Origin of the sequence: Acidipropionibacterium jensenii (assembly GCF_005890135.1) — a bacterium.
Classification (GTDB): Bacteria; Actinomycetota; Actinomycetes; order Propionibacteriales; family Propionibacteriaceae; genus Acidipropionibacterium; species Acidipropionibacterium jensenii.
Map to the genome: position 1 here is coordinate 1323768 of NZ_CP040635.1, position 56681 is coordinate 1380448.

Genomic DNA, 56681 nt, shown 5'->3' on the forward strand with positions numbered 1-56681 from the left:
CATCGCCGCCGCCAAGGACGGCGATGTGGAGGCCTCCCTGGTGCCGATCGAGAACTCGGTGGAGGGCGGCGTCTCGGCCACCCTCGACACCCTCGCGTCGATGGGAGACCTGCAGATCCTGCGCGAGGTCGTCATTCCGGTGCAGTTCGGTCTCTACGTGCGCCCAGGCACCACCCTCGGCCAGGTGCGCAACGTCATCACCCACTCCCACGCCGCCGCGCAGTGCCGCGGCTGGCTGGAGGCCCACCTCCCCAAGGAGGCCGACATCACCGAGAGCGGGTCCACCGCCGGGGCCGCCAAGGAGGTCTCCGACCCGTTCTCCCGCTACGACGCGGCGATCTGCGCGGCGGTGGCCGCCGACATGTACCGGCTGGTGCCGGCCGCCGAGAGCATCGCCGACAACCCCGACGCCCAGACCCGGTTCGTCCTGGTCGGACCGCGCGGCCACCTCCCGCAGCGCACCGGGGACGACCGGACCACGGTGGTCGCCTACATGCGCGAGGACCATTCCGGGGCCCTTCTCGACATCCTCCACCAGTTCGCCTTCCGGGGGATCAACCTGTCACGGATCGAGTCCCGGCCCACCAAGGGACGGCTCGGCAGCTACTCCTTCTCCATCGACGCCGTCGGCCACGCCGACGACGAGCGGATGGCCGCCGCCCTCAAGGGTCTGCACCGGGTCTGCGAGGAAGTCGTCTTCCTCGGCTCCTACCCGCACGCCGTCATCGACGGGGAGCAGACGGCCGGCCAGGTGCCGACCCCCGACGCCTCCACCGACCAGGCCTACCGGGAGGCCGAGATCTGGTTCGCCCGGGTCACCGGCCGCCAACCCGCTGACCAGATCAACGCGGACTGAGTCATGGCTCGATCAGCGCGGCTGCGCCCCGGGTCGATCAGCGCGGCTGCGCCGTGGGCCGAGCGGGCCGCAACACGACGGCGGACACAGATCGGTAGGATCGGGGCCATGATCGATCCCAAACTCCTGCGCACTGATCCGGACCGCATCCGACGCTCCCAGATCGCCCGTGGCGACGACCCGTCCGTCGTCGACGAGCTGGTTGCCGCCGACGAGTCCCGTCGCCACGCGATCGCCGCGCACGAGTCCCTGCGTGCCGAGCAGAAGGGCTTGGGCAAGAAGATCGCCAAGGCCTCCGGCGAGGAGAAGGCCGCCCTGCTGGCCCGCACCAAGGAGATCTCCGGTCAGGTCGCCGACCTCAAGAAGGAGGCCGACGCCGCCGAGGAGCGGTTCATCGAGCTCGACAAGACGCTGGGCAATATCGTCATCGACGGCGTCCCGGCCGGCGGCGAGGACGAGGGCGAGGTGGTCGAGACGATCGGCACCCCGCGCGACTTCGCCGCGGAAGGATTCGAGCCGAAGGACCACCTGGAGATCGGCGAGGCCCTCGGCGCGATCGACATGGAGCGCGGCACCAAGATCTCCGGATCGCGGTTCTACGTGCTCACCGGGATCGGCGCCCAGCTGGAGATCGCCCTGCTCAACCTGGCGATGACCAAGGCCGCCGGCTGGGGATTCACCCCGATGATCCCGCCGGCCCTGGTGAAGCCCTCGGCGATGGAGGGCACCGGGTTCCTCGGCCAGGCCGCCGACGACGTCTACTACCTGCCCAAGGACGACCAGTACCTGGTCGGCACCTCCGAGGTCGCGCTGGCCGCCTTCCACTCCGAGGAGATCCTCGAGGACGCCGAGCTGCCCAAGCGCTACGTCGCCTTCTCGCCGTGCTTCCGCCGCGAGGCCGGCTCCTACGGCAAGGACACCCGCGGCATCTTCCGGGTGCACTGGTTCGACAAGGTGGAGATGTTCGTCTACTGCCTGCCCGAGGAGGCCGAGGCCTGGCACGCCAAGCTGCTCGGTTTCGAGAAGGAGTTCATCGAGGCCCTCGAGATCCCCTTCGAGGTGCTCGACGTCGCCTCCGGGGACCTCGGTCTGTCGGCCGCCCGCAAGTACGACTGCTACGGCTGGCTGCCCACCCAGAACCGCTACCGTGAGATCACCTCGACCTCCAACTGCACCACCTTCCAGGCCCGCCGGCTGTCGATCCGGCACCGCGGCCCTGAGGGCGTCGCCCCCCTGGCCACCCTCAACGGCACCCTGTGCGCGATGACCCGGATCATCATCATGATCCTGGAGAATCACCAGAACGCCGACGGCTCGGTCACCGTCCCGGTCGCCCTGAGGCCTTACCTGGGAGGCCGCGAGACCCTCTCCCGGGCCTGATGGGGTGGACGATGTGACCCCCTCCGGGAACGAGGACCAGTACTACCGCGAGCTCCCTGACGGGACGATCAAGCAGACCAACCCCTTCTCGGGGGTCCAGGTGTGGACCGTTCCCGGACGGGGGGCCCGCCCGCTGGGCCGCCCGCTCGCCAATCCGCGCCCGATCGGGGACGCCGAGCGGGTCTCGGCCTGCTCCTTCTGCGCCGACCGGCTGCTGGAGACCCCGCCCGAGAAGTGCCGGCTGGTCGGGGACCCCTTCGGGGACGTCCGCGGCGGCTTCCGGACCCTGCGTCACCTGCCGGTGGAGGAGTTGACGGCCAGCACCGCCGAGTTCCGACGGGTTCCCAACCTCTTCGAGATCCTCACCTGGCAGTACTGGCACGACAACCACGGCATCGACCTGTCCGATGACGCCCGCAGCTGGCAGGAGTCCTACCTGGCCGATCCGCAGGGGATGGCCCACGTCTGTCGCGTGCTGGACGCCAAGTTCGCCGCCCAGGGGTTGTCGCTGCGCGCGGACCGGCTGTCGGCGGACGATCTGCGCCGCGAGTCGGCCCCCTTCTTCGGCGGCGGGCACGACGTCATCATCGCCCGGCGTCACTACGCCGACGACGCCGCCACCACTGCCGGACTGGCCGGCTCCGGTCAGCTCAGCGTCGTGGAGCACCGCGCCTTCATGGCGATGACCGTCACCGCCACCGCCGATCTGTACCGGGCGAATCCCCAGGCCCGCTATGTCGCCGTCTTCCAGAACTGGCTGAGGCCGGCCGGGGCCTCCTTCGACCACCTGCACAAGCAGCTGGTGGCCATCGACGAGATCGGCGCCAGTAATGAGTCGGCGCTCGAGGCGGCCGCCGACGACCCCTCGCTGTTCAACCGGTGGGGTCCCGACTTCGCCATTGACCACCATCTGCTGCTGGCCGCCAACGACCACGCGGTCGCCTTCGTCACCTTCGGGCACCGCTACCCGGCCGTCGAGGTGTGGTCCACCAGCGGGATCGACCAGCCCTGGCGGATGGACCCCGAGGAGGTGGACGCCGTCTCCGACCTGGTGCACGCCGTCCACGTCGCGGTGGGGGTCGATGTGCCGAGCAATGAGGAGTGGCACCACCGGCCGGTCCAGGTGAAGACCCCGATGCCCTGGCACATCGTGCTGAAGCTGCGGGTCTCCAACCCCGCCGGGTTCGAGGGGGGCACCAAGATCTACATCAACACCATCTCTCCGGCCTCGCTGTGCGCCCGGCTGCTGCCCAGACTCATCGACGCCCGCCGGGAGCACCGGATCGCCGAGGGGATCCGGCTCGGCGACGAGTGCGACCTTCCCAGGGGAGTGCTCAGGGCCGCTCACTGAGCCGGCGGGTGGCGATGAGGCCGCGGTACCAGTCGAAGGAGGCCTTGGGGGTGCGGGCCAGGGTCCGGTAGTCGACCCGGACGATGCCGAACCGCTTGGAGTATCCGTAGGCCCACTCGAAGTTGTCCATCAGGGACCACAGGAAGTACCCCTCCACCCTCGCGCCGGCCTCGCGGGCCCGGCCGACGGCGGCGATGTGATCGTGCAGGTAGTCGATCCGGTCGGGATCGGCGACATGTCCGTCCTGGTCGGCCCGGTCCTCGAAGGCGGCCCCGTTCTCGGTGACCATCAGCGGCAGATCCGGGAACCGCCGCGAGGTGGCCACCAGCAGATCCGTGAGACCCTGGGGCTCGATGTTCCAGCCCATCGCGGTCAACGGTCCGGTCGGGTCCAGGAAGGCGATGTCATCGCAGGCCGGCCAGGGGGAGTGGCCGGTCTGCCCGTGTCCCCCCGAGGAGTCCGGGTCGTCGGCGCGCCGGGGGCGCACCGTCATCGTCGAGTAGTAGTTGATCCCCAGCACGTCGAGGGGCTGGTGGATCTCCGCCAGATCCCCGGGGGCCACGAAGGACCAGTCGGTCACCGGGGCGGTGGCGGCGACCAGCTCCTCGGGCAGCCGGCCCTCGAGCATCGGGGAGAGGAAGACGTCGTTGCCGATCGTCTCGACCGTGCGGGCGGCGGCCCGATCCGCGGGGTCCTCCGGGTCTTCCGGACGGGCCACCTGGAGATTCAGGGTGACCGAGCACCGGGCGTCGGGCAGCACCTGGCGGATCGCCTGGACGGCCAGTCCGTGGGCCAGGTTGAGGTGGTGGGCCACCTTCACGGAGAGGGCCGGATCGGTGATCCCCGGCGCGTGGACCCCCGAGCCGTGCCCCAGGTAGGCCGCGCACCACGGCTCGTTGAGGGTGGTCCAGGTGTCGACCAGGTCGCCCAGTTCGGTGGCCATCACGGCGGCGTAGTGGGCGAAGGCCTCGGCGGTGGACCGTTCGGCCCACCCGCCACGGTCCTGGAGTGCCTGGGGGAGGTCCCAGTGGTAAAGGGTGACGACCGGTCGGATCCCCGCGGCGCGCAGTCCCTCCAGCAGGGTCCGGTAGAACGCCACCCCCCACGGGTTGACGGCACCTGTCCCCCCGGGGAGGATCCGCGGCCACGCGATGGACAGCCGGTAGGCGTCCACCCCGAGGTCCCTCATCAGGGCGATGTCCTCCTGGTACCGGTGGTAGTGGTCGCAGGCGATGTCTCCGGTGTCCCCGTTGTTCGTGCGTCCGGGGGTGTGGCTGAAGACGTCCCAGATGGAGGGGCCGCGACCGTCCTCGGCGACCGCCCCCTCGATCTGGTAGGAGGCGGTGGCGGTGCCGAAGAGGAAGGGCCGGGGGAAGACGTGGGAGGTCATCGGTTCTCCTGAGGTGACGGTGTGCTGACGAGGACCGCGACCCCGTACGGGTCGAGATGGACCGGTCCGGTGACCGGCTCCCCGTCGAGGGTGCTGAGGGGTTCGCGGCTGTGGACCCGGGCCTCGGTGGCCTCGGGGCGCTCGCTCACCAGGATGTGGAAGATCCTGCCGTCGTCGTGCTCCATGGCGTCGATGAGGACGCGGGGATCCTCGACCTGCACCGGAGACTCGATCCCGGCGATGAGGCCCAGCGCCCGGTAGAGACGCCAGGTGTCCTCCGGGTTGGCGTCCCGGCGTCGAGCGGCGAAGTGCTCCAGAGGAAGGGTGGACAGCACCGCCAGCCCGCGACCGTGCTCCTTGACGACGATCATCGGACGGCCGGCGGCGTCCACCGCGACCACCCGCCCGTCGGTCACCGTCACCGGCAGGAAGGCCCGCGAGTTCTCGGTCCCGGCGGTGGGGAAGGTCAGCACCGTGCCGGCCCGCAGATCCCCCAGATCGGCCAGCAGACGCACCTCGACGAGGTCGTCGACCACCGGGTTGTTGATCCCGTAGGCGAGGTCGTTGCGCACCCCGAACAGCTCCTCGGTGGCACTCCACCAGGGGCCGCGCTGGGAGGGGGACTCCCCGGCGCAGTAGGAGGCGTAGACGCAGGCTCCCGCCTCGGCCAGATCCACCAGCTGGTGCCAGCTGGGAGCGGTGAGTTCCTTGACCGAGGGCACCAGGTAGAGGCGGTAGCCCTCCGGCAGACCGCCGTCCTCCTGCTCGCGGACCACCCCGACGGCCAGTCCGGCCTCCTTGGCGGCGATGTAGGCCTGCTCGGTGTGGCGGACCACCAGCCGTCGCTGGGTCTCGTCGACCGACAGGTAGCCGGCCGCGAGGTAGGAGGAGACGACCAGGGCGGCGTCGACCCACGCCCGGTGGCAGTGCGGGAAGTCGATGCGCTCCAGCAACCGGGAGAACTCCGCCAGGGCCTCCAGCGGCGGCTTGGGCCGGCCGTGGCTGTCGGTGATCCCGAAGTGCAGCTCGAAGGGGTGGTGGCTGTAGGGGCGCTGGCCGGCCAGGTCGTCGAAGTCGGTGTTGTTCCAGGCGATCCAGCCGACCGCACCGGCCAGCAGGGTGGTGGTGAGCACCTGCCGGTAGTAGCTGCGGGAGTGCTCGGGGGAGGCGAAGTCGCTGGACAGCCCGAACTCCTCCAGAACCACGGGCCGACCGCCGATCGCGGCCAGCTCGCAGACGAAGGCGGCCTTGAGGTGGGACCGGACGATGTCGGTCTCCATCTGGTAGACGTGCGGGCCGACGTAGTCGGTGAATCCAGCCAGCCGTCGGGTGGAGAACCCCGAGGCGTGGCCGCTCATGTCGGCGCCCCAGGCGCCGTCTCCGATGGACACCGGCTGGGTTCCGCCGCCGGCCCGGACCGCCTGGACCATGATCCGGGCCCATGTGGTGACGGTCTGCTCCTCGGCCTCCCCGGCGTAGATCGGGATCTCGTTGGAGATCAGCCATCCGGCGATCGCCGGATGGTCGGCGAACCGCCTGGTGAGGTTCTCGATGTACCAGGCCTGCTGACCGACCATCCAGACATCGCAGTAGAGGGAGCGGCCGTTGCGCCAGGCCGGGTCCCAGTTCTCGCCCGACATGTGTCCCACGATGAAGGTCGGGATGGTGGACATCTCCAGTTCCCGGTGGGCGTCCAGGAAGTCGGCGAAGCGGTCGGCCTTCTCCTCGTCGATGACCTCGGGTTCGGGCTGGAGGTCGGGCCAGTAGAAGAAGGAGCGGGTCATGTTCAGGCCGTGGTCGTGCAGCACGGCCAGTTCCTCGCGCACGACGTCGGGGGAGTAGTTCCGCCACATCAGCGGGCCGCCGGTGCGCGACCAGAAGTTGGCGCCCAGCCAGGTCTGGGGCAGGCGGGGGTCCAGGCGATCCATGGGAGTCCTCTCGGGATGGCTACTTGACGGCTCCGGCCGTCAGGCCGGCGACGAAGCTGCGTTGCAGAAGGAGGAAGGCGATCACGATCGGGGCGCTGACCACCAGGGAGGCCGCCATGATCTCGTTCCAGTAGACGTTGGTCTGGGTGGAGTACAGCCTCAGCCCCACGGCCAGGGTCCGGTTGGCGTCGGTGGTCATCACCGAGGCGAAGAGGACCTCTCCCCAGAACTCCTGGCAGGCCCGGGCGACGGCCGTCCGGCGCAGGGTCTCGTGGACCAGATGGGTGGGGCCGGACAGGTGGACGATGCTGCGGTACCCCTGGTCGGCCAGGTGGTGGACCAGGATCCGGGCGTCCCCGGAGTCATCGACGACGACCCTGGGCAGGGGGCCGACGGTGGCATCGCTGGTCACCTCCACCGCGGGCAGGTTCAGCTCGGCGAGCAGCTCCACCCGGGGGTCGTCGACCACCATGTCGAAGAGGATGACGCCGTCCACCCGTTGCTGGAGTGCCCAGCGGCGGTAGACCTCCAGGTCGTCCCCGGGGGCTCCGCCGGGTCTGCTCATGGTGAGGCTGTAGTCGTGGGCGGCCAGGTGCCTCTCGACTCCGGCCTGGACGTAGGAGTAGAAGGGCTCGTTCGCGACCTCCTCGGCGTCGCGGGCCAGCACCATCCCGACCGACATCGCCCGGTTGCTGCGCAGCGACCGGGCGATCGAGTGCGGTTGCCAGCCCATCTCGTCGGCGAGGTCGAGAACCCGCTGGCGGGTCGCGCCCGAGACGCCGGGACGATCATTGAGGGCGTAGGACACCGCGGCCGTCGAGATTCCCAGCTTCTCGGCGATGTCGGAGATGGTGACGCGGCTCATCGCGGGCCCGCGAACCAGCGGTCCAGCTCGGCGGAGGTACCACCCTCGTCGAAGGTGCCGGTCACCGCGTTTGCCACCTGCTGGACGGACTCGGGGGCGTCTCCCATGGCCACTCCGCGGCCGGCCCAGGCGAGCATCTCCATGTCGTTGTGGCCGTCCCCGATGGCCAGCACCTGCCGGGGGTCGATGTCGCGCCTGTCGCACAGCGCCTGGAGGGCGGAGGCCTTCGACACCCCGCGGGGGGTGATGTCGAGCCAGGCCGACCAGCCGATCACGTAGGAGACGCCGTGCAGGCCGAGATGTCGGGCCAGCTCGACGAAGTCGGCGGGCGGGGCGTCGGGATCGCGGATGATGACCCGGGCCGCCGGTCTGGAGGCCAGCTCCTCGGTGGACTCGATGGTGAACTCGCCCTGCAGCTCGCCGGCCGGGAAGAGCCGGTTGAGCCGGTAGCCGACGCCGACATCCTCGACGGCGATGATGGCCGAGGGATGAAGGTCGAGGACCTGGCGGATCACCGGGCCCGGATCGAAGCGCACCTCGTCGAGGACGGTGAGCGGGGAGGTGCTCACGGTGACCGCGCCGTTGGAGACGACCAGGTCGCCGGCCGGCAGTCGGAGGATGTCGTGGACCGGCAGGGCGCCGAAGAGCCCGCGACCGGTGGCCAGGACCACCGGGACGCCGGCGCCGGTGATCCTCTCGACGGAGTGCTCGATCGAGGTGGGCAGCAGTCCTTGACGGTCGACCAGAGTGCCGTCGATGTCCAGGGCCACGAGGTGCGGGGTGAAGCTCATGCCCTCCACCCTGCCATCGCGGCGTGAACCGCGGATGACAGGGCTGGTGGGGGCGGTCAGGCGGCGCGGGCCGCCGGCGCCGCGCGACGCATCCTGGTCACCGACTCGAAGGCGGTGATGAGCTGGCCGCGGCTGGGGCCGCGGGGGATCAACGGGGTGGGTTCGCAGGCCTGGGCGCGGGCCCTGCGGAGATGGCGCTTGACCGTGGAGAGGGAGCATCCCAGGCTCTGGGCGATGAAGTCCAGGGGCTCATCGGGATGGGCGCGACGAAGTCTCACGACGTCGTGGGTGGCGATCTGGCGTCCCGAGGAGAGGATGCCGACCAGGGCGTCCATGTCGTCGGGCTTCACCTCGACGTGGAGCAGGTTGCGGATCCGGGTGCGCTGGCGGCTCGTGGTGCCGGCGACGAATCCGGCGATGTCGTGGCCGCTGATCGCGGTCTCGAGGCAGTCGTCGAAGTGGGGGCAGCTCATGCAGACCTCGGTGGCCCGGGTGGTGAGCGTGTGGTGGAGCCGGCGCTGCTCCGCATTGGCCGGGCTGGCGTCCTCCTCCAGGAAGGGGTGGTGGAACACCTCGGTGAGGAGTGAGCATGGGGGGACGCGGTTGGCAGTCGTGCTGGTCACTGGAGATCCCTTCTCCGGGGTGCTCGATGTCTGGTGATCGCGGGTCCTGCTCTGGGCGCCGCGGTCACGGCGATGGGACGACGTGGGCGCATCGATGGTTCCTTCAGGTGCTGGATCTCAGCCTGCCACGGATCTGGGGCCCGGCTGTGACTCCCCTGTAGGCGCCGCTACCCGAATTACCTGAGTAGACGACGGAACGCCACTGAGTACAGGTACTCAGTGGCGTTTCGGGGATCCGGTTCCGGGCTCTCCGAACCGGTGTCGGTCGGGAGTCAATCTACCGGCGGGAGGGGCGCGCGATCAGTCGACCCCGAACTCCATGGCGGCTCGGTCCAGGGACTTCTGGGCCTTGTCCTCCTCCTCGGCGTGGTTCTTCGAGATGGCCTTGGCGCCACCGGTCTCCAGCTGGCCGACCAGATCGGCGTGGTTGGAGAGCTGGCCCTGCTTGGAGTACTGCTCGAGCTTCTCGCGGGTGTCGGCGATGTCCAGGTTGCGCATGGTGAGCTGGCCGATCCGGTCGACCGGGCCGAAGGCCGCCCCCTCGACCTTCTCCATGGACAGTTTCTCGGCGTGGTAGGAGAAGTTCGGGCCGGTGGTGTCCATGATCGAGTAGTCCCAGCCGCGGCGCAGCTTGAGGACGACGGTGCCGGTGACGGCCGAGGCCACCCAGTGCTGCAGTGATTCGCGGATCATCAGCGACTGCGGGTCGAGCCAGCGGCCCTCGTAGAGCAGCCGGCCCAGCCGGCGTCCCTCATTGTGGTAGGTCGCGATGGTGTCCTCGTTGTGAATCGCGTTGACCAGCCGCTCGTAGGCGATGTAGAGCAGCGCCATGCCGGGGGCCTCGTAGATCCCGCGGGACTTGGCCTCGATGATGCGGTTCTCGATCTGGTCGCTCATGCCCAGGCCGTGGCGTCCGCCGATGGCATTGGCCTCCAGCACCAGGGCGAGCTTGTCGTCGTACTCCTTGCCGTTGATGGCCACCGGGAGGCCCTGCTCGAAGCTGACAGAGACCTCCTCGGTCTCGATCGCGACGTCGGGATCCCAGAACTTGACGCCCATGATGGGCTCGACGCTCTCCATCGAGACGTTGAGGCTCTCCAGCGTCTTGGCCTCGTGGGTGGCGCCCCAGATATTGGCGTCGGTGGAGTAGGCCTTCTCCTTGGAGTCGCGGTAGGGCAGGTCGTGGGAGGTGAGCCAGGCGCTCATCTCGTCGCGCCCGCCCAGCTCTGAGACGAAGTCCTCGTCGAGCCAGGGCTTGTAGATCCGCAGCTGGGGGTTGGCGAGCAGTCCGTAGCGGTAGAACCGCTCGATGTCGTTGCCCTTGTAGGTGGAGCCGTCACCCCAGATGGAGACGGCGTCGTCTGCCATCGCGCGCACCAGCAGCGTGCCGGTCACGGCGCGGCCGATCGGGGTGGTGTTGAAGTAGGGGCGTCCGGCCGAGCGCACGTTGAAGGCACCGCAGGCGATCGCCGAGAGACCCTCGTCGACCAGCGAGGCGCGGCAGTCGACGAGCCGGGAGATCTCGGCGCCGTACTGGTGGGCCCGGCCCGGCACCGAGGCGATGTCGGGCTCGTCGTACTGGCCGATGTCGGCGGTGTAGGTGCAGGGGACGGCGCCTTTGGATCGCATCCAGGCCACCGCGACGGAGGTGTCGAGACCTCCGGAGAATGCGATGCCGATGCGTTCGCCGACGGGAAGATGCGTGAGAACCTTGGACACGACGACGAGTCTAGAGCATAGATATGCAGTGGATCAAATTAATATGCGTGCTGGCACGGGTGGTCGGCGGAACGGGGAGACGAGGGTGCCCATTTCGCTCGCTGGAGGCCCTGAATCGACAGGAATGTCCCGGATCGGGTCCTCCAGCGAGTGAAATCTCCGCCCATCAGATCGTGAGCGCGATCTTTCCCAGGACCTCGCCGGATCCCAGACGGGAGTGCGCCGCTCCGGCCTCGGAGATCGGGAAGACCTCGACCGGTGCGGGGTTGATGCGCCCGTCGGCGTACATCGGCCAGACGATCTCCTCGACCCGCCGGCAGATCTCGGCCTTCTCCTCCACCGGACGGCCACGCAGGCTGGTGGCGGTGACAGTGCCGCGCTTGTTGAGCAGTGCGCCGATATTGAGCTCGCCCTTGGCGCCGCCCTGCATCCCGATGATCACCAGGCGCCCGTTGGGGGCCAGGGCATCGACGTTGAGCCCGAGGTACTTGGCGCCCATCACGTCGAGGATGACGTCGGCCCCCCGGCCGTCGGTGGCTCCCTTGACCCCGTTCACCCAGTCGCCGTGGTAGTCGAGGGCGATGTCGGCGCCCAGTTCGGTGCAGAACCGGCGCTTCTCCTCGGTGCCGCAGGTGGTGATGACCCGGCATCCCAGGGCCTTGGCGTACTGGATGGCGAACTGCCCGATACCGCCGGCCCCGCCGTGCACCAGCAGCGTCTCCCCGGCCTCCAGACCGACGTGGTCCATATTGGAGACGACGGTGGCGGCCACCTCGATCAGGGTCGAGGCGACGACGTCGTCGACTCCGTGGGGCATGGGCAGCAGCTGCCCTGCCGGGACGACGGCGTACTCGGCGTACCCGCCGCCGGCGAGCAGGCCGACCACCTGGTCGCCCTCGTGCCGGCCGGTGACACCGGGTCCCAGGTCGGCGACGGTGCCGCTGACCTCCAGGCCCATCACATCGGTGATTCCGGGTGGCGGCGGGTAGAGGCCCTGTCGCTGGAGCAGGTCTCCCCGGTTGACCCCGGCGGCGTGCACCTTGACCAGCACCTCGCCGTCGCCGGGCGTCGGCGTCTCCACCTGGGACCACTCCATGTTCTCCGGGCCGGGGCGGTGGCGCCCCTTCGCGTCTGTGGCGTCCGTGGGAAGGACAGTGATCGCATGCATGTCCCCCAGCCTGCCATGCCGGCTCCTCCCGATGGTCGTCCCGGGGCAGGAACGGTGCCGGGATGGCCCTGGGGCAGTCCCGGGCCGCCGCCGTGGCGCGGCGCCTGCGCCCCGGGCCCGGCCGGTCCGGGACCGACCGATGGGCGGGAACCCGGCGAGATGGTTAGGATTGGGCGTGCCCGGGCGACCGGGATGGCGAGATCGCATAGTGGACGAGTGCAGCCGCCTTGAAAGCGGCCGAGGGAAACCTCCGTGGGTTCGAATCCCACTCTCGCCGCGGGGACCGTCGTGGCCCTGTGGGTCAGTGGAGCCTGCGTGGATCAGGGAGGTCGGCATGCCAGACTCGGAGGACGTCGCTGAGGAGCCCGGGGCAGAGCTGCCCGAGGGCTCGACCCGGCATGTGCTGAGTCCCCGGCCGCCGTTCCGCGGCTATGTCATCTCCGGTCTGCTGTCCCTGGCCGGCGCGGTACTCATCGTGGTGGCCTCGTCGCAGGGTTGGGCGAATGCCTGGATCGCGTTGTTCGCGGTGGTCCTGGCCCTGGGCATCGCGCTGGCGCTCACTGCCACCTGGTCGATGCTGCGGATGCGGCTCTACGTCGATCTGGATGCGAAGGGCTATCACATTCACGGTGCCGGGCAGAACCGCTCGGGCACCTGGGACAAGGTCACCCGGGCTGCGCTCACCGAGACCCGTTCCCGGCTGACTCTGTATCACGGCCAGGTGGGGCGCACCCATATCGTGCGCCCCGGTGCCGGGGATCCCGCCGAGATGGACGAGCTCGCAGCTGACGTCGCCAAGTGTCTTGACGCCGACCGCGGCTATTCCCAGACGGCCGATCCGAAGGACTGACGAGGGTCCGTCCCCGCAGGCGTATCGGCCGGACACAGGCCCATCGCGGCCCCGGCATCACGAGGATGCCGGGGCCGGAGCATAGGAGGGAAACCTTTCCGCAGCGCTATGCGCGCCTGAGGGGTGCGGTCACCTGCTGTTGTCGGCGGCGGGTCCACCGGTGATGGACTCGCCCTCGTCGACGACCGTGGGGTTGAGCGCGTTCCACAGCAGGAGCGCACCGCACACGGCCAGCAGGACGATGCCCGACCAGAGATTGGCCCCGGCATTGGTCATCGCGATCCCCATGATGGTGAGGATGACGCCGTAGATCCCCATCAGGCTACCGATGATGACGCGGATGTCACCGAGTCCGGCGGTGTGCCGGCTCTTCGTCGTTGTGTTCTTCGCCATGTTGTGCGCCTCGCTGTCAGAAGAGGAAGTTGAGGATGATGACCAGGACCAGGGAGACTCCGGCCAGCGGGACGGTCCGCTTGTACCAGGGCTGGTTCTTCTCCTCGGGATCCGTCAAGGACTCCTTGGGAGTCTCCGAGTAGACCAGGCCGACCAGCTCGGAGGCAGGCTTCGGCGTAGTGAACAAGGACACCACGATGCTGACCACGATATCCACCACGAATCCCGCGGCGGCGGCCACGAAGGAGATGCCCTGGCCACTCAGTGAGTACACGCCCAGAGCGCTCGGCAGCCAGACGGCGACGGCGGCCAGGGTGCCCGATGCCAGGCCGGACCAGCCGGCGGCCGGGGTGGAGCGCTTCCAGAACATGCCGAGGATGAAGGTCGCGAAGAGCGGCGCGTTGAAGAACCCGAACAGGGTCTGGAGGTAGTCCATGATGTTCGAGTAGTTCGAGGCGATGGCCGCGGTGCCGATGGCGATGATCGACGCCGCCACGGTGGCGAGGCGTCCGACCTTCACGTAGTAACCGTCGGGCTTGTCCTTCTTGACGTAGTGCTGCCAGATGTCCACGCTGAACACGGTGTTGAAGGCCGAGATGTTGGCGGCCATGCCTGCCATGAAGGCGGCCAGCAGGCCGGTGATCGCCAGGCCCACCAGGCCGTTGGGCAGCAGGTCCTGGATCAGGTACAGCACGGAGTCGTTGTAGGTGACGGTGCCTGAGGCGCCGCCGGCCACCGTCTGGCCGGCCTTGGTGGCGGCGATCTCGGGGACGAGCACGGCGGCCAGGACGCCGGGGAGAACCGTGACGAAGGGCACCAGCATCTTGGGGAAGGTGCCGATGATCGGGGTGCGGCGGGCGTCCGAGAGGGACTTGGAGGCCATCGCGCGCTGGACCTCGACGAAGTTCGTGGTCCAGTAGCCGAAGCCGAGCACGAAGCCCAGCCCGAAGACGATGCCGATGACCGACAGGACCGGGTTGTCGAAGCCCGACAGGGACTGGCCGGGCCAGGAGTTGAGCTGTTCGCCGGCGGGGACGATGGCGCCGGGGTGGGCAGCGGCGGCCTCGGTGATCCTGGCCTTGAGGCCGTTCCAGCCGCCGACTCGGTGCAGGCCGATGAGAACCATCGGGAGCAGGCCGGCGATGATCACGAAGAACTGCAGCACCTCGTTGTAGATAGCCGCGGACAGGCCGCCGAAGGTGATGTAGGCCAGCACGATGATGGCCGCGACGATGAGGGCCACCCACAGCGGCCAGCCCAGCAGAGCATGGACGATGCTGCCGAGCAGGTACAGGTTGACGCCGGCGACGAGGAGCTGGGCGACGGCGAAGGACAGCGAGTTCACCAGGTGGGCGGCGGGCCCGAACCGCTTCAGCATGAACTCGGGCACCGAGCGGACGCCGGAGCCGTAGTAGAAGGGCATCATGACGACGCCCAGGAAGAGCATCGCGGGAACCGCGCCGACCCAGAAGTAGTGCAGGGTGGGTAGTCCGAGTTCGGCCCCGTTGGCCGACATGCCCATGATCTCGACAGCGCCGAGGTTGGCCGAGACGAAGGCCAGGCCGGTCACCCAGGCCGGCAGCCGGCGTCCCGACAGGAAGAAGTCGAGGGAGTCCGAGATCTGGTGCCGGGCCATGTACCCGATGCCCAGAACGAACGCGAAGTAGACGATCAGGATCACGTAGTCGATCGGACTGGCGTGGATCAGTGTCTGCAGTGCCACCATCGTGAATATCCTCCCCGGGTGGCGACGTCGGTTGGCGGCCGGTCGTCGGTCGCTGCGAGGATCGTTCCCCACAGGTCGTCATCCCGAATGTTTGCGTTACCGCAGCAGGGTGCGGATCCGGTCGTGGAAGCGTGCCTGTGGATATCTATGTTTCGTCAAGATTCGGCGCGTGTCAAGGCCGCATGTCATACTTGTACTTGTGGTGGCGTAAACATTCACGGCCGCCGATCAGGCTCGGTTCCACCGCACCGTGGCGGGGTCGGGCGGGTGCCGTGCGATGTTCGTCACCTCACCTATCAACGGGGCCGGCGCAGGCCCCGTCCGCAGGATCGGAGTCATCGTGGACACGCAGCAGGACCTGCAGGAGCAGGACCCCCAGGAGATTGTTCCCGCCTGGACCGCCCAGGAAGGCGCCGAGGGCGCCGTCGCACTGTTCGAGGACACCTTCGGCCAGAAGGCCGACGGGGTGTGGGCGTCCCCCGGGCGGGTCAACATCATCGGGGAGCACACCGACTACAACGGCGGCCTGTGCCTGCCGATCGCCCTGCCGCACCGCACCTATGTGGCACTGCGGCGCCGTGATGACGCCGAGGTGCGCCTCGTCTCGTCCTTCGACGGCGAGGTGCTGCGCTGGGACGGCGCCCTGCCGGACGTCCATCCCGGCGGTGTGAGGGGCTGGGTCGGCTACACCGCCGGTATCGCCTGGGCCCTGGCCGGGGCAGGGCACCAGATCTCCGGATTCGACGCCGCCCTGGTCAGCTGCGTGCCCACGGCGGCCGGGCTGTCCTCCTCGGCCGCCGTGGAGTGCGCCGTCGGGCTGGCCCTCGACGACGTCAACGGCCTCGGGCTGGGAGCCACCGACGCGGGCCGCGCCGCACTCGTCGATCTGGCCGTGCACACCGAGAACGACCTGGTCGGCGCGCCCACCGGCGGCCTGGACCAGGCCGCGTCGCTGCGCACCGCCGAGGGCAGGGCCCTGCTGCTGGACTGCCAGGACGGCTCGGTCCGCCAGGTCCCCTTCGACCTGGCCGCCGAGGATCTCGAACTCCTGGTGATCGACACCCGCGCCAAGCACAGCCACGCCACCGGAGGCTACGGGCAGCGACGGGCCACCTGCGAGGCCGCCGCGAAGACCCTCGGCGTCGGCACGCTGCGAGAGATCACCGATCTCGACGGCGCCCTGGCACGCCTGGCCGATGACGAGCCGGTCCGCCGGGTGCGCCACGTCGTCACCGAGATCCAGCGGGTCCGCGACTTCGTCGCACTGGTGGAGGCCGGCCGGCTGCTCGACGTCGGGCCGCTGATGAACGCCTCCCACGACTCGCTGCGCGACGACTACGAGGTGACCTGCCCCGAGCTGGACGTCGCGGTGGACGCCGCCCGATCGGCCGGGGCCATCGGCGCCCGGATGACCGGCGGAGGGTTCGGCGGCTGCGCGATCGCCCTGGTGGACGCCGAGAAGCGCGACGACGTGGCCGCGGCCGCCGTGGCCGCCTTCGCCGAACACGGTTTCGCGGCACCGAGGCTCTACGCGGCGATCCCGTCCGCGGCGGGCAGCCGGGTCAACTGAGGAGACCCCGAGATGGCCGATGGACGCGGCGGGGTGCCATCGCGGGGAGCGTCCCAGCGAGACGTCGCAGCGGTGGCCGGGGTGTCCCCGCAGACCGTCTCGCGGGTGCTCAACGGCTCCGAGAGGGTGCTTCCGGCGACCCGTGAGAAGGTGCTGCGAGCGATGGAGGCACTGGGCTATGTGCCCAACGGGGCGGCCCGGGCGCTGCGCTACGGACGACACGGCTGCCTGGGTCTGATCAGCACCGACTTCTCGCGCACCGGGGAGGCCAGGACCGTCCAGGCGGTGGTGGACGCCGCCGCCGAGCGGGGCTTCGACACCGTTCTGGGGCAGATCGGCCGGCCGTTGGACGGGATGGGCAGCTCGGAGGCCTTCGAGATCGGGTACCGGTCGTTGCTGGCGCGCACCGGGCTGATGGTCGACGGATTCGTCGTCCAGGGAATCGAACTCGGCCATCCGGAGTCCCTGCCGGCGGTCCCGGTGCCGCTGGTGGTGGCCAGCAGCCGGCCGGGACCGTTGACGAGTGTGGGCTGCGGACAGGTCGAGGGGGTGCGGCGGGCGGTGGAGCACCTGCTGGAGCTGGGTCACCGGACGGTGCACTGCGTGGCCGGTCCGGAGAGCTCCCTGCAGGCCGCCGACCGGCTGTGCAGCTGGTACCAGACCCTGGTCGACCACGGTGCCCGGGTGCCCGAGCCGGTGCCCGGAGACTGGGGGAGCGAGTCGGGCTACCGGGCCGCCGACCGGCTGCTGGCCGATCCGGAGCTGACGGCGGTGTTCTGCGTCAACGACGAGATGGCCGCCGGCCTGATGTCGGCCCTGCACGAGCGTGGGTTGCGGATCCCCGAGGATGTCTCGGTGGTCGGCTTCGACGACGTGATGGCCGAGCGGCTGTGGCCGAGGCTGACCACGGTGCGCCAGGACTTCGCCGAGATCGGACGGCGTCTCATCGATGAGCTGCTGCGGCTGATCCACGGGGCGGACGCGGTCGGGCAGGACGCGAGCGGCAGCTCGGTGGCCGAGACCACCCACCTGCTGGTGGACAGTCCGCTCATCATCCGGGACAGCAGCGGGCCTCCCCCGCATGACTGAGTGCGTTCTGGACTGAGTGCGCTACTGGGGCTGCACCGGGTTGTAGGCGCAGACGTCGGTGACCGACTGGCTCACCCTGGTCGGCGTCGGGCTGGAACTGGGGGAGGGAGTCGGGGACGGCTTCGGGGTGGCCGTGGCGGTGCGGCTGGGGCGCGGCGAGGCCGAGGTGACCGGACGATTCCGGTTGCTGACATTGGATGCGTCGGCGATGGCGTCCTTCACCTGGTTGCGCATCAGCGAGTAGTTGGGGTCGAAAGCGACGAAGCCGTTCTTGCCCTGGGTGAAGAGCAGCCGGTTGACATTGGCCCCGCGCATCCGGATCACCAGGGCGACGAAGGCCGGCAGCATCCCCTGCGGGATGTCGGAGACCACCATGTCGCCGGAGGCCGAGGCGATCGCCTCGAACCGGGTGAGGACGGTCTGGGGGCTCACCTGGTCCAGCACCGCCTTGATGAGGCAGGACTGGCGTCCCATCCGGTCGTAGTCGGTGGAGGCCGAGCGGCTGCGGGCGTACCACATCGCGCGGTAGCCGTTGAGGTGCTGATCGGGGCCGATCTCGATGTAGCCGGTCGGCTCCTTGCCCTCGGTGTTGCCGGCGATCGGCAGCCTCTCGTTGACGTTGACGGTCACCCCGCCGACGGCGTCGACGAACTTCTGCAGGCCGTCGATGTCGAGCATCACGAAGTAGTCGATGTTGAGTCCGAGGGCCTCACCGATACCCAGCTTGAGGGCGTCCGCCCCCGGGTAGTCGGTGGCTCCCATGGCGTCCTTGTGGTCATTCTGGACGGTGCTCCACACCGCGTTGGCGAAGAAGTCCGAGTCGTCGCCGTGGCCGTTGCTGAACCCCTTCGGATAGATCTTGTGGAGGGGGGAGTCCTCGGGGAAGGGAAGGGATGCCAGGTTGCGGGGGATCTGGATGATCGTGGTGTTGCCGGTCTGGGTGTCGATCGAGGCCACCATCATGGTGTCGGTGTTCATCTCGCCGTGGGCTCGGTAGTTGCGCGAGGAGGAGTCGTCACCACCGACCAGCAGGACGTTGACCCGGGGCTTCTGGCGCCAGATCTCGTCGACGCTCTGGTTGTAGTCGATGGCGGGCCTGGTGCCCGACCGGGACTCGGAGAAGATCTTGCCCAGGGCGGCCGCCTCGTCGTGGGCATAGCGCGCCGCGATCGCCATCGGTGCCGCGATCGCCAGGGACAGGGTGCCGACCAGGACCGCCGAGATCCACCGTTGGGTTCTGGTGATCCGGCGGGGCCGGATGTCGAGGTGGGTGACGACGAGCAGACCGACCAGCAGGACGGCGAGCAGCGGGACGGCGATCGAGATGACATTGAGGAGCCGGGGCCGCACGGCGACCGAGGCGACCAGGGCCGGTTTCGCGAAGCCGGTGAGGACGACTGCGGTGAGGCCGGCGAGTGCCAGGCCGGTCACGACGAGTCCTGCTCGCCGGCGACTGTGGTGGCGACTGGCCCACAGGCCCAGGCCGGGGACCAGGGCGCCCAGCACCGTCCAGAAGGCCGATCGGCGGTACTCTCCCCGCTCCTCGTGACGCGCGGCGCGGGTGGCCCTTCGGCTGTCGGCTGCCGCGTAGCGACCCTCCTGGAACGACTGATCGGAGTCGTCGCGGGTGCGACGGGCCGAGGAGTCGGCGTCATGGGCCCACCGGTCACTGGCCGAGAGCACGGCCGATCCGTCATCGGTGGCCGCGCGCCGGACCCGGGCGCGATCGCGGGCCGCGCTCGACGGATCGGCCGCCTCGTCCTCCAGATCCTCCAGCCGCATCGCGTGGGTGGGCTCGTAACTGCCGGTGGCGTCCTCGGACAGACCGCGCCGTGGTCCACCGGCCGCGCGCTCCTGCCGGAGCTCATCATCGAGTGCGCGCCGACTGAAGACGTGGGTGTCGTCCATCGACTCGGGGTCGTTCATCCACCAGGGGTCGGCGTGGCGTGGAGAGCGAGGGTCACCGCCGGACTGGGAGTCGACCATGCTCGTCCTCTCGACGACGGATAGTTGCAGACAAGTGTTACTCGTGACGGATGTGGCGGCCGAAGCCGGATCCATGGTAGCCGCGGGCTGTCAACCGATCCTCGTCGACGTGGTCGGGTCGACGGGCGGTGCCGGGTCGCAGGGGTCGGGACGAGGGTCAGAATTGCTGAGCCGCCGGGTTGTCGATAAGGTGGTCCGGCATCCTTGGAGGTGTCGCCTAGTCTGGTCTATGGCGCCCGCCTGCTAAGCGGGTTTGGGACTTAACTCCCATCGCGGGTTCAAATCCCGCCACCTCCGCCAAGGGACGTGACCGTAGATCACGACCCCGTTCTCCGAGTCTGCGGGACCGGAGATTTGATGACTGGCAGCACCTGTTGTACAGTCTCCTATTGCGCGAAGCGCTAGCGCCCGTGGCTTAACGGATAGAGCATCTGACTACGGATCAGAAGGTTGGGGGTTCGAATCCCTCCGGGCGCGCAGGATGAAGGACCCACCCATTCGGGTGGGTCCTTCTGCGTTCGGCGGGCCTCAGGTTCCGGGCATCAACTGGTTCTCCACGAGCCGGCGGGCCTTCTCCGGGGTCCAGTCGGAGGGGAAGCCGGCCGCTGCCAGGGAGGCGTCGAAGTCCCGGGACAGGGCGGTGTACTGCTCAGCCCGTTGTCGGGCGGTGGCCTCCATCAGGGCCGACCACTGGGACTGGTCGTCGATCTGGCTGGCCAGACCCTTCTCCCCGACCAGTTTGGACAGTTCGCATGCCGCGGCGTCCACTGCAACCCGACTGTTGCGCATCTCCCGCTCGGCGATGAGCAGGCGGGCGTAGGCGGCAACCACGTCAGACGGGAGGTCGGTCCGCGACCTCTTACCCCGGTGTCCACTCAGGCCCCACCACACCACGGCGTGAACCGCCTTCTTGAATTGATGCTGATGCGCACTCGACCGCGAGCCCGTTCGGCAGGTGGCGAAGGCATTGTCTGAGAGAATCATAGGGGAAATCTCACAGATCGACACCAGGGGGGCTGTGGGATGCTGGAGCCGAGCCGACCCCCGGGAGGCCGGACATCGGTGAGAGGGACATATGCCAGCCATCTTCGCCCACCGCGGGGCCCACAAGAATCTGCCGGAGAACACCATGCCGGCCTTTCAGGAAGCCATCGACGAGGACGCCGACGGCATCGAGCTGGACGTCCAGATGACCAGTGACGGCCACCTGGTGGTCTGCCACGACGAGACCATCGACCGGACCAGTGACGGCACCGGACAGATCGTCGACCACAGCCTCCAGGAGCTGCGGGCGCTGAACTTCGCGGCCGGCAGTGCAGACTGGGAGCCGGCCACCATCCCGCTGCTCGACGAGGTGCTGGATCTGCTGGCTCCCACTGAGGTCGGCCTCAACATCGAGCTGAAGAACAGCGTGGTGCGCTACCGGGGACTCGAGGAGCAGACCGTCGCCGCTGTCAGGGCCCACCGGATGGCCGACCAGGTGGTGCTGTCCAGCTTCAACCACCGCAGCCTGGTCGCCCTCGCCGAGATCGCCCCAAAGATCCGCCGCGGCCTGCTGTACTCCGACGATCTGGCCGACCCCTGGGACTACGCCCACCGGATCGGCGTCCAGGCGGTCCACCCCGGAGGATGGCTGCTGAGGGGCCGCGACGACGTCCCGCGGTTCCATGCCGCCGGGCTCGGGGTGCGGGTGTGGACCCTCGACGACCCCGACCAGATCAGGGAGGCGGCCGCACTGGGGGTCGACGCCGTCATCACCAACGACCCGACCGGAGCCCGGGCCGCCCTGGCGCACTGAGCGCCCGGTCGGGGCCGCCGCTGGCCGGTCAGGCAGGTCAGGCCAGGTGTCGCGACCAGAAGTCCAGGATCGTCTCCAGTCGCTGACGGCGGTGCCAGGGAGTCCCCGAGCGTGACAGCTCGTGGTTCTCGCCGGGGAAGATCAGTAGTTCGGTGTCGACCCCGGCGCGGGTCAACCGGGCGTGGTACTCCAGCCCCTGGGTCATCGGTGCGCGCAGATCCTGCTCGGCGTGGATCACCAGGGTAGGAGTGGTGACCTGCTCGGCCCAGCGCATCGCCGACTGGGCCTCCAACTGCTCACGGGTCGTGCCGTTGTAGCAGTCCGGGTAGTACCAGCCGATGTCCGAGGAGCCGATGAACGAGGCCGGATCCAGGTATCCCCGCTCCACGATGGCACCCCGCCAGCGGTGGTCGTGGCCGATGATCCAGGCCGTGAGGTAGCCGCCGTAGGAGCCGCCCATGATCCCCATCCGATCGCGGTCGAGATCGGGGTGGGCGGCCAGGGCGGCCTCCAGGAAGGCCATCACATCGGCGGCGTCGACGTCGCCGAAGCGGCCGATCAGGGCCCTGCCGTGGTCGCGGCCGTAGCCGGCCGAGCCGCGCGGGTTGCAGGCCACCACCGCGTAGCCGGCCCCAGTCATAGCCTGGAACTCGTCGAAGAAGCTGCCGGTGTACTGGGAGTGCGGTCCGCCGTGGATCATCAGGATCACCGGGTGCGGGCCGGGTCCCTCGGGGGTCAGGACCCAGCCGTGCACCGGGTATCCGTCGGGGGAGGTGGCGGTGAGCTCCCGCGGCAGGGTCACCGGGGAGGCCTCGCGCAGGTCCCGGCCGAAGTCGGTGAGGATCGTGACCCCCTCGGGGCCGACCAGGGCCACCTCGCCGGGGGACTGAGGGGTGACCAGGGTGACGACGGTGTCGTGGGACCCGGGGATCTGGGCGGCTCCCCGGGCGACGGCGTCGACGTCCAGCAGGAGGGTGTCGCGCGGGGCGCTGCCGTCACCATTCGGGCTCACCAGGTGGAGCCGGCCGCAGCCCCGGAAGGACTCGGTGACGAGCACCCCGGCCGGGCCGGGCGCCATCGTCGAGGACAGCCCCAGATCGGTACCGGTGAGGACGGTGATCCCGTCGGCGCCGACCAGCCCGATCTGGGTGTTCGCCGAGACCGGGTCGTTGCCGTCGGGGCCGAGATCGGCGAAGGCGACCAGCAGGTCCGGATCTTCGGGGTCGCCGGCCAGGGTCACCGTGTTCATCGAGGTGCGATGGATCCCCTCGGGGGTCTCGATGGTCTCGGAGCCGGGCACCGCGTCGATCTGGCCGTCGGGGGAGATCCGCACCAGGGAGGTGATCATCGCCGAGTCGGCGGTCTCACGGCAGGCGACCACCGAGCCGTCCGGGCAGATCACCGGACTCGTCCAGTCCGCATGGTCCTCGGTGAGGCTGCGCATCGACGCCATCGCCGCCAGAGAGTCCTCGGGGATGCTGATCGCGCCGCGACCGGCCGGCGGCACCGCGGGCTCGGCCTCGGGATCGGGGACCTCCAGGAGGAAGAGCTGGAGCGGCCGGTCGGTGTACCAGCCGGCTCCCAGACCGTTGTGCCGAAGCTTCAGGCCGGTGAGATGACGCGGGTCTTCATGGCCGGCGTTGATCCCGTTGACGGTGCCGTAGCGACCCGGGTCGGGCACTCGCGCCGAGACCACGATCCGGCGGGAGTCGGGGGACCAGGAGAACTCGTTGACCCCCTGGGTGAAGGAGGTGATGATCCACGGTTCGCCGCCGTCGGCCTCCATCAGAGCCAGCTGGGGGCGGTGGCCCTGGTTGCGGCGCAGGAAAGCGATGAGCAGGCCGTCCGGGGAGACCTTCGGGCTGGTGTCGGCGAAGCCGCGGGTGATCCGCCGGGATCCGGTCCCCGGGGCGGTCGGCCCCGGGCCGGCTCCCAGGGCGATCCGCCACAGCTGGCCGACCCGGTCGTCGGCCTCGAAGTTGGGGTGGGTCATCGAGACGACAGCCCAGGTTCCGTCCGGATGGACCGAGGGGGCGCTCAGGTGGGGAAGAAGACAGATCTGCTCGGGCCTCATGGTGCCGACCCTAGCTTCCCCGCAGCCGCTCAGTCCCGCGACAGGATGGCAACCGAGTAGGGCGGCAGGACCAGGGTGGCGCGGGCCGGCTGGCCGTCGTAGCTCTGGGCCAGGGCCTCGACCTCCTCGGGGACCTCCTCGCCGATGAAATCGGGGGAGTACTGGGTGGCGTCGGAGTCCAGCCGGGTGGTCCAGCGGCCCGGCCAGGGCATCCCGATGGTGTACTCGCCCCAGCTGGTGTTGGACAGGTTGACCGCCACCACGACGTCGTCGCCCGGGCCCCCGTCGTACCAGCGGTGGAAGGCGTAGACCTTCGTGTCGTTGTTGTTGTGGAGAGTGGCCACGTGCTGACCACAGAGGCCCTTGGTGAACCCGGCCCGGTTCAGACGCAGGTCGATGAGGTCGGCGTAGAGCCGCACGATCCCGCGGAACTTCTGATCGCGGTGCCAGTCGAGGGGAACGGTGTCGCGGAACCAGCCGTCGGTGAGGAACTCCTGGCCCTGGAAGATCATCGGAACCCCGGGGGCGGTGAAGACCAGGGCCGCTCCCAGGGTGGAGCGCTTCTGGGCGTAGTAGCCGTCGGGGTCGTCGGCGTCGATCTCCTCGGGGACCCGCGCCGATCCGTTGGCCACCTCGTCGTGGGACTCGGTGTAGATCACCCGGGAGAAGGCGTCCCCGTAACTGAACTCGACGGCGTCGCGGATCGCCCCCATGTCGCGGGCCCGGTCGTCGGCGGCGATCACCGCCGCGCGCACCGGATGGACGAAGTGGTTGTCCCACTGGGCGTGGAAGGCGGCCCCGTCCTCGCCGGTGGAGACCACCGGGGGGTAGCCGTGCAGATCCTCGGCGATGACATAACGGGTGGGCTCCAGCTGCCGGATGTCGGTGTTGATCCAGCGCGACAGGCTCCAGCCGTCGGGGATGTTCATCACGGTGGCGTCGACGCTGCGCATGTAGGGGGTCATGTCCAGCCGCAGGCCGTCGGCGTGGTACTCCCGCAGCCACATCATGGCGTTGTCGTGGATGAACTGGCGCACCTCGCCGCGGCCGTAGTCGGGGCGGGTGTCGCCCCACGGGGTGGAGGACCGCCAGTCGTTGTAGAAGTAGATCCCGCCCTTGTCGTTGTCGCTCCAGCCGTCGAACTGCCACAGGTCCAGGTCGGAGGGGCCGAAATGGTTGTAGACGACGTCGATGATGACGGCGATGCCGTGGCTGTGGGCGATCCGCACCAGATCGCGCAGCTTCTCCGGGCCGCCGTAGGCGCTCTCGACGGCGAAGATGTTGGCCGGGTTGTATCCCCAGGAGAAGTCCCCGGCGAACTCGGCCAGGGGCATCAGCTCGATGGCGTTGACCCCCAGGTGGACCAGGTGGCCCATCTTGTCCTCGACATCGTCGAGGGTGGCCGGGTGGTCGTCGCCGGGATCCTCGTCGAAGAAGGTGCCGACATGCATCTCGTAGATGACGAGCTCGTTGAGGGAGGCGATGGTGAAGTCGTCGCCGCGCCAGTCGTAGGCGTCGGGATCGACGATGATGCCGTTGCCGACCGAGCTGGTCACGTGCCGAGCGTAGGGGTCGATGCGGCTGATCAGGCGCCCGTCCTCGGCGTGGATGACGAACCGGTACTCCTGGCCGACGCGGGCTCCAAGGATCTCCCCGTACCAGTAGCCGTTGTGCTCGCTGGTCAGGGTGTGGTCTGCGGTCGGAGGCGCCGCCTTCTCGGCAGTTCGCCTGTCTGTGGGGTTCGCGGGAGTGGTCGGGGGCAGGGCCGACCAGTCGTCGAAGGAGCCGGTGACGTCGACGGCGGTGGCGTGTGGAGCCCACACCCGGAAGGCGGTCCCGCCCTCGAGGATGATCGCGCCCATGCCGCTGGCGTGGCTGTCGTCGGTGGTGGGCCGGGTGTTGTCGGCGCTCATCTGCTCTCCTCCTGGCCACGATCGCGGTGATCGCTGTCCGATCTGGAGTCTAGGACCGGAGCCGGTCGGGTCGTGCTGACGCCGGCCGCCTCACTAGGCTCGGGACATGTTCGACTCCGCACCGCAGCTGCCCGCCATCGACCATCCCGAACTGCTCGGAGAGCCCGTTCGCCGGCTCATCGGACTGATCCCCCAGGCACAGGTCTTCTCGATCGATCCCGCACTGTCGGACACCGAGTCGCTGTGCCGGGCCTACGGCGAGCCGGAGTCCACCTGCGGCAACTGCGTCATCGTGCGCGGCCACCGTGGCCAGATCACCCGCACCGTGGCGTGCCTGGCGCTGGCCACCACCCGCGTCGACGTCAACAAGCTGGTCCGCAAGCGGCTGGACGTCCGTAAGGCGTCCTTCGCGCCGATGGAGGAGGCGACCACCGAGTCGGGGATGGAGTACGGCGCCATCACCCCGGTCGGGCTGCCCGATGACTGGCCGATCTGGATCGACCCGGCCGTCATCAAGTCGTCGCAGGTGTGCATCGGGGCGGGCACCCGGTCGTCCAAACTGGTGATTCCCGGCGCGGCCCTGCTGGCCCTGCCGCACGCCGAGGTGGTCGAGGGGCTGGCCGGCTGAGTCCGGGGGCTGCGTGCTGCTGGCTGCGGGAGTTACTCGGCCAGGCCGTAGAGCCGGTCCCCGGCGTCTCCCAGACCCGGGACGATGTAGCCGTGCTCGTTGAGGTGGTCGTCGACGGCGGCGACCACCAGGTTGGTGGGCACCCCGAGCTCGTGCACCAGCTCGCGGAAGTGCTCGATGCCCTCGGGGGCGGCGAGGATGCACAGGCAGGTGATGTGGTTGGCGCCGCGTCGGACCAGGAACTCCACCGCGCCGCCCAGGGATCCGCCGGTGGCCAGCATCGGGTCGAGGACGAAGCACTGACGACCGGTGAGGTCGTGCGGGAGCCGCTCGGCGTAGGTCATCGGCTGGAGGGTCTCCTCGTCGCGGGTCATCCCGACGAAGCCGACCTCGGCGCTGGGCATCAGGCGCATCATGCCCTCGAGCATTCCCAGACCGGCGCGCATGATCGGCACCACCAGGGGCTTGGGATGAGACAGTGCGACCCCGTGGGCCTCGGCGATCGGGGTCTGCACCGTGGTCGGCTCGACCCGCACATGGCGGGTCGCCTCGTAGGCCAGCAGGGTGACCAGTTCCTCGACGAGATGACGGAACTCCGGGCTGGAGGTGTTGACCGACCTCAGCAGAGTGATCTTGTGTGAGACGAGCGGATGGTCCATGACGTGCAGTTCCACGGGCCCCACCTTCCCACACCGGGAGCCATCGCATGACCACCGGGCCGTGGTGGGGCCGGCAGAACGCCCGGGGCGGGCGATTTCCCGAGCTTTTCGCCCTGCCGGGGTGTGATCGGCCGGCATTGTCTGACACCATGGGTAGGCGATCGGCCAGAGGAGGACGTTGTGTGCCCGTTCAATGACGAGGATGTGGATTCGTTCGACAAGGATCACGCCGAGGCATCGGCGGTCTCCGAGCATGCCGACGATCACGTCAACGACCTCGAGGGCGCCGATCTGCCCGATGAGGACTACGACGATCTGGACGACGACACCGACGACTACGACGACGCCGATGATGACGATGACGAGGATGACTCCGAGGACGACGATGATGACGATGACGAGGATGACTCCGAGGACGACGATGATGACGAGGACTACGACGACCTCGACGACCTGGAGGACGCCAGCGACGACGAGATCGACCTGGTGGTGGCCCTCTACAACGACGACGGCGAGCGGATCGCCGTCTCCCTGGACAAGCAGCTCGCCAACGATCTCGATGAACTGATCACCCAGCTGCGCCGACTGCCCGGTGACGCCGGGGTGGTCGGGATGGTCTCCATCGATCATCAGTTCTTCATCATCGTGCGCGCCCGAGGCCGCAATGTCGGGGTCTTCCTGTCCGACGCCGTCCAGGCCAACGACTGGCCGATCGCCCGCGACGTCGCCGACTACCTCGGCGAGGACATCCCCGATCCCGACGAGGACTCCGAGGCGATGGGGGATCTCGGGCTGATGTCCGACGTCGGGATCAGCGAGTTCGACCTGGAGGCCTACGCCGAACTCGACGAGGACTCCGACGAGGTGCTCGCCCAGATCGCCCGGCGGATCAACTACGGTCGCGAGTTCGAGCACGCCTCTCCCTCGATCCGCTGAGGTGACTCGACCCGCTGAGGGGCAGGGGGCATCGGGGGGCGCGGCCGAGCGAGAGGCCCCGATGAGGGGCTGGCGGTCGGCGATGCGTCTGGCCCTGGATCTGGGCGCCCGCGCGCCGAGCTGGGGGGACGTCCCGATCGGTGCGGTGCTGCTGGGCCCCGACGGGTCGGTGGTCTCCAGCGCGGCCAATGAGCGGGAGCGGACCGGGGATCCCACCGCCCATGCCGAGGTGCTCGCCATCCGGCGCGGGGCCGAGCGGATGCGCACTCTCACCGATGAGGGGTGGCGACTGTCGGGATGTACCTTGGTGGTGACCCTGGAGCCCTGCACGATGTGCGCCGGGGCGATCGTCGCGGCGCGAGTCCCCCGTCTGGTGTTCGGCGCCTTCGACCCGAAGGCGGGAGCGGTCGCCTCCCTGTGGGATGTGGTCCGCGACCCGCGGCTCAATCACCGCGTGGAGGTGGTCAGCGGGGTGATGGCCACCGAGTCGGCGGCCCTGCTGAGCGGATTCTTCGGCGAGCGGCGCTGAGCCGCACCGGGAGGGTCCGGGCCCGTCCTATACCGTTGGGCGGGTGAGCAGATCGGGAGAGCAGAGCGCCTCGCAGGCCGGCGAGAGCCGGGAGGAGGCCGCGTCGTCGACTCCCGCGGACAGCCCGAAGCACTTCGTGAGGACCAGAGGATTCCTCGTCCGGCACGAGTTCCTCGCCTCGGTGATGAAGGTGATGACGGGCACCGGGGTGGCCCAGCTGATCGCCATGGTGGCCACCCTGTACGTCACCCACCGGGTGGCGCCGGCCGAGTGGGGGATCTACGCGGCGATCATGGCGGTGGCCCAGTTCGTCATCCCGGTGGCGGCGCTGCGCTACGACATGGCCATTGTGCTTCCCCGCGACGACGGCGAGGCCAAGAGGATCTTCCGGCTGGCGACCCTCATCAACGCCGTGATGTCGGTGCTCGCGATGATCGTGATGATCCCGGTGGGAGGCCTGCTGGCCAATGCCCTGGGGGCCCCTCAGGCGCGCTGGTGGATGCTGGCCGTCGGGCCGATCATCTTCACCTTCGCCGAGCTGGCGATCGTCAACTACTGGGCGAACCGGCGCAAACGGTTCGGCGTCATCGGCACCAATGCCGTGTGGAACCAGTCGGTCACCGCCGGCGGCCGCATCGTGGCGGCCTTCGCCGGACTGGGAGGGTTCGGCCAGCTGGCCGCGACCCTGCTCGGCGAGGTGGCCGCTCTCGGCAACTTCCGCCATCGGCTCGGCAAGGACCTCAAGTCCATCCCGGAGTCCCAGGTTCCGCTGCGGACGCTGCTCCGGCGCTATCTCAAGATGCCGCTGCTCACCGCCCCCAACGCCATCGTCGACGCGCTGCGGCTGCAGGGCATCAACCTGTCCATCGGGCTGTACTTCTCCAGGGCCACCCTGGGTACCTTCAACATGGCCTGGTCGCTCATGCAGGTCCCGGCCTCGGTGATCAACTCGGCGATGTCCCAGGTCTTCTTCCAGCGCCTGTCGGTCACCGACGCCGGTCGGATGTTCAAGAGCGTCCGGTCCTCGGTGGTCCGCTCGGCGATCATCGGGATCGTGCCCTTCGCGGCGCTGTACTTCCTCATCCCGCCGGTGCTGCCGTGGCTGATGGGCGACGCCTACGCTATGTCGGCCAGGATCGCGGTGGCCCTGGTGCCCTGGCTCTACGTGAACTTCATCACCTCGCCGATCTCGAACATGTTCATCGTCACCCGCAACAACGGGGTGGCGCTGGCCTTCGCCAGCGTCTACGCGGCGGTGCCGCTGGCCTATCTGGCGATGACGCACCACGACATCGTGAAGACGATGTACGTGATGTCGCTCATCATGGCCGGGCTGCTGGTGTGTTACATCGGGCTGGCGCTGGTCGTCGCCAGGCGGTTCGACACCAGGCCCCGGCCGGCCGGTGCGGACGGCACCGGTGATGCCGAGGGGACGACCGAGGAGTCGGCGGGGGAACCCAGTGGGGAGTCGGCAGGGGAGTCGGCCAGGAACCTGCGGGACTGACTGTCGGGCCGGCACGGGCGCCGGATCCCGCGCCGCGAAATTGTGTCGGGACGCGGGGGTCCGATATGTTGAGTAACGGTGACGTGTCTGAGCGGCCGAAAGTACCCGCCTCGAAAGCGGGTGTAGCGAGAGCTACCGAGGGTTCAAATCCCTCCGTCACCGCCATGCGGTACCAGCCCCTGACCAGGTGAACTCTTGGTCAGGGGCTTTTTCGTTGCCTCTGGCGCGGTTGCTGGGGTAGGGCCATGCTGATATCGGGTCGTATCTCCCACGGCGGCAGGGGTCATCCTGGTGACCAGGTGCTGTCTTCCTCGGAGAGAGGACAACCGATGAGCACTGTCTCTGTCACCGCCACCCGGTGGGAGCTGGGATGGGAGCTGTGGATGAATGATGATCACGTCACGCAGTCCCGCACCCTTGCCGACGCCGCGCAGCAGGTCCGCGACTACCTCGACACCGAGCATGGCGAAATCGACCACAGTGACTGGACGATCAACGTCGTCGCCGTCGATCAGCCCTCCTGGGCGGGGAGGCCGGGACGGAGCAACCGTTGCCCCTGTCCAGGTGCCTGACTATTGTCAGGTAAATGGACGATCTGGCGGTGCTCCGGCACTTCAACCGCATCTACACCCAACGCGTGGGCGTTCTGGAGGACTCCTTCCTCGGGATGGGACGGCCGCTGTCGGTCTCCCGGCTGCTCTATGAGATCGGGGCTGTCGACTCCATCGCGGTGGCCGTCCTGAGAGAGATGCTCGGGATGGACTCTGGGCAGTTGGCCCGGACCCTGCGTCGCCTCGAGCGCGAGGGGCTGGTCACCACCACTCCCGATCCAGCGGACCGGAGACGCCGCATCGTCCGCCTCACCGGCGCTGGACGAGAGGTCTGGCAGGAGATGGAGGCTCGCTCGGATCTCAAGGCGAGCCAACTCCTGACACCCCTCACCCCGCATCAGCGAAGTCGGCTTCACGACGCTCTGGAGACCGCAGATCTGCTGGTGCGCGCCGCGACGGTCGAGTTCCGCGAGGTGCCCGTCGACGATCCCCGGGCGCGAACCGCCCAGCATGCGTACTTCGCCGAACTGCACGAGCGGATGGGATATCAGGACCCCGGACCCGAACCCGTCACCCCCGGTGCTGTCCACCTCGTCGCCTGTTCCGACGGACAGCCCGTCGCCCACGGGGAACTGCGCCCGGAGCCGACCATCCCCGATGCCGGCGAGCTCAAGAGGCTGTGGGTTCATCGCGACTGGCGCGGTGCCGGCCTGGGATCGCGCACCCTGCGCCGCCTTGAGACCCTCGCCCGCGACAGCGGCTACGCACGTCTCTACCTGGACACCAACAGCGCCCTCGCCGAGGCCGTCTCCCTCTACGACCACCTCGGCTACCGGCGCGTCGATCGCTACAACGACAATCCTGACGCCGAGCTGTTCTTCTGCAAGGACCTCATCGGCTCCCGGGACTCCGGGCCGGGGGCCGACACCACTGCGGCGCTCACCTGATCCAGCGCTTGGTGACCGTCAGCCACCGTCTGACACTCTTGTTGGGGCCGAGGTTGTTGAAGGTGTAGAAGTCACCGTTCCGAGCGTCGTCGACCCGGAGCTGAATCCTGTTGTCGGATGACAGTCCGTACGCTCCGTACCGATGCCTCTTCAGGACCCGCCACGTGTCCTTGTGACCGTCCAGCCCCATCGAGGTCAGCGTGTTCCCGCACATGGCCACCGTCCAGACGCCCCGGTCGTCGAGCCCCTGAACCGCCCATACGGCCGTCGCCGTGCACGGGGTCCCAGGACGGTGCAAGAGCCGCGACCCTCCCCCGCACCACGGCCGAGGCCCTGCTCGGGGCGCCGTTCCATCTGCCGGCGACGATCCGGTACGAGTACGACCCCACAGCGGCTGGAGCCGTCGTCCTGAAGGTTCCCCGGCCGTTGGCCGCGAGCTTCCCCGAGGCGATCGTGACCCAGGCGCCGGACCGCAGTGCCTGCAGGGAGACGGCCCTACCGGCCCGTGCCGGGGAGGTCACTGCGGTCGCCGTCAGTGTCCGTCGTGGCCCCACCGGGGTTGTCACCGACAGGCTGACCTTCTGGTCGACCGGTCTGACGGTGACCGGTGCGGTGGCCACCGCGGGATGGACCCTGCCCCGGTAGCTGATCGCACCGGCGTAGGAACGCAGGGTGTCCACGGATCCGGTGTGGACGGTGAAGCGGAATCTGCCGGAGGCTGCGGTCCTCCCGGAGAAGATGGTCCGCCAGGAGTTGCCGACCTTCTTCTGGAGGACGACGGGGCGGACGAATGCGGTCGGAACGGAGGAGTAGTAGTTGAACCGCTCCGACCTCATCGGGTTGGCCGGAGAGAGGGACGTGCGCCGAGGGGGTGAGATAGCGGGTGATGTCTGGCTGTTTGTCCCGGTCACCGGAATAGGGGACGTGTCAAGCCTTGTTTCCATTCCTGGTTCGGCAAGACTGGCCATTCACAGCTCCATCCGAAGTCATGGTGCGGTGGTGACCTCACGGGTCGTTCACCCGACATCAGTCTTCAGTCCGCTGGACCCAGAGGAGAACGTGATGGACACGACGCACCAGGACGGCTGCGACCCGCTCGGGGTCGGCCATGGCAGACGTCTGCCGAAGCCTGGTCCGCTGTCGCGAGTCATCGACGCCTCCCTCGACCTGGCCTGGATGGAGGCGGCCGGTCGCACCCTGGAGACCGATGAGGCGCGAGTCCTGGATCTGTGCGACGAACTCTGGAGTGTCCGTGCCGACATCGCACGGTCGATGCGCGAGGCCCGCGACGAGGATGGTCCGCGGGGCCACTGACGAGCCGAGTCAGCCTTCCCGATCGATTCAGCCCAGCAGAGGCCGGTGGTGACGCACCACCAGATCCCGGCCCTCGGGAAGACCCGCCAACTCCGCCCCCAGCGGCTCGACGATGATCCGCTGCACCGGGCGCCGGTCGATGTCCGACAACTCGATCTGGACCTGCAGATCACCGTCCTGACCCGGCAGCCGCCACACCAGATGGGCGGCCGAGGCGCACCACAGCATCCGTGAGGCCAGCGGGGCCGGACTGGCGGTGAGCCCGCCGACCCGACGGACGGCGTCCCTGAACTGCCGGCGTCGCACATCGGCGGGAATGTCGTAGAAGACGTTGGCGGTCAGCTGGTCGGCGACCTTGGTGAAGTCTCCGCTGGCGTGCAGCATCGCGTCGACACGGCGGGCCGCCTGGAAGGTCTGCGACCACAGTTTGATCCGGCGCGCCGGCAGATCGAGGCGGTGCAGCACGGTGTCCAGAAGGTCGGCGGCACGGGTCGCGACCGGCTGGCCGTCGGCGGTGGCGTAGGCGACCACCCCGATACCGGAGTCCAGATGCCATCGCATGTTGGCGGCGTATCCGGGCAGCCCCCCGGAGTGCTGGGCGATCGTCCCGAACCGGGCATCCCGTTCCACCATCAGCCCGAGTCCGTACCCGATGGCGTCGTTGCGCGGCGACGTCCAGCGCGGGCCGATGGAGGCGACCGCGGTGTGGATCCGCTGCATCCTGGCCCGGGAGAAGCTCGACAGCACGCTCACCCGCGGTTCGCCGTTCTGACCGCCGCCGAAACCGGACTTCTCGAAGGGTTCGCTCAGCCATCCGGACCATCGCGCGATGTCGTCGACGGTGCTGAACAGGGCGCCGATCGGAGCGGTCGCACCGGAGTCGGCCATCTCCCTCTCCACCCAACTGGCACCCTGGTCAAAGGTCGTGAACCCCTTCGCCAGGGTGTCGCGGTCGCCGTAGTCCTGGGCCCGGTAACGGGTGTCGTCCAGACCCAGCGGGTTGAGCAGTTCGCGTTTCAGGAAGCTCTCGTAGCGTTCGCTGGTGATCACCTCCAGAATGAGCGAGGCGACCGTGAAAGCGATGTTGGAGTACTGGTAGGTCTGTCCCGGCGGCTCGGTGTAATGAAGTCCGCGCTGCAGAAGGGCCACGAACTCCCGGCGCGGAATGTCGAGATTGTGGTCGGACCAGGCATTGTCCTCGGGAAGTCCCGAGCAGTTCGAGATGATCATCTTGACCGTCACGACCTCGCCGATCGGGGTGGCGAAGGCCGGCACGTAACGGCTCACCGGATCGTCGAGATCGAGCTCGCCGCGCTCCACCAGGAGCAGCAGGCAGGCCACCAGGAAGCTCTTGGACATCGACGCGATCCGGAAGACGTCGCCTCGTCCCGGCGCGCTGAAGCCCTCCCGGGCGGCCGACGAGAAGGCGATGACGCCGCTGCGGTCGAAGACCGCAGCGGCCCAGGTCGGTGCGCAGAGGGACCACTGCGGTACCGACTCCTCGACGATCCCCCTGACGATCTCGGAGTCTGCTCCCTCGCTCGACATGTGCGCCCTCTCCAGTGTGTGCCTGCAGCTGCCCGGTGGCTCAGCCACAGGGCCGAACCTAGCCTGACGAAATGCTCCAGACGGCCGGAAGAGGCTCCGGAAACAGAGCGGTTACGCGATTGTCCAGACGGTGTTTCGTGGCACTCGGATGATCGTCACACTCGGCCCCGGAATTGGCCGGACGGTCACCAGACGGTCACCCGGTGGTCGCCCCGGCGTCATCCCAACTTGTTCTGGGCCAGCCACTGCTGGGCGACGGCGGAGGCGTCCTGCTTGTCGATGACGACCTTCTTGACCAGCCCGGCCAGCACCGGGGTGGTGAGCTTGGCCGAGACGGCGTCCAGACTCCTGGTGAGTGCCGGGGTGGCCTTCGACCGGGTCATCACCGGGACGACGTTCTGGGCGCCGAACAGGTTCTTGGGATCCTGGAGGACCACGAAGTCGTTGACGGCGATGTTGGGATCGGTGGTGTAGAGGTTCGCCACCTGCACCTGGCCGCCCTTGAGGGCCTGAAGGGTGAGGGGACCCCCGACGTCCAGCGGCCGGAACTGCTTGAAGGACAGACCGTAGACGCGCTTGAGCCCCTGGACCCCGTCGACCCGGGTGGCGAACTCCGGGGGAGCGCCCAGCACCAGCTGGGAGGCCTTGCCGGACAGGTCGGCGATCGAGCTGAGACCCAGACTCTGGGCGGTCTTTCTGGTGACCACCATCGAGTCCTTGTTCTGCGCCGAGGCCGGGGTCAGCGAGACGAGCTGGTCCGGCAGGGCCTTCTTCAGTGAGGCGTCGGCGGTCCGGGAGTCGGTGATCGCGGCGGTCTTGTCGAGATAGCGGGCCAGATTGCCGGTGTACTCCGGGATGAGGTTGATCTCGCCCTTCTCCAGAGCCGGAAGGTATGTCTCCCGGGAGGCGATGTTGAGTCTGGTGGTCACCTTCGCCCCGGTGTGGCGCAGCGCTCCGGCGTAGATGTCGGCGAGCAGCTCGTTCTCGGGGAAGTTCGCCGAGCCGACGACGATGGTGTCTGAGGCGGCCGAACCCCCCGATCCGGACGAGCCGGACGAGCCGGAGGCCAGCGGATCCGAGGACGCCCCGCAGCCGGTCAGCACGAGGGTGGTGATGAGAGCGACGGCAGTCGCCATGATTCTGCGGGACACGGGAGACCTCCTGAGCCGATGAGCTGCCCATTGTGGCGCCCGGGACCGACAGGTCACGAGCAGTTCAGCGGTCAGATGAGTCGGACTCCGGGGACAGGCCCGGTGAGACGACGAGTTTCTGGACGCCGGCCAGCACCAGATCGACCACCAGTGCCAGACAGGCCACCAGGACCGATCCGCCGGCCATCATCGGGTAGTCCCGGGCGCCCTGGCCGAGCTGGAGGAAGTAGCCCAGCCCGCCCAGCCCCACATAGGCGGCCAGGGTGGCGGTGGCGATCACCTGCAGCGCGGCCGAGCGCAGCCCCGACAGGATCAGCGGCAGGGCGCAGGGCACCTCCACCCACCACAGCCGCTGCCAGCCGGTCATCCCCATCCCGGTCGCGGCGTCGTGGGCATCGGGCGGCACGGCATCGATCCCCGAGTAGGTGCCGGCCAGCACCGGCGGGACCGCCAGGATCACCAGGACGCCGATCGCCGGGACCTGGAAGGCCGCACTGCCGGACAGCCGCGGCCCGATGACCAGCACCGCGGCGTAGAGCAGTCCCAGGGTGGGCAGCGCCCGCATCCCGTTGACCAGGTTCACCACCGCGGAGCCGCCGCGGCCCGAGTGGCCCACCCACAGTCCCAGCGGGATGCCGATGAGCGCCGCCAGCCCCATCACGACCCCGGAGTAGCCCAGATGCTGGCCGATGAGGGCCCACGCGCCCTCGGACCCCGACCAGGTGGCCGGGGAGGTGAGCCAGTGCCACAGCCCGATCATGAGGCGCACCCCGGGCGGGTCCGCTGCCACGGGGTGACCAGGCGGGTGAGGACGACGATGACGGCGTCCAGCAGGACCGCCAGGAGGACGCAGGCCAGGATGCCGACCACGATCTCGGTGACGAAGGACCGGTTGAACCCGTCGGTGAACAGCGAACCCAGCTGGGGCACGCCGATCAGAGCGGCCACCGAGACGATCGAGACATTGCTCACCGCCGCCACCCGCACCCCGGCCGAGATGGCCGGGGTGGCCAGCGGAAGATCCACGGTGAGGAACCGCCGCAGCCGGCCGATCCCCATCGCCCGCGCCGCGCTGGTGACGTCGGCGGGGACGGTGGCCAGGGCATCGGCGACGGTGCGCACCAGCAGGGCGACGGTGTAGACGCTCAGCGCCGCCACGACATTGGCCGGGTCGAGGATCCCGGTGCCAAGCACCAGCGGCATGAGGATGAACAGGGCCAGGCTCGGGATGGTGTAGAGCAGTCCCGCCGTCACCACGACCGGGGAGTACAGGGACCGGCGGGCCCGTGCCAGGCCGCCCAGCGGCAGGGCGATCACCAGTCCGATGAGCAGCGGCAGGACGGCCAGCACTGCGTGCTGTCCGGTGAGCTGCCAGATCTGGTCGGTGTGGTCGAGGAACCACCTCATGGCCGCTGCCCGCCCGTCTCGATCGCGGCGAGCACATCGGCGGCGCGCACCGTGCCGAGGAGCCGGTGGTCCCGGTCGACGACCACTCCGCGCCGGCTGGGGGAGGACAGCGCGGCGTCCAGCATGGCGCGCAGCGATCCCGACCCCGGTGCCGGTCCGCCCCGCTCGGCCAGGGTGCCGCCCAGGTGGAGGTCGTTCCTGTCGACCCGGGCGCCGGTCTCCGCGGGCCGGATCCAGCCCAGCGGGGAGGCGGCGTCGTCGACCACCAGCAGCCAGGGGTCCCCGCCGGCCGCCGTCACGGCGCCGTCGTGGGGCGCTCCCAGCGTCACGGTCGACTCCTGGTGGGTCGGCAGGTCGGGGGCCGGGGCGAAGGCGAGCCCTCGGTAGCCGCGGTCGTGGCCCAGGAAGGCGGCCACGAAGTCGTCGGAGGGGCCGGCCAGCAGCCGGTCGGGGGAGTCCTGCTGGGCCAGGGTGCCGCCCACCCTCAGCACCGCGATCTGGTCACCGAGCCGGATCGCCTCGTCGATGTCATGGGTGACCAGCACGATGGTCTTGCCGAGATCTGCCTGGAGGTGCAGGAACTCGTCCTGCAGCTGTTCGCGGACCTGCGGGTCCACCGCGCTGAACGGCTCGTCCATCAGCATCACCGGCGGGTCGGCGGCCAGCGCCCGGGCGACGCCGACGCGCTGCTGCTGGCCTCCCGACAGCTGCCGGGGGTAGCGCCGGGCCAGCGAGGCGTCCAGTCCGACCCGCTCCAGCAGCTCCAGGGCGTCGCCGCGGGCCTGCCGGCGGCCGGTGCCGAGCAGCCGGGGGACGGTGGTGATGTTGTCGAGAACGGTCCGGTGGGGGAACAGGCCGCCGCTCTGGATGACATATCCCATTCGACGTCGCAGGTCGGTGGGATCGAGGGTGGAGACGTCCTCGCCGTCGATCTGGATGGATCCCGAGGTCGGCCTCACCATCCGGTTGATCATTCTCAGCGAGGTGGTCTTTCCGCATCCGGAGGGCCCCACCAGGACCGTGATCTGCCCGGTCGGGGCCGTCAGACTCAGCCCGTCGACCGCCCGGGTGCCGTTGTCGTAGACCTTGACGACATCGTTGAAACAGATCATGAGGTGGCAGAATAACACCGTGCCGATATTCGATCTCGACCTCCTGATCGGGGCGGCGGTCGCACTACTGGCGGTCTTCGCGGCACGAATCAGCTCTCGGCTCGGGCTTCCGGCCCTGCTGCTCTTCCTGCTGGTCGGGATGATGCTGGGCCCGGTCGGGTTCGGCATCCAGTTCAACGACGCGGCGATGGCCCATGGCCTGGGATTCGCCGCCCTGGTGCTGATCCTGGCCGAGGGCGGCCTGAGTACGAAGTGGACCTCGATCAAACCGGCGCTCGCGGTCTCCAGCCTGCTGGCGACGGTCGGCGTCGGCGTCTCGATCGGCCTGATGGCGGTCTTCGGTCACTTCGTCATCGGGCTGCCGTGGAATGTCGCGATCCTGCTCGGCGCGGTCACCGCGCCCACCGACTCGGCGGCCGTCTTCTCCGTGCTGCGGGGGGTTCCGGTGCCCTCCCGGGTGAGATCGGTGCTGGAGGCCGAGTCCGGTCTCAACGACGCCCCGACCGTTCTCGTGGTGATCGCCATGACCGCGATGATCGGCGGCCACCAGCCCCACGGTGGGATCCCCGGGCTGATCGGCTCGGTGGTCTACGAGTGGGTCGGCGGCATCCTTCTGGGACTGGCGGTGGGCTGGGTCGCGGTGCGGATCACCCGGCGGGCCATCCTGCCCTCCTCGGGTCTGTACGCCCTGGCCGCACTGTCCTGGGGGGTGCTCGCCTACGGCCTGGGGGTGTGGATCGGGGTCTCCGGCTTCGCCGCGGTCTACGTCGCCTCCGTGGTGGTCGGCAACGGCGACCTGCCCTACCGGCACGCCACCGAGTCCTTCGCCGAGGGGGTCGGCTGGATGGCCCAGATCGGACTGTTCGTGATGCTCGGCCTGCTGGCCGACCTGGACCGTCTCAGCTGGGCCGAGGTGATCCAGGGCACGGTCGCCGGGGTCTTCCTCACCTTCGTGGCGCGCACCGTCTCGGTGATCGTGTGCGCGACGCCGTTCCGGATCCCCTGGCGCCACCAGGCCTTCCTGTCATGGGCGGGGCTGCGCGGGGCGGTGCCGATCATTCTGGCCACCATCCCGATGGCCGCCAGGATCGACGAGGCCCAGCACGTCTTCGACATTGTCCTGGTGTTCGTGGTGGTGTTCACCAGCCTCCAGGGACCGACCCTGCCCTGGGTGGGACGGCTGCTGGGACTGGTGGATCCGGACGCCGCCAAGGACGTCGACATCGAGGTCGCGCCGCTGGACCAGATCGACGCCGTGCTGCTGCAGGTCAACGTCCCCCAGGACTCCCACCTGGTCGGGGTGACGGTCAGGGAGCTGCGGCTGCCCCGCAATGCCTTCATCTCGCTCATCATCCGCAGCGAGGAGTCCTTCGTGCCGCGGGCCTCCACCGCCCTGTCGCCCGGGGACGAGCTGCTCCTGGTGACTCCGGAGAGGCATCGTCGTCAGGTCCAGGAGAGGCTCACCGAGATCGGCCGGGGCGGCCGACTGGCCCGTTGGCACGGGCTGAGGATCACCGCCGAGGAGTGATCCGGGGCCTCAGCTGGTAGCCGACGGGGAGGCCGAGGGGGTCGACGGTGAGGGCGATCCCGGCGTCGGCGTCGGGCTGGCGCTGGGGGCCGGCAGGCAGACCGGGCCGGTGACCGGCAGCGAGGTGGGCGCCTTGGCGTTGAATCCGCCGTAGGTGGTGCCGACCTTCACGGTCACCGAGTGGTCGACCTTGGTGGCGTCCTCCTGGATGGCCGACTTCGGGAAGAAGGCCGCCACGAGCTTCACCTCGGGGGAGTCCTTGGCGACTCCGACGATGACGGTCTGCTTGACGCGGTCCTCGGTGTTGCCGACGTCGGTGACGTTGAATCCCTTGGCGGTGAGCTGCTTGCCGACGTCACCGGCCAGACCGCGGGTGTACCCGCCATTGATGACGTTGACGCTCACCGACTTGGTGGTGAGGGTCTTGCCGACATCGGTGGGCACGCAGGGAGGCACCACATCCCCGGGCATCGGCGCCGTCAACCCCTTCCAACCGAAGAAGAAGGCCACCCCGACCAGTGCGAGCAGCAGCAGCAGGGTGATGGGGGTGGCGGCGATCCGAAGATAGCGTCGAGTGGATTCGGAGGTCATGGAGGCTCTGGGTCAGCGCAGCTCAAGAACCCGGGCGTGGACCGTCTGACGCTGCTGCAGAGCGGCGCGCAGAGCACGGTGCAGGCCGTCCTCCAGGTAGAGCTCGCCGCGCCATGCCACGACATGGGCGAAGAGATCACCGTAGAAGGTGGAGTCGTCCTCGAGAAGGTTTCCCAGATCCAGGGTGCTCTTCGTCGTGACGAGCTGGTCGAGACGCACCTGGACAGGCGGGATCTCGGACCACTGCTTCTGCACGTACCCGTGGTCGGGGTAGGGGCGAGAGTCGCCGACTCGTTTGAAGATCACGCAGCGATCCTACCGGTTGCCGAGGACATGCAACCTCCAACGGTCGGGTGAGTCGAGCGATCGGGAGACGCCGCCCGGGGCGATGACGCCGTTTGTCCACCGCGTCGTGGGGTGCGCCGCGACCCCGATCCCGGGCGTAGCGTTTGTGCCGCGCACCGGGACCTCCCGCGCCTCTGGAAAGGAAGACGATGACCCAGTTCGACTTCGATAGCCCCACCCCCGAGTGGCTGCGTGCCCGTGGCACCGGCCGCTGGAAGGACGTGGACGAGGACGTCATTCCGCTGTGGGTGGCGGAGATGGACTTCCCGGTTGCCCCTCCGGTGCAGGCGGCGATCCAGGACGTCGTCACCAAGCAGGCCTACGGGTATCCGCGCAACAACGGTCTCAAGGAGGCCTGGGCCGCATGGGCCGGCCGCCATGAGGGGCTGGACGTCGACCCGGACAAGGTCGCGCTGCTGCCCGACGTGCTCACCGGGGTGAGGCTGGCGATCCGCACCTACTCCCCGGAGGGGTCCCCGGTGGTGCTGCCGACACCAGCCTACATGCCGTTCTGGGAGGTGCCAGGACTGGAGCACCGCGAGATCGTCTCGGTGCCGATGGTCACCGGGCCCGACGGCCTGGCGACCCTGGACCTCGACGGGATCGAGGCTGCCTTCGCCCAGGGGGCCCGTTCGATGATCCTCAGCCAGCCCTACAACCCGCTGGGCCGGGTCTTCACCGCCGATGAGCTGCGTCCGCTGGCCGAGCTGGCCGAGAAGTACGACGCCTTCATCATCTCCGACGAGATCCACGGGCCGTTGGTCCCCGAGGGCCACAATGTGGCCTTCGCATCGGTCTGTGAGCTCGCCGCGAAGCGCTCGGTGAACGTGTCCTCGGCGTCCAAGTCGTGGAACCTGGCCGGCCTCAAGACCGCCTTCATCACCTTCTTCACCGACGAGACCCGCCGCGCCTGGGTCAAGGGGGTCCACGAGCTGGAGTCCGAGGGGGCCACCACGGTCGGGCTGGCCGCCAACCTGGCGGCCTTCACCTCGGGTCAGCCCTGGCTCGACGCGGCCAACGCCTACATCCGTGCCAATGCCGTGTGGTTGCACGACGCACTGGCCAGCCGGCTGCCCGAGGTGCACTTCACGGTGCCCCAGGGGACCTACCTGGGCTGGCTCGACCTGCGCGACGCCGGGCTGCCCGATCATGCCGGCAGCTGGCTGCTCGAGCACGCGCGGATCCGACTCAACGACGGTCCGACCTTCGGCCCCGGCGGGGCCGGGCACGCCAGGATCAACCTGGCGACCCCTCGTCCCCTCCTCATCGAGGCGACCGGACGGATGGTCGAGGCGATCACCCACCGCTCCCGGTAACGTTCCCGGTGAGAGGCCTTCGGCCGTGCTGGCGGCGCGTGGGGACCGGCCGCTCAGGGCCGGTCCCATGGCGGCGCGCCCGGCGCGGAGGCTCGACTGAATCGCCCATCCGTGCAACGGTGGGCACACATGTGGTGCGGAGTGACTGACTTCCCGCTCCGGCCCCCGAGGAGAGGCAAGCTCGTATGGACATCAGATCCATGGATCCGCAGAGCGTTCAGGAGCTCTTCGATGTTCCGGTGGTAGGACCCGATGGGGAGAGTGTCGGCACCGTCGAGCAGATCTTTGCCGACGATGTGACCGGCGCCCCGACCTTCCTCACCGTGCGCAACGGGGATCGGGAGTGCTACATCCCGGTCAGCGGAGCCGACCTGGATGCGCACACCGTGACCATTCCGTTCTCCAAGGATGTCGTCGACGCCGCCCCCTCGGCGGTGGACGCCGAGGACCTGTCCCTGGAGCAGGAGACCTCGCTGTACCGCTACTACGGGATCCGGCCGCCGCGCAGGTCCTCGGCGGGCACCGGGGAGCATGACGAAGCGGCTGCCGGTGACGATGTCACCCCGAGCCACGCGCAGTCCGACGAGGAGGACGAGGCCTACCAGAGGCCGTCCGACGAGGAGAACCCGGCGGCCCTGGACGAGCCCGTGCTGGGCGGCCAGGAGGCTCCCGCCGAGGAGCCCGACGACGAGAACGAGTTCCGCTCGATCGAGGAGATCGACGAGTCCCAGGATCCCGCCGCTCCCGAGTCGACCACCGACGAGCTGCCGGCCGAGGAGGCCGCGGTGCTCGACGGCCCGGACGACGTCCAGCCCGTCGAGGCTGCTGGCGATGAGTCGGCCGAGGAGACGGCGGGGATCGACAGCGCCGCCGACCAGGACGCCGAGGAGACGGCCGACCAGGTCGAGTCCGAGGATGTCGTCGAGCCCGCCGATGAGGCGGAGCAGGCACCCGAGGAGTCCGTCGAGCCGGCCGATGTGGCCGAGACGGCCGCGGTCGCCGGAGTGGCCGGGATGACCGGTGCCGCGGTGAGCGAGGACGCCTCCTCCCAGGCCGATGAGGTGGATCCGCTCGACGCCCTCATCGTCGACCCGGGCGATGTGGACAAGGCCGACCCCGAAGGGGTGCGGGCCGTTCCCGAGCCGGACGAGCTTGGCGACGTCGTGCTGCCCGCCGGTGCGAAGCTGCGCAAGTACGTCATCACCGAGATGGTCACCGTCCAGGTTCCGGTGCGCCGCGAGGTGGTCTGCTACGAGGACGCCGACGGCGTCATCCACGAGCTACGGACCGTCCCGGCGCCGGCCCCGGCGGCCCAGGCGACGCCCGAGGACTCGGGCGACCCGGAGGACTGAGACGCAGAAGAAGGGGGCCCGCCGAATTATCGGCGGGCCCCCTTCTGCGTGGTGAGCCGTGTGCTCCGGAGCGAGCCGGAGCCTCAGCGGGACCGGATCAGCCGACCTGCTGGTAGCTGACGGTGACAACTCCCGAGCCGGTGCTGGCGATCTTGGAGAAGGCGCCGGTGGTGAGGTCCAGGCAGCGTCCGGAGATGTAGGGCCCGCGGTCGTTGACGCGCACGATGACGGACTTGCCGTTGGCCTTGTTGGTGACCTTGAGGCGGGTGCCGAACCGCATGGTCTTGTGGGCGGCGGTCATCGCGGAGGCGCTGAAGCGCTCGCCGTTGGCGGTCTGGTAGCCGTAGCCGTAGAACGAGGCCTTGCAGGTGCCCAGCGAGCCGGTCGTGGTGACGCGGCTGGCCGAACGCGAGGCGGTGGAGTTGCGGGCGGGGGCGGCGACCTTGGAGTAGCTGAGGTAGCCACTGGAGATGTAGCCGGTCTTGCCCTTGTAGAGCACCTTGGTCCAGCCGCCGCGGGAGGCGGACAGTGCCTTGACGTGCCCGGCCTGGGGCAGCATCCCGATCTTGGCGCTGGAGGTAGTGGCCCGCGACCGCACGGTCACGGTGGTCTTGGCGTAGACGATGCGGCCGCCGCTGCGGGAGGCGGTCGGCTTGGCGGCCGCCACCTTGCCGTGGCTGAGGTAGCTGCTGGAGATGTAGCCGACCTTGCCCTTGTAGAGCACCTTGGTCCAGCCGCCGCGGGAGGCGGACAGGGCCTTGACGTGCCCGGCGCGGGGCAGCAGTCCGATCTTGGCGCTGGAGGTGGTGGCCCTGGCGCGCACGTTGACGGTGGCGGTCGCGTAGACGAGCTTGCCGGCCTGGCCGGCGGGCTTCGGTGCGACGGCGGCCTTCGGGGCTGCGACCGGCTTGGGGGCGCTGGCCACCTTGGTGGGCTGCGCGGGAGCGGCGTGAGCCTGTTCCCCAACCGATCCCATGACGGCGACGCCGGTGGCTGCACTGATGGCAACGATGCGGCGCAGGGACCGACTGTGGCCCGAGGTCTGAGTGTTGATCATGTCGAGTTCCTTCCGCTGGGGGCCAACGGAGGCCCGGCGACAACCCGACAATAAGGACAGTCTGAGAGATTCTCAACTTTTTGTCGGAACTTTCGCTCCCCGGGCGCCCCGTGGACGGCCGCCCGATGGCCGTCTGACGGCGTCCTGAGGACGTCGCGAGGGCTTGTCAGGGCAGGGTGACAGTGCTTTCGGTCGGTCGGATCTCATTACCGCTTCAGACTTCACAGCCGGGTCGAGATCGTCTGTCAGCGAGAGCGGTGGTCAGTGGGATCCGACGAATCGCGTCACCAGGCGATGGAGGGCGGTGACGGTGAGCTCGAGATCGGCGACCGACAGGTGCTCGTCGGTCGCGTGCCAGCGCCGCAGCATCTGGCCCAGGGTGCTCTCGCGGTGGTAGAGGGAGAACCCGTAGCCGAGGCCGCCGAGCGGGCGGGTGAACTGCATGTCGGAACCGCCCGAGCCGATCACGGGGACCACCGCGGAGTCGGGGAAGAACTCCTTGATGGTCTCCTCGATGGCGGTGTAGAGCGGGGTGTCGGTCGGGCTGACGGTGGCCTCGGCGCTGATCAGGCGCTCGATCTCCACCTCCTCGGCGAGATCGCCGAGGGCGGCGCGCAGAGTCTGGTCGACGTCGTCGTCGGTCTGTCCGGGGAGGGTCCGGATGTCCAGCTCCAGGCTCGCGGTGCCCGGGATGACGTTGATCGCCTTGCCGGCGCCGACGACGGTCTCGGCGACCGTGAGGTGGGAGACCGCGTGGGCGTAAGGGGCCAGATCCCCGAAGGCCTCGTAGACCTCGTCGGAGGCGCCGCTCAGCAGGGCCTGCTCGGTGGCCGGGTCGAAGCGGAAGAAGCTCACGAAGTGGCGCCAGAGGTCGTCGTGGGCCGAGGGCAGCGGCATCTGTGCCAGCCGGGTGGCCACCTCGGCGATCTTCTGGACCGCCGAGGTCTTGCGCCAGGGCATCGAGCCGTGGCCGGGCTGGGTGTGGACGGTGAGGCGTCGCTGGGCGGCTCCCTTCTCGCCGACCGCCACCACGACGGCGTCCGACCCGTCACTCGCCTGCAGGTGCGAGCCGCCGAACTCCGAGATGCAGTTCCGCCAGTCGAACGCATCGGGCTGGTGGGCCGTGATCCAGCCGGCGCCCAGGCCGCCGCGGGCCTCCTCGTCGGCGACCGCGGCGAAGGTGAGGGTGCCGTGCGGGCGCCCGGAGGTCGCGATCTCGCGGGTGACCACGGCCATCGCCGCGGTCAGGCCCATCATGTCGACGGTGCCGCGGCCCCAGATCTGGCCGTCGACGATCTCGGCGCCGAAGGGGTCCCTGGACCATGCCGGGGCGTCGACCGGGACGACGTCGGTGTGGCCGAGCAGGGTGAGCGGTTCGGCCTGCGGGTCGGTCCCCTCGATCGTCACGATGAGGGAGACGCGGCCCGGGTGGGGTTCGATCCGGCGGGTTGTGACGGGGGTGCCGGCGAAGAAGGCCTCGAGGGTCTCGGCGTTGCGGATCTCCTGGCCGGAGTCGGGGGTCAGGTCGTTCTCGCAGGCGTTTCTCACCAGTTCCTGGAGCAGCGCGAGGGTGGTTCCGGCGAGATCCTCCGGTCCGCGCGGGGAGTCGCTGGAGGGTGTGGGGTAACTGGTGGGCATGGACGCTCCTGGATGAGTTCTGGACCGGTCTTCGCCGTGCTGGATGGTTGGCCGCGACCCTACCGGTCGGAGCGGGGTGGTCCCGGGGGTGATCAGGGTCCGGGCGGCCTGGGGTGTCCGCAGGTGCGAGAGCCGCCGATGGGATCTGCGCGGGAATCTCCGTCAGGGTCTTGACGGGGCTCGTTGCGTGTGTTGCACTTGTGGAAACGATTCCATGTAATCGTTTCCAAGCCTCTTCGGAGCACGCGGTCCGACGGTGTCGACGGGCCGCCCCAGGACGGCCATCACTCAACGCTGAGGACGGTGCAGACGCGATGCGCAAGCCCACGATCAAGGACGTCGCCGCTCGGGCGGGGGTGTCCGTCGGCACCGTCTCCAGGGTCCTCAACGGCAGCACGGCGACCTCGCCGGGCGCCCGGGAGGCAGTTCTGGCGGCGGCCCGAGATCTGGGGTACCTGCCCAATGCGCATGCCCGGTCACTGCGCTCCGAGCACAGCGGCACCATTGCCGTCCTGGTCCCCGACATCAGGAACCCCTTCTTCGCGGAACTCGCACGGGTGGTGGAGAAGGCCGCCCTGGACCGGGGCCTGGCAACCCTGCTGTGCAATGCCGATGAGTCGGCCGAGCAGTTCGACCGCTATGTCGGGGTGATCCGCCGGCAACGGGTCGACGGGGTCGCGATGATCCCGATCAGCGAGGCCCACCGGGCCATCGACAGTCTGGTCCAGGACGGCATCCCGGTGGTCTTCCTCGACCGCCACATGCGGGGCTCCGGGATTCCCTCGATCGTCAGCGACCCGGATGCCGGCGTCTGCCAGGCGGTGGACCACCTGCTGGCCTGCGGTCATCGGCGGATCGGCGTCATCACCGGGCCGATGTCCTCATCGGCCGGCCGGGAGCGATACGAGGCCTACTGCCGCGCGATGGCGAACCACAGGCTGCCGGTCGACCAGGAGCTGGTCGCCAACGGCGACTTCCAGGAGAGCTCCGGTGAGCGGGGAGCCGGTCTGCTGATCGACCGGGGAGCCAGCGCGATCTTCGCATCGGACTCCCTGATGTCTATGGGGGCGTTGAGGACCTGCCACACCAGGGGACTGCGGATCGGCGTCGACATCGACCTCGTCGGATTCGACGACCTTCCGGTCTTCACCCTCACCGACCCACCACTGACGGTGGTCGACCAGCCGATCCAGGAGATCGGCGACCAGGGGGTCGAGATGCTCGCCCGACGGATGGCCGGCGAACTGCCGGACAGTCGGCGTCTTCCCACCCGTCTCATCGTCCGGGCCTCGACGAGGGCCGGTCGTGCCCCGGCCGTCGCACCCGCATCACCCATCCCTTCCGCATGAGAGGAGGAGCCATGTCCGAACCATTGCAGTCGGTCCTGAGACTCGACCATGTCACGAAGAGCTTCGGCCCGGTGACGGTGATCGACGATGTCAGTGTCGACGTCGTCCCGGGGCGCGTCCGCGTCCTGCTCGGCGAGAACGGCGCCGGAAAGTCCACCCTGATCAAGATGATGTCGGGGATCTACCACCCGGACTCGGGATCGGTGATCATCGACGGGCATCCCGCCGAGCTCCCCGATGTCAAGGCCGCCGAGGCCCAGGGCATCGCCGTCATCCACCAGGAACTCAACCTCGTCCCACAGCTGTCGGTCGCCGAGAACATCATGCTCGGGCGCACCCCGAGCCGAGGCGGACTGGTCCAGTGGAGACCCCTGCGACGCAGAGCCGAGGCCGCCCTCGAGCGGATCGGCCTGAACGTCTCGCCCGAGAAGCTGGTGGGCGAACTGAGCTCGGCCCATCAGCAGCTGGTGGAGATCGCCAGAGCCCTGTCGACGGATGCCCGGGTACTCATCCTCGACGAGCCGACCGCAGCGCTCACCCGCAGGGAGTCGCGGCAGCTCTTCTCGGTGATGGACGACCTCAAGGCCCGGGGAGTCGCGATGGTCTTCATCTCCCACCACCTCGACGAGATACCGAGGGTGGGAGACGATGTCACCGTGCTTCGCGACGGCGTCGCGGTCGGGGAGGTGCCGGCCGACACCCCGGAACCCGAGCTGGTGCGGCTGATGGTCGGCCGGGACATCGAGGACCAGTTCCCGCGGCACCGCAGCGAACCGGGGGAGGTCCTGCTGGAGGTCGAGGGACTCACCCGACGGGGAGACTTCGACAACATCAGCTTCGAGGTCCGCGCCGGAGAGGTGCTCGGCCTGTCCGGGCTGGTCGGCGCAGGCCGCTCCGAGGTGGTCCGGGCGATCTTCGGCGCCGATCCCTACGACTCCGGCACCGTGCGGGTCCGCGGGGAGAAGCTCCCCCGGGGCAGTGTCGGCGCCGCCATCTCCCGCGGGGTGGGTCAGGTTCCCGAGGAGCGCAAGTCCCAGGGGCTGGTGCTGGCCGGCAGCGTCGCCGACAACATCGGCTACGCGACACTGCGCTCCACCTCCCGCGCCGGTCTCGTCGATCGCAGAGGTCAGCGGCAGCGGGCGGCCGAGGTCGCCGAGAAGCTGCACATCCGGATGGCAGGCCTCGACCAGGCCGTCGGCGATCTGTCCGGCGGCAACCAGCAGAAGGCGGTGCTGGGACGCTGGGTGCTGGCCGGATCCTCGGTGCTGCTCCTCGACGAGCCGACCCGCGGTGTCGACGTCGGCGCCAAGGTCGAGATCTATCAACTCATCAATCGGGTGACCGACTCGGGCGGCGCCGTCGTGATGGTCTCCAGCGAGCTCCCCGAGGTCCTCGGGATGAGCGATCGGATCGCGGTGATGGCCAACGGCCGCCTCACCGGCATCGTCGAAGCCGACTCGGCCACCGAGGACTCTGTCATGACCCTGGCCGTGAAGAGTCTCGACTGAGACGCCCCCGCACCGCATCGTCGCGGCCCGGTTCCCGAGCCGCACCCGTCCTCCACTCCTCATTTCTCGGGGGAAAGGAATCAATGATCATGAGCAGCACCGTTGCCGCTCCCGCAAAGGTCTCCCCGGCCAGACGTGTCGGCCACTGGGCCCTCAACCATGGCGCACTGGTGGGCCTCATCGTGCTGTGCGTGGCACTGTTCATCGCCACGCCGGCCTTTCTCACGGTGTCCAATGTCATCAACATCGGCATCCAGACGGCTGTCGTCGCCATTCTGGCGTTCGGCATGACCTTCGTCATCATCACCGCCGGGATCGACCTGTCGGTCGGGTCCCTGGTGGCCTTCTCGGCGATGACCTGTGCGTGGATGTTCTCCAATGCCGGACTGCCCGGGCCACTGACCCTGGTCATCGGCCTGCTGGCCGGCCTGGTCGCCGGAGCGATCTCCGGGCTGGGGATCGCCTACGCCAAGCTGCCGGCCTTCATCGCCACCCTGGCGATGATGAGCATCGCCCGCGGCCTCACCCTGGTGATCTCCGACGGCACGCCGATCGCCACCCCGGAGTCGGTCAACTGGCTGGGCGGCGACATCGGGCCGATTCCGGTGCCGATCATCATGATGGCCCTGGCCTGGCTGGTCTGCTGGTTCCTGCTGTCGCGCACGGTGCTCGGCCGATCGCTCTACGCCATCGGCGGCAACCCCGAGGCCGCCAGGCTGTCGGGCCTGCCGGTGAAGAAGACCCTGGTCACGGTGTACGCCCTGAGCGGCGTCTTCGCCGCACTGGCCGGCCTCGTGCTGGCCGGCAGGCTCTCCTCGGCCCAGCCCCAGGCGGGGGTCAGCTACGAGATGGACGCCATCGCCGCGGTGGTCATCGGCGGTGCGTCGCTGGCCGGAGGCGCCGGCAAGGCGAGCGGCACCTTCATCGGTGCGGTGCTGCTGGCAGTCATCCGCAACGGCCTCAACATTCTCAACGTGTCGTCGTTCTGGCAGCAGGTCGTCATCGGCTGCGTCATCGCTGTCGCCGTCGGGTTCGACGTGTTCCGCAATCACAAGAAGTCCTGAGAGAAGAACTCGTAACAACCGTTGCAATGGCATACCGGAAGTCGTTCCGGATGCCTTCTGAAAGGAAATGAACAATGCAGTTCAACAAGATCTCGAAGACCATGGCTGCTCTCATGGTGGGAGCCCTGGCGGTCGGTGGACTCGCTGGGTGCAACCGCGACGGGGGTGCGGCCAGCGGGTCGAGCGCCGACAAGGGAACCGTCGTGCTGGCGGTGTCCACCCAGACCAACCCCTTCTTCGTCCAGCTGGTGAACGGCGCCAAGGCGGAGGCGAAGGCCAAGGGGGTCACCCTCCAGATCCAGGACGCCTCCGACGACGCGGCCACCCAGGCCAACCAGATCTCCAACGCCATCTCGACCGGGGCGAAGGTGGTCATCGTCAACCCGACCGACTCCGACGCGGTGGCCCCCTCGGTCAAGGCCCTCAACAAGGCCAAGATCCCGGTGATCGCCGTCGACCGGAGTTCCTCCAGCGGAACCGTGGACTCCTTCATCGCATCGGACAACGTCGCCGGCGGCGCCCAGGCGGCCAAGGAGCTCGCCACCAGCATGGGTGAGAAGGGCGACGTCATCCAGCTCCAGGGGACCCCGGGAACCTCCGCGAGCCGCGACCGCGGCAAGGGATTCACCCAGGAGATCGCCAAGTACCCCAATATCAAGGTGGTGGCCAAGCAGACCGCCAACTTCGACCGCTCCAAGGCTCTCGACGTGACCACCAACCTGGTGCAGGCGCACCAAGGGGTGACCGGCCTGTTCGCCGAGAACGACGAGATGGCCCTGGGTGCGATCTCTGCTCTCGGATCGAAGGCCGGCAAGTCGGTGAAGGTCATCGGCTTCGACGGGACGGCCGACGGGCTGAAGGCGGTGGCGGCCGGAACGATGGGCGCCTCGATCGCCCAGCAGCCGGCGCTGCTCGGCAAGACCGCCGTTGACCAGGCCGCGGATCTGCTGGCCGGCAAGAAGGTGCCGACCACGACCCCGATGAAGGTCGTCACCGTCACGAAGTCGAATGTGAAGGACTACCAGTGAGCGTGCCCATTGTTGTCGTCGGATCGGTGAACGCCGATCTGCGGGCCACCGTCGAGCGTCATCCCCAGCCGGGGGAGACGGTCCTCGGCGGTGACGGCACCGTGACCCCGGGCGGCAAGGGCGCCAACCAGGCCCTCGCCGCGGTGAGGGCCGGCGGCCGGGTCGCGATGGTCGGCGCCGTCGGCCGCGATCCGAACTCCGACGCCGCGCTGCGCCTGCTGAGGAGCCAGGGGCCTGATCTTGGCGCCGTCGACGAGGTGGACGGACCCACCGGGGTGGCCGTCGTGATGGTGGCCGCCTCCGGGGAGAACGCAATCATCGTCATCCCCGGGGCCAACGCCACCGTCGACGCCTCGGCGGTGGAGCGTCACCGCGACCTCATCGAGGGGGCCGGGGTGGTGGTCTGCCAGGGCGAGATTCCGGTGGACGGGATCGTGCAGGCATCCGAGCTCTGCGAGTCGGCGGGAGGGCGGTTCATCCTCAACCTCGCCCCGGTGATCGAGGTGCCGTCCGAGCTGATCCTGCGGGCCGACCCGCTGGTCGTCAACGAGCACGAGGGAGCCCTGGTGGCGGCGATGTTCGACGCCGGGGCCGACACCGAGGCCCTGGAGGCCGACCCGTCGGCCTGCGTCGACCTGCTGATGTCACAGGGCTGCCGCTCGGTGGTGATGACCCTGGGGTCGAAGGGCTCGTTGGTGACCGTGGAGGACCAGGTGCGCGCGATTCCGGCGGAGAGGGTTGAGGCCGTCGACACGGTCGGTGCCGGGGATGCCTTCGTGGGAGCCCTGGCCGCCCGGCTCGCCGATGACGGGGATCTCGAGTCGGCCTGCCGCAGTGCGTCGGGATTCGCCGCGCTGACGGTCACCCGGCCCGGGGCGCAGGCGTCCTACCCGACCGCGGAGGAGGTTGCAGCGACATGAAGCGGCAGGGGCTCCTCAACCCGCAGTTGTGTGCGGCGATCGCACGGTTGGGCCACACCGACACCTTCGTCGTCGCGGACTGCGGGCTGCCCGTACCGCGCGACGTGCCGGTCGTGGACCTGGCTCTGGTCTTCGGGATTCCGAGATTCGCGGAGGTGCTGTCGGCCGTCCTGTCCGAGGTCGTCGTCGATCACGCGGTGATCGCCGGCGAGGCGGTGGGCGCCGAACCCGAGGAGTGGGTCCGCGGCGGGATCGACAGGGTGCTGACCGTCCCCCACGAGGAGCTGAAGCGGCAGGTGGCCGACGCCTCCTTCGTGGTCAGAACGGGAGAGACGACCCCCTTCGCCAATGTCATCGTGCACTGCGGGGTGCCGTTCTGAGGCCGGACCGGCCATCACAGTGATCGTTCCCACTGAGCATCCCTCCGGCGTGGGGCCGGAATCGCGGGCGATCGGGCCCCGGGATTGCGAGGATGAGGCATGACCATGAGTGATGGCCGGCCGGTGATCGGCCTGGTGGGTGCCGGCGGGATCAGCCGGGCCCACCTCCCCGCCCTGCTGGAGCTTGGCAGCAGGGTTCTGGTGCTGCGCCGGACGGGGGCCGAGGCGCTGGTCGCCGCACATTCGGAGGCACCGGTACCCCTCGAGATCGTCGACTCCCTGGCGGAGCTGCTGGACCGCTCCGATGTGGTGGACGTCGTCACCCCCACGCCGACCCATCTCGACATCGTGAGGGCCGCTCTGGAGGCGGGTTGCGACGTCGTCTGCGAGAAGCCGCTGGCCCGCACCGCCGCCGACGCCCGGGAACTGGCCGACTGCGCGGCCGCCACCGGCCGCCGGCTGTTCCCCGCCCACGTGGTGCGCTACTTCCCCGAGTACCTCGCGCTCAAACGGGCGGTGGACCGGGGCGAGGCGGGCGGACTCGCGGTGCTGAGATTCCTGCGCTCGGGATCCTTCCCGGTCAGCGGCTGGTTCGCAGATCTCCAGGCCTCCGGCGGGGTGATCATGGACCAGATGATCCACGACCTGGATCAGGCGCGCTTGATCGCCGGACCGGTGCGAAGTGTCTCGGCGCTGAGGACCCGCAGCAGCCGTCACGGCCACCGGCTCGAGGTCGGCCATGTCATCCTCACCCACGCCAGCGGCGCGATCTCGCAGTGCTCGGGGGTGTGGGGGCCGCCGAGTCTGACCTTCTCCACCGAGTACGCGGTCACCGGCGACGCCTGGACGTTGCGCCACTCTTCCCTCGACGGCGGAGGTGGGGCGGCACTGGAGGACGATTCCTCCGACGTCCTGGACCCCTACAGCCCGTACACCGCCCAGCTGCGGGAGTTCCTCGCCGCGATGACCGGCGGACCGGCACCCCGGGTGTCGGTGGAGGACGGCGTCGAGGCGGTGCGGATCGCCGAGGCGGCCCTGGAGTCGGTGGCTACCGGGGCGCCGGTGTCCCTGGTGCCGGAGGCGTGACGCCGTGGAGGTGACGATCGACATCGGCAAGTCGGGGTCCCGGACGCGACTGCACGAGACTCCCGGTGGTCTCCCCGGCTCGAGCTCAGCGCCGGTCGAGGTCGAGGGGCCCGGGATCGATCCGTCGACTGCCGGGCGACCCGATGGGGCAGCCCGGGTGGCCAGAGTCGTGCGGGAGGCCGTCGCATCGGCTGCGGCGCAGGTGCCGGGCGGGCAGATCACCTCGATCGTGGTGGCGAGCACGGCCGTCCCCGCCGATGCCCGGCCCGTGGCCGACGGCCTCGCCGAGCGGTTCCCGGCCGCCCGGATCGCCATGTTCACCGATCACACCGCCGCCCACGCCGCGGTGCTCGGAGAGCCCGGGGTGGCCGCGACGGTGGGCACCGGGGTCGGCGTCACCGCCCTGTCCCGACAGGGTGCCATCACCCGGGTGGACGGCTGGGGGCCCGATCTGGGGGACCGGGGATCGGCCTGGCAGATCGGCCGCGAGGCACTGCGCGCCGGATTCGCGGCACACGACGGCGTCGGGGAGGCCACCGCCCTGGAGGAGGCGGCCAGGATCTTCTGCGGAGGGATGGAGCTGGCAGACGCGGTGCGGCTGCTCGCCGCCGAGGACCGGGTGGCGCGGATCGCCGGTTTCGCCCCACGGTGTGCGCTCTCGACGACCCGGTGGCGCGCGGCATCGTCTCCACGGCGGCCGAGGACCTGCTGGCCAGCCTGGCCAGCGCGGCGATCCGATCGGGGACCACGACGGTGGCCTGCAGGGGCCGGCTGCTGCTCAACGACCGGTTCCGCAACCTCCTCGAGGAGGGCTGCCGGCTGCGGGGCTGGGAGTTCCGGCGGCCGCGCGGCGACATCCTGGACGTCGACCACGACCTGCTGTTCGCCGAGCCCTACCGGCGTCACGCCCTGGCCCTCAGGTGGCGGCCGGGCCGGTGAGGGTCGCGATGGCGGTGAGTTCGGACAGCAGGCGTCGGGCCTCGGCGGCGTCGGCGTAGGAGCTGGTCGCCTCGTAGCTGCCGGCCCGGTGGGCGTCCTCGTCCGCCAGATAGCCCAGGTAGTCGTCGGTGTAGCCGATGACCCTCAGGTCGCCGGCGGTGGCGAGGCGGCGTCCCCAGTCGTTGGGCAGTTCGAAGGGCGTGGTGAGGTAGCGCGCCGACCCGATCCGCAGGTCGTGGACCGGGGCGATGAGGGTGTGCGGGCCGGGATGCGCCGCCAGGGTGCGCAGTCCGGCCAGCCCCTGGCGACGGGCGCGTTGTTGGGAGTCGGTGCCCGCGGTGGTGCTGCCTGGAGGGTCGATGGTGCGCAGTTCGGCCTCGGCGTCGCGGCGGTTCAGGACCAGGACGTGACGGTGGCCGCCGATTCCGGCTGCCGGATCCACCGGACGGGCCGATTCGAGGGCCGAGAGGGCTCCGGCGGCGACCCGCCGTCCGATGCGGATGGCCTCGGCGGTGGTGGGGCAGCGGCGGGAGAACCGGGTGCTGACGTCGCCGGCGGCACCCTGCAGGAAGAGCACCGGGACCGCTCCGAGGGAGTCTGCCAGGCCGTCGCGCAGCCCGGCGACCCAGTCGGGGGACCAGGCGGTGCTGTCGGGGCCCAGCACGGTGGGGTGACAGGCGTGGTCGACGATCAGGCCGATGGGGCCGGCGGAGTGGTCACCGGGGTGATCGTCGGGGAGCAGGGCCGCCAGGACGCCGACCGTGGCGTAGACCGGGCGGGCGGGGTCGTTGCGGTTGCTGCCCACCCCGGTGACCGACGCGACGCCGCGGACCAGGTCGACCGAGCGGACCTGGGGGAGGGCGGACCCGATCTGCTGGGCGACCGCGTCGATCTGCGCCAGGTCGAGGGCGGCGGGAAGAAGGGGGTGAATGGTGCCGCACCACGCTCCCGGTGCCGAGTGGGTGTGGCTGGCGCTCACCAGGACGGTGGCGCCCGGAAGCTGCTGCCGGACGGCGGCGCGGATCGCGGAGTGCAGTGGCCGGCTCACCGCCAGGGCATCGATGGCGACCCACACGAGCGCCGTGTGGGCGGCGTCGGGGTTGGTGGGGTTGTCGGGGTTGGTGGGGTTGATGGGCCGGGTGGTGTCGGGGGTGTGGGCGCGGAGGGGGGTGCGCGGGACCTGGAACCGGGCGATGGTGGCGGTCAGCGGTGCAGAGCTGGTGCGGGTGCGACGGTCTGCCACCGCGTAGCCGGCGAGCAGGCCGTGCGGGGGAGTGGGCAGTGCGGTGGTGGCGAAGCCGGCGCTGATTCGCATGATCAGATCATGGTCAGATGTTGAAGCTGGTGTAGGTGTCCACCGGTGTGCCGCGGCTGCGCATCTGACCGACGACCTCCACGGTGATCGCCTGGGCGATGAGGGCCCCGGTGAGGGTGGAGGTGGCGCCGACGCCGCCCTGCTCCCCGTCGACGGCGGCGTCTCCGGGTGTTCCGCAGTTGTCGATGACGACGTCGGCTAGCTCGAAGAGCTTCTTTCCGCTGGGTGCCCGGGAGGTGACCGATCGGGAGTGGGCCATCGAGGTGATGGCGATCACGGCGACGCCGCGCTGTTGGGCGCCCTCGGCCATCTCGACCGGGACCGCGTTGCGTCCGGAGTTGGAGGCGATGACGATGACGTCGCCGCGGGTCAGGCCGTGGACCTCCAGGAGGTCGTCCGCCAGGCCGGCCCGGCGTTCCAGCAGGGTGCTCTTGGTGAGGCTCTCGTGGAGCATGAGGGCCGGTTCGAGGATGGGGTGGATGTCGGTGAGTCCGCCGGCCCGGCCGTAGAACTCCTCGGCGATCATGTGCGAGTGCCCGGTGCCGAAGACCCACCACCGGCCGCCGGCCGACAGGGTGTCGCAGATCAGCCGGGATGCGTCGAGGATGGCGTCCAGCTGGGTGTCGACGAGGCCCTCGGCCGCGGCGAGTCGGTGCTGGACGTCGACTCCGACCCCGAGGAGGAGCTGCGGCTGCCGCGCGGGGCCGGGTCGCTGTTCAGCGCGGTCACCGTCCACCTCCACGGGCGCTCGCGGATGGCGATCAGCGACGCGATGGTGATGGCCCACGACGAGTCGACGGTGATCAGCGGACCCGACGGGGTGGTCACCGCCGACGGGTCGGCCACCGTCCTGGGATCCGGCGTCGTCAACGCCTCCGGCCGGGCCCATGTGGTGGCCGGCGGGTCGGCATCGGTGACCGCCTGGGGGCATGCCCGCCTGGAGCTCGCCGACGCAGCGACCGCCCGGGTCAGCGGTGAGGCGAGCGTGCTGGCAGGTGAGGACTCCCGGGTGTGGGCCGGCGGGCTCTCACAGGTCGAGTTGCGCCAGGATGCGATGTGTCTGGTGTCTGGGCTGGCCCCCGACGGCGGGGTCCGGATCGTCACCCCCGATGCCGTGGCGCCGGGCCAGGAGGGGCAGGTCTACCGTGCCGGCGGCGGAATCTCCACGCTGGCCGACCCCACCACCTGGTGCCAGATGTTCCACGTCGCCGTCGACAACGGCGTCGCCACGGTGTTCAAGGCCGTCGACACCTTCTGGACCACGGCCTGGGCGGTGCGTCAGGGGATCTTCTACCGTCCGGGCAGTCTGCCGGTGGCTCCCGACTGGGAGGACGCCGACACCGGGGGTGGGTTGCATTTCTCCCCGACGCCGTTCCAGGCCCGCCAGGTGGTGCGCAGTTGCACCCATGTGGTGTCCTGCGGGGTGCGGATCGACGAGATGCGGCCGCTCACCGACGAGGTGTGCAAGGCGCCCAGGGTGGTGCGGGCCTGCGAGAAGGTCGATGAGTG

51 protein-coding genes, 4 tRNA genes and 1 pseudogene (2 of these 56 cut by a window edge) are annotated in these 56681 nt (G+C 69.4%); 31 read left to right on the top strand and 25 right to left on the bottom strand.

The genetic code is table 11. The features are described 5' to 3' along the window. From pheA to FEZ32_RS05765, 3 genes are all read left to right on the top strand, one after another. Window positions 1-856, top strand: the 3' portion of a protein-coding gene (gene pheA, locus FEZ32_RS05755) for a prephenate dehydratase (RefSeq protein WP_028702071.1). The gene continues 98 nt to the left of window position 1, outside the view; the window shows 856 of its 954 coding nt (coding positions 99-954); its start codon lies off the left edge, out of view; it ends in the stop codon at window positions 854-856. Window positions 857-964: 108 nt separating this feature from the next. Next, complete coding sequence (gene serS, locus FEZ32_RS05760) at window positions 965-2236, top strand: serine--tRNA ligase (protein ID WP_028702072.1); 1272 nt, start codon at window positions 965-967, stop codon at window positions 2234-2236. Window positions 2237-2249: 13 nt separating this feature from the next. Then, window positions 2250-3587: a DUF4921 family protein gene (locus FEZ32_RS05765; RefSeq protein WP_036980465.1), complete on the top strand. Its 1338-nt coding sequence runs from the start codon at window positions 2250-2252 to the stop codon at window positions 3585-3587. Here FEZ32_RS05765 and FEZ32_RS05770 read toward each other — a convergent pair. The 7 genes from FEZ32_RS05770 to FEZ32_RS05800 form a co-directional block, all read right to left on the bottom strand. Continuing rightward, on the bottom strand, window positions 3571-4977 hold the full coding sequence (locus FEZ32_RS05770; protein WP_138680179.1) for a GH1 family beta-glucosidase: 1407 nt from the start codon (window positions 4975-4977) through the stop codon (window positions 3571-3573). The two genes, FEZ32_RS05765 and FEZ32_RS05770, sit on opposite strands and share 17 nt — an antisense overlap. Continuing rightward, complete coding sequence (locus FEZ32_RS05775) at window positions 4974-6905, bottom strand: cellulase family glycosylhydrolase (protein WP_028702075.1); 1932 nt, start codon at window positions 6903-6905, stop codon at window positions 4974-4976. The genes FEZ32_RS05770 and FEZ32_RS05775 overlap by 4 nt, the downstream gene beginning before the upstream one ends. A 19-nt stretch (window positions 6906-6924) precedes the next feature. Then, the gene (locus FEZ32_RS05780; RefSeq protein WP_138680180.1) at window positions 6925-7770 is read right to left on the bottom strand and encodes a LacI family DNA-binding transcriptional regulator; all 846 of its coding nucleotides are present in this window, start codon (window positions 7768-7770) and stop codon (window positions 6925-6927) included. Next, window positions 7767-8561, bottom strand: coding sequence for an HAD family hydrolase (locus FEZ32_RS05785; RefSeq protein WP_028702080.1), 795 nt, complete (start codon window positions 8559-8561; stop codon window positions 7767-7769). Before FEZ32_RS05785 ends, FEZ32_RS05780 begins: the two co-directional genes overlap by 4 nt. Before the next feature lie 56 nt (window positions 8562-8617). Continuing rightward, window positions 8618-9184 (bottom strand): WhiB family transcriptional regulator, encoded by a 567-nt coding sequence (locus tag FEZ32_RS05790; RefSeq protein ID WP_051238025.1) that lies wholly within the window; start codon window positions 9182-9184, stop codon window positions 8618-8620. A 300-nt stretch (window positions 9185-9484) separates the two neighbouring features. Continuing rightward, window positions 9485-10903, bottom strand: coding sequence for an argininosuccinate synthase (argG, locus tag FEZ32_RS05795; RefSeq protein ID WP_138680181.1), 1419 nt, complete (start codon window positions 10901-10903; stop codon window positions 9485-9487). 166 nt (window positions 10904-11069) lie between these two features. Continuing rightward, on the bottom strand, window positions 11070-12071 hold the full coding sequence (locus FEZ32_RS05800) for an NAD(P)H-quinone oxidoreductase (RefSeq protein ID WP_138680182.1): 1002 nt from the start codon (window positions 12069-12071) through the stop codon (window positions 11070-11072). Window positions 12072-12265: 194 nt separating this feature from the next. On the opposite strand from FEZ32_RS05800, the gene FEZ32_RS05805 reads away from it, so the two are divergent. Continuing rightward, window positions 12266-12348: transfer RNA gene (locus FEZ32_RS05805), tRNA-Ser, on the top strand. A gap of 57 nt (window positions 12349-12405) precedes the next feature. After that, complete coding sequence (locus FEZ32_RS05810) at window positions 12406-12921, top strand: hypothetical protein (protein ID WP_028702083.1); 516 nt, start codon at window positions 12406-12408, stop codon at window positions 12919-12921. A 129-nt stretch (window positions 12922-13050) separates the two neighbouring features. On the opposite strand, the gene FEZ32_RS05815 is transcribed toward FEZ32_RS05810, so the two are convergent. Continuing rightward, complete coding sequence (locus FEZ32_RS05815; protein WP_028702084.1) at window positions 13051-13314, bottom strand: hypothetical protein; 264 nt, start codon at window positions 13312-13314, stop codon at window positions 13051-13053. 16 nt (window positions 13315-13330) lie between these two features. Next, complete coding sequence (locus tag FEZ32_RS05820) at window positions 13331-15037, bottom strand: sodium:solute symporter family protein (protein WP_028702085.1); 1707 nt, start codon at window positions 15035-15037, stop codon at window positions 13331-13333. Between the two features lie 343 nt (window positions 15038-15380). Here FEZ32_RS05820 and galK point away from each other — a divergent pair, with 343 nt between their 5' ends. After that, the gene (gene galK, locus FEZ32_RS05825; protein WP_051238041.1) at window positions 15381-16610 is read left to right on the top strand and encodes a galactokinase; all 1230 of its coding nucleotides are present in this window, start codon (window positions 15381-15383) and stop codon (window positions 16608-16610) included. 12 nt (window positions 16611-16622) lie between these two features. After that, window positions 16623-17699 (top strand): LacI family DNA-binding transcriptional regulator, encoded by a 1077-nt coding sequence (locus FEZ32_RS05830; RefSeq protein WP_138680183.1) that lies wholly within the window; start codon window positions 16623-16625, stop codon window positions 17697-17699. Window positions 17700-17720: 21 nt separating this feature from the next. Here the strand turns inward: FEZ32_RS05830 and FEZ32_RS05835 are convergent, their stop codons facing one another. Next, on the bottom strand, window positions 17721-19049 hold the full coding sequence (locus FEZ32_RS05835) for an LCP family protein (protein WP_244937961.1): 1329 nt from the start codon (window positions 19047-19049) through the stop codon (window positions 17721-17723). A gap of 842 nt (window positions 19050-19891) precedes the next feature. Between FEZ32_RS05835 and FEZ32_RS05840 the strand changes: the two genes are divergently transcribed. Together FEZ32_RS05840 and FEZ32_RS05845 are read left to right on the top strand one after the other, a co-directional pair. Beyond that, window positions 19892-19985: transfer RNA gene (locus FEZ32_RS05840), tRNA-Ser, on the top strand. 104 nt (window positions 19986-20089) lie between these two features. After that, window positions 20090-20162, top strand: a tRNA-Arg gene (locus FEZ32_RS05845). A gap of 51 nt (window positions 20163-20213) precedes the next feature. On the opposite strand, the gene FEZ32_RS05850 is transcribed toward FEZ32_RS05845, so the two are convergent. Further along, a complete protein-coding gene (locus FEZ32_RS05850) occupies window positions 20214-20516 on the bottom strand; it encodes a hypothetical protein (protein WP_138680184.1) in 303 nt (100 codons plus the stop codon). 244 nt (window positions 20517-20760) lie between these two features. Here FEZ32_RS05850 and FEZ32_RS05855 point away from each other — a divergent pair, with 244 nt between their 5' ends. Further along, window positions 20761-21483, top strand: coding sequence for a glycerophosphodiester phosphodiesterase (locus tag FEZ32_RS05855; RefSeq protein ID WP_028702089.1), 723 nt, complete (start codon window positions 20761-20763; stop codon window positions 21481-21483). Window positions 21484-21520: 37 nt separating this feature from the next. On the opposite strand, the gene FEZ32_RS05860 is transcribed toward FEZ32_RS05855, so the two are convergent. Both FEZ32_RS05860 and FEZ32_RS05865 read right to left on the bottom strand, forming a co-directional pair. Continuing rightward, on the bottom strand, window positions 21521-23557 hold the full coding sequence (locus tag FEZ32_RS05860) for an alpha/beta hydrolase family protein (RefSeq protein ID WP_138680185.1): 2037 nt from the start codon (window positions 23555-23557) through the stop codon (window positions 21521-21523). Between the two features lie 29 nt (window positions 23558-23586). Further along, window positions 23587-25470, bottom strand: coding sequence for an alpha-amylase family glycosyl hydrolase (locus tag FEZ32_RS05865; protein WP_138680186.1), 1884 nt, complete (start codon window positions 25468-25470; stop codon window positions 23587-23589). Between the two features lie 106 nt (window positions 25471-25576). Here FEZ32_RS05865 and FEZ32_RS05870 point away from each other — a divergent pair, with 106 nt between their 5' ends. Then, on the top strand, window positions 25577-26098 hold the full coding sequence (locus FEZ32_RS05870) for a YbaK/EbsC family protein (protein WP_138680187.1): 522 nt from the start codon (window positions 25577-25579) through the stop codon (window positions 26096-26098). 32 nt (window positions 26099-26130) lie between these two features. Here FEZ32_RS05870 and upp read toward each other — a convergent pair whose 3' ends face one another. Beyond that, window positions 26131-26757, bottom strand: a complete 627-nt coding sequence (gene upp / locus FEZ32_RS05875) for a uracil phosphoribosyltransferase (RefSeq protein WP_097799752.1) — start codon at window positions 26755-26757, stop codon at window positions 26131-26133. Between the two features lie 291 nt (window positions 26758-27048). Here upp and FEZ32_RS05880 point away from each other — a divergent pair, with 291 nt between their 5' ends. The 8 genes from FEZ32_RS05880 to FEZ32_RS05915 all read left to right on the top strand — a co-directional run bounded on the left by FEZ32_RS05880 (window position 27049) and on the right by FEZ32_RS05915 (window position 32538). Continuing rightward, window positions 27049-27693 carry a tRNA adenosine deaminase-associated protein gene (locus FEZ32_RS05880; protein ID WP_244937962.1) on the top strand — a complete coding sequence of 215 codons (645 nt, stop codon included), beginning with the start codon at window positions 27049-27051 and terminating at the stop codon, window positions 27691-27693. 82 nt (window positions 27694-27775) lie between these two features. Further along, window positions 27776-28222: a nucleoside deaminase gene (locus FEZ32_RS05885; RefSeq protein ID WP_028702097.1), complete on the top strand. Its 447-nt coding sequence runs from the start codon at window positions 27776-27778 to the stop codon at window positions 28220-28222. A gap of 181 nt (window positions 28223-28403) precedes the next feature. Continuing rightward, window positions 28404-29726, top strand: coding sequence for a lipopolysaccharide biosynthesis protein (locus tag FEZ32_RS05890; protein WP_420809261.1), 1323 nt, complete (start codon window positions 28404-28406; stop codon window positions 29724-29726). Window positions 29727-29803: 77 nt separating this feature from the next. Next, window positions 29804-29891 (top strand) — tRNA-Ser (locus tag FEZ32_RS05895). 164 nt (window positions 29892-30055) lie between these two features. Beyond that, window positions 30056-30298, top strand: a complete 243-nt coding sequence (locus tag FEZ32_RS05900; protein ID WP_175415739.1) for a hypothetical protein — start codon at window positions 30056-30058, stop codon at window positions 30296-30298. Window positions 30299-30312: 14 nt separating this feature from the next. Beyond that, a complete protein-coding gene (locus tag FEZ32_RS05905; protein WP_138680189.1) occupies window positions 30313-31224 on the top strand; it encodes a helix-turn-helix domain-containing GNAT family N-acetyltransferase in 912 nt (303 codons plus the stop codon). Window positions 31225-31650: 426 nt separating this feature from the next. Beyond that, the gene (locus FEZ32_RS05910; RefSeq protein WP_138680190.1) at window positions 31651-31869 is read left to right on the top strand and encodes a hypothetical protein; all 219 of its coding nucleotides are present in this window, start codon (window positions 31651-31653) and stop codon (window positions 31867-31869) included. A gap of 417 nt (window positions 31870-32286) precedes the next feature. Next, window positions 32287-32538: a hypothetical protein gene (locus FEZ32_RS05915; protein WP_028702099.1), complete on the top strand. Its 252-nt coding sequence runs from the start codon at window positions 32287-32289 to the stop codon at window positions 32536-32538. A 27-nt stretch (window positions 32539-32565) separates the two neighbouring features. On the opposite strand, the gene FEZ32_RS05920 is transcribed toward FEZ32_RS05915, so the two are convergent. From FEZ32_RS05920 to FEZ32_RS05940, 5 genes and pseudogenes are all read right to left on the bottom strand, one after another. Beyond that, complete coding sequence (locus FEZ32_RS05920; RefSeq protein WP_051238031.1) at window positions 32566-34086, bottom strand: serine hydrolase domain-containing protein; 1521 nt, start codon at window positions 34084-34086, stop codon at window positions 32566-32568. A 218-nt stretch (window positions 34087-34304) separates the two neighbouring features. Continuing rightward, window positions 34305-35237, bottom strand: a complete 933-nt coding sequence (locus tag FEZ32_RS05925; protein WP_244937926.1) for an ABC transporter substrate-binding protein — start codon at window positions 35235-35237, stop codon at window positions 34305-34307. A gap of 64 nt (window positions 35238-35301) precedes the next feature. Beyond that, a complete protein-coding gene (locus FEZ32_RS05930; protein ID WP_244937927.1) occupies window positions 35302-36027 on the bottom strand; it encodes an ABC transporter permease in 726 nt (241 codons plus the stop codon). Beyond that, a complete protein-coding gene (locus FEZ32_RS05935) occupies window positions 35994-36644 on the bottom strand; it encodes an ABC transporter permease (protein ID WP_138680191.1) in 651 nt (216 codons plus the stop codon). Before FEZ32_RS05935 ends, FEZ32_RS05930 begins: the two co-directional genes overlap by 34 nt. A gap of 344 nt (window positions 36645-36988) precedes the next feature. Next, window positions 36989-37756, bottom strand: a pseudogene (locus tag FEZ32_RS05940) (ABC transporter ATP-binding protein); the annotation flags it as partial. Here FEZ32_RS05940 and FEZ32_RS05945 point away from each other — a divergent pair. After that, on the top strand, window positions 37755-39284 hold the full coding sequence (locus FEZ32_RS05945; protein WP_175415740.1) for a potassium/proton antiporter: 1530 nt from the start codon (window positions 37755-37757) through the stop codon (window positions 39282-39284). The pseudogene FEZ32_RS05940 and the gene FEZ32_RS05945 sit on opposite strands and share 2 nt — an antisense overlap. Window positions 39285-39293: 9 nt before the next feature. Here FEZ32_RS05945 and FEZ32_RS05950 read toward each other — a convergent pair whose 3' ends face one another. Both FEZ32_RS05950 and FEZ32_RS05955 read right to left on the bottom strand, forming a co-directional pair. Next, entirely contained in the window at window positions 39294-39875 is a 582-nt protein-coding gene (locus tag FEZ32_RS05950) for a LytR C-terminal domain-containing protein (protein ID WP_028702104.1), read from the bottom strand. Between the two features lie 12 nt (window positions 39876-39887). Continuing rightward, entirely contained in the window at window positions 39888-40181 is a 294-nt protein-coding gene (locus tag FEZ32_RS05955) for a type II toxin-antitoxin system VapB family antitoxin (RefSeq protein ID WP_097798201.1), read from the bottom strand. A gap of 188 nt (window positions 40182-40369) precedes the next feature. Between FEZ32_RS05955 and FEZ32_RS05960 the strand changes: the two genes are divergently transcribed. Next, window positions 40370-41536: a MalY/PatB family protein gene (locus tag FEZ32_RS05960; RefSeq protein WP_138680193.1), complete on the top strand. Its 1167-nt coding sequence runs from the start codon at window positions 40370-40372 to the stop codon at window positions 41534-41536. Between the two features lie 185 nt (window positions 41537-41721). After that, on the top strand, window positions 41722-42888 hold the full coding sequence (locus FEZ32_RS05965; RefSeq protein ID WP_138680194.1) for a PRC-barrel domain-containing protein: 1167 nt from the start codon (window positions 41722-41724) through the stop codon (window positions 42886-42888). 97 nt (window positions 42889-42985) lie between these two features. On the opposite strand, the gene FEZ32_RS05970 is transcribed toward FEZ32_RS05965, so the two are convergent. Both FEZ32_RS05970 and FEZ32_RS05975 read right to left on the bottom strand, forming a co-directional pair. Then, on the bottom strand, window positions 42986-43945 hold the full coding sequence (locus tag FEZ32_RS05970) for a septal ring lytic transglycosylase RlpA family protein (protein WP_138680195.1): 960 nt from the start codon (window positions 43943-43945) through the stop codon (window positions 42986-42988). Window positions 43946-44206: 261 nt separating this feature from the next. Beyond that, the gene (locus FEZ32_RS05975) at window positions 44207-45583 is read right to left on the bottom strand and encodes a M20/M25/M40 family metallo-hydrolase (protein WP_138680196.1); all 1377 of its coding nucleotides are present in this window, start codon (window positions 45581-45583) and stop codon (window positions 44207-44209) included. A gap of 314 nt (window positions 45584-45897) precedes the next feature. Between FEZ32_RS05975 and FEZ32_RS05980 the strand changes: the two genes are divergently transcribed. The 8 genes from FEZ32_RS05980 to FEZ32_RS13645 all read left to right on the top strand — a co-directional run bounded on the left by FEZ32_RS05980 (window position 45898) and on the right by FEZ32_RS13645 (window position 53857). Then, complete coding sequence (locus FEZ32_RS05980) at window positions 45898-46932, top strand: LacI family DNA-binding transcriptional regulator (RefSeq protein ID WP_138680197.1); 1035 nt, start codon at window positions 45898-45900, stop codon at window positions 46930-46932. 23 nt (window positions 46933-46955) lie between these two features. Beyond that, complete coding sequence (locus FEZ32_RS05985) at window positions 46956-48440, top strand: sugar ABC transporter ATP-binding protein (protein ID WP_138680874.1); 1485 nt, start codon at window positions 46956-46958, stop codon at window positions 48438-48440. Between the two features lie 89 nt (window positions 48441-48529). After that, entirely contained in the window at window positions 48530-49504 is a 975-nt protein-coding gene (locus FEZ32_RS05990; RefSeq protein ID WP_036982392.1) for an ABC transporter permease, read from the top strand. A gap of 101 nt (window positions 49505-49605) precedes the next feature. Beyond that, the gene (locus FEZ32_RS05995; protein ID WP_414973658.1) at window positions 49606-50532 is read left to right on the top strand and encodes a substrate-binding domain-containing protein; all 927 of its coding nucleotides are present in this window, start codon (window positions 49606-49608) and stop codon (window positions 50530-50532) included. After that, window positions 50529-51452, top strand: coding sequence for a ribokinase (locus FEZ32_RS06000; RefSeq protein WP_028703777.1), 924 nt, complete (start codon window positions 50529-50531; stop codon window positions 51450-51452). The genes FEZ32_RS05995 and FEZ32_RS06000 overlap by 4 nt, the downstream gene beginning before the upstream one ends. Then, window positions 51449-51832 (top strand): D-ribose pyranase, encoded by a 384-nt coding sequence (gene rbsD / locus FEZ32_RS06005; protein WP_028703776.1) that lies wholly within the window; start codon window positions 51449-51451, stop codon window positions 51830-51832. Before FEZ32_RS06000 ends, rbsD begins: the two co-directional genes overlap by 4 nt. Window positions 51833-51931: 99 nt before the next feature. Further along, window positions 51932-52918, top strand: a complete 987-nt coding sequence (locus tag FEZ32_RS06010) for a Gfo/Idh/MocA family protein (protein WP_138680198.1) — start codon at window positions 51932-51934, stop codon at window positions 52916-52918. A 648-nt stretch (window positions 52919-53566) separates the two neighbouring features. After that, the gene (locus FEZ32_RS13645) at window positions 53567-53857 is read left to right on the top strand and encodes a hypothetical protein (protein WP_138680199.1); all 291 of its coding nucleotides are present in this window, start codon (window positions 53567-53569) and stop codon (window positions 53855-53857) included. Here FEZ32_RS13645 and FEZ32_RS13650 read toward each other — a convergent pair. After that, a complete protein-coding gene (locus FEZ32_RS13650) occupies window positions 53835-55172 on the bottom strand; it encodes a hypothetical protein (protein WP_217496629.1) in 1338 nt (445 codons plus the stop codon). The two genes, FEZ32_RS13645 and FEZ32_RS13650, sit on opposite strands and share 23 nt — an antisense overlap. Before the next feature lie 13 nt (window positions 55173-55185). Beyond that, entirely contained in the window at window positions 55186-55788 is a 603-nt protein-coding gene (locus tag FEZ32_RS06030) for an SIS domain-containing protein (protein WP_244937963.1), read from the bottom strand. Here FEZ32_RS06030 and FEZ32_RS06035 point away from each other — a divergent pair. After that, window positions 55705-56681: the 5' portion of a hypothetical protein gene (locus FEZ32_RS06035; RefSeq protein ID WP_244938000.1), read on the top strand. 1 nt of this gene lie beyond the right edge of the window; 977 of the gene's 978 nt are visible here — the first part of the coding sequence; its start codon is at window positions 55705-55707; the stop codon is cut by the window's right edge — 2 of its three bases fall inside, at window positions 56680-56681. The genes FEZ32_RS06030 and FEZ32_RS06035 overlap by 84 nt on opposite strands.

Excerpts from the sequence above, each read along its gene's own strand:
- serS (WP_028702072.1), top strand. The coding sequence starts at position 965 with ATGATCGATCCCAAACTCCTGCGCACTGATCCGGACCGCATCCGACGC.
- FEZ32_RS05770 (WP_138680179.1), bottom strand. The coding sequence starts at position 4,977 with ATGACCTCCCACGTCTTCCCCCGGCCCTTCCTCTTCGGCACCGCCACC.
- FEZ32_RS05775 (WP_028702075.1), bottom strand. The coding sequence starts at position 6,905 with ATGGATCGCCTGGACCCCCGCCTGCCCCAGACCTGGCTGGGCGCCAAC.
- FEZ32_RS05780 (WP_138680180.1), bottom strand. The coding sequence starts at position 7,770 with ATGAGCCGCGTCACCATCTCCGACATCGCCGAGAAGCTGGGAATCTCG.
- FEZ32_RS05785 (WP_028702080.1), bottom strand. The coding sequence starts at position 8,561 with ATGAGCTTCACCCCGCACCTCGTGGCCCTGGACATCGACGGCACTCTG.
- FEZ32_RS05800 (WP_138680182.1), bottom strand. The coding sequence starts at position 12,071 with ATGCATGCGATCACTGTCCTTCCCACGGACGCCACAGACGCGAAGGGG.
- FEZ32_RS05810 (WP_028702083.1), top strand. The coding sequence starts at position 12,406 with ATGCCAGACTCGGAGGACGTCGCTGAGGAGCCCGGGGCAGAGCTGCCC.
- FEZ32_RS05815 (WP_028702084.1), bottom strand. The coding sequence starts at position 13,314 with ATGGCGAAGAACACAACGACGAAGAGCCGGCACACCGCCGGACTCGGT.
- FEZ32_RS05830 (WP_138680183.1), top strand. The coding sequence starts at position 16,623 with ATGGCCGATGGACGCGGCGGGGTGCCATCGCGGGGAGCGTCCCAGCGA.
- FEZ32_RS05855 (WP_028702089.1), top strand. The coding sequence starts at position 20,761 with ATGCCAGCCATCTTCGCCCACCGCGGGGCCCACAAGAATCTGCCGGAG.
- FEZ32_RS05860 (WP_138680185.1), bottom strand. The coding sequence starts at position 23,557 with ATGAGGCCCGAGCAGATCTGTCTTCTTCCCCACCTGAGCGCCCCCTCG.
- FEZ32_RS05865 (WP_138680186.1), bottom strand. The coding sequence starts at position 25,470 with ATGAGCGCCGACAACACCCGGCCCACCACCGACGACAGCCACGCCAGC.
- FEZ32_RS05870 (WP_138680187.1), top strand. The coding sequence starts at position 25,577 with ATGTTCGACTCCGCACCGCAGCTGCCCGCCATCGACCATCCCGAACTG.
- upp (WP_097799752.1), bottom strand. The coding sequence starts at position 26,757 with ATGGACCATCCGCTCGTCTCACACAAGATCACTCTGCTGAGGTCGGTC.
- FEZ32_RS05885 (WP_028702097.1), top strand. The coding sequence starts at position 27,776 with ATGCGTCTGGCCCTGGATCTGGGCGCCCGCGCGCCGAGCTGGGGGGAC.
- FEZ32_RS05900 (WP_175415739.1), top strand. The coding sequence starts at position 30,056 with ATGAGCACTGTCTCTGTCACCGCCACCCGGTGGGAGCTGGGATGGGAG.
- FEZ32_RS05905 (WP_138680189.1), top strand. The coding sequence starts at position 30,313 with ATGGACGATCTGGCGGTGCTCCGGCACTTCAACCGCATCTACACCCAA.
- FEZ32_RS05915 (WP_028702099.1), top strand. The coding sequence starts at position 32,287 with ATGGACACGACGCACCAGGACGGCTGCGACCCGCTCGGGGTCGGCCAT.
- FEZ32_RS05920 (WP_051238031.1), bottom strand. The coding sequence starts at position 34,086 with ATGTCGAGCGAGGGAGCAGACTCCGAGATCGTCAGGGGGATCGTCGAG.
- FEZ32_RS05935 (WP_138680191.1), bottom strand. The coding sequence starts at position 36,644 with ATGAGGTGGTTCCTCGACCACACCGACCAGATCTGGCAGCTCACCGGA.
- FEZ32_RS05945 (WP_175415740.1), top strand. The coding sequence starts at position 37,755 with ATGAGGTGGCAGAATAACACCGTGCCGATATTCGATCTCGACCTCCTG.
- FEZ32_RS05950 (WP_028702104.1), bottom strand. The coding sequence starts at position 39,875 with ATGACCTCCGAATCCACTCGACGCTATCTTCGGATCGCCGCCACCCCC.
- FEZ32_RS05960 (WP_138680193.1), top strand. The coding sequence starts at position 40,370 with ATGACCCAGTTCGACTTCGATAGCCCCACCCCCGAGTGGCTGCGTGCC.
- FEZ32_RS05965 (WP_138680194.1), top strand. The coding sequence starts at position 41,722 with ATGGACATCAGATCCATGGATCCGCAGAGCGTTCAGGAGCTCTTCGAT.
- FEZ32_RS05970 (WP_138680195.1), bottom strand. The coding sequence starts at position 43,945 with ATGATCAACACTCAGACCTCGGGCCACAGTCGGTCCCTGCGCCGCATC.
- FEZ32_RS05975 (WP_138680196.1), bottom strand. The coding sequence starts at position 45,583 with ATGCCCACCAGTTACCCCACACCCTCCAGCGACTCCCCGCGCGGACCG.
- FEZ32_RS05980 (WP_138680197.1), top strand. The coding sequence starts at position 45,898 with ATGCGCAAGCCCACGATCAAGGACGTCGCCGCTCGGGCGGGGGTGTCC.
- FEZ32_RS05990 (WP_036982392.1), top strand. The coding sequence starts at position 48,530 with ATGAGCAGCACCGTTGCCGCTCCCGCAAAGGTCTCCCCGGCCAGACGT.
- FEZ32_RS05995 (WP_414973658.1), top strand. The coding sequence starts at position 49,606 with ATGGCTGCTCTCATGGTGGGAGCCCTGGCGGTCGGTGGACTCGCTGGG.
- rbsD (WP_028703776.1), top strand. The coding sequence starts at position 51,449 with ATGAAGCGGCAGGGGCTCCTCAACCCGCAGTTGTGTGCGGCGATCGCA.
- FEZ32_RS06010 (WP_138680198.1), top strand. The coding sequence starts at position 51,932 with ATGACCATGAGTGATGGCCGGCCGGTGATCGGCCTGGTGGGTGCCGGC.
- FEZ32_RS13650 (WP_217496629.1), bottom strand. The coding sequence starts at position 55,172 with ATGCGAATCAGCGCCGGCTTCGCCACCACCGCACTGCCCACTCCCCCG.